Genomic DNA, 54,905 nt, shown 5'->3' with positions numbered 1-54,905 from the left:
GGCTGTCCGACGAAAATCGACATCCCGTGGATCAACACGGTGGTCCGTGACCGCATCAACCGCGGCGAGGAACCCGAGGGCGCGGACTTCCTCGTCGAGGGGCTCACACCCGACGAGGAGCCGGGCGGTCTCGACCTCGGCAAACGCCTGTTCGGCAACTTCGAGACGCTAGCGAAACTCGGAAGCGCGACCGCGCCCGTCTCGAACTGGATTGCCGACGCCGCGCCGGCGCGGTGGGCGCTCGAACGCGTCGCCGGCGTCGACGCCCGCCGTGACCTCCCCGAGTTCCAGCGCGAGACACTCGTGGAGTGGTTCGAACACCGCACCTCGACCGTCTCGGATCCCACCCGCGAAGCCGTCCTCTACCCCGACGTCTACACTAATCACGTCCAGGTCGAACGCGGGAAGGCGGCGGTCCGGGCGCTGGAAGCCCTCGGCGTCGACGTGCGCGTCCCCGCGGTCCGGTCGAGCGGTCGCGCCCCCCTCTCTCAGGGGATGATCGCCACCGCCGAAGACCACGCCCACGACGTGTACGGCAGCCTCGCCGAACACATCGACGCCGGGCGGGACGTGGTGGTCATCGAACCCTCCGACCTCGCCATGTTCGACCGCGAGTACGAGCGGTTCCTCGCCGAGGACTCCGCCGAGCGCCTGCAGGAGCACAGCTACGAGATCATGGAGTACGTCTACGGCCTGCTGGAGAACGGCGCCGACGCCGACGCCCTGCCCAGCGGCGACGGACGGGAGATCGCCTACCACGCCCACTGCCAACAGCGGACGCTCGGTCTCGAAGGCCACACCGTCGCCGTCCTCGAAGACCTGAGCCACGACGTCGTCACCTCGGACGTGGAGTGTTGTGGCATGGCCGGATCGTTCGGCTACAAGGACACCTACTACGAACTGAGTATGGACGTGGGCGACGACCTGGCGGAGCAGTTCACGACCGCGGAAACCCGTGACCGGACCGTCGTCGCCAGCGGCACGTCGTGTCTGGAGCAACTCGACGCCCTGCTCTCCCGGCCGTCGACGCACCCAGTCGAACTGATCTCGCCAGCGGAGTCCGCGAACAATTAAGACCCATCACGAACAGGATGGCATATGGACGGCACGCCACAGGAGATCACGACGCTCGTCGGGCGCGAGGTGTATTCGAACAACGGGGTTTTCGTCGGAGAGGTCGAAGACGTCCGCCTCGACCTGAGCCAGCAGTCCGTCACAGGACTCGCGCTCGGCGAGCTCAGCCAGGAACTGTTCGCGAGCCGTATCGAATCCGGCAAGGGCGTGATGATCCCCTACCGCTGGGTCCGGGCCGTCGGTGACGTGATCCTCATCAACGACGTGGTCGAACGCCTCGAAGACGAGGGCGAGGACGAGGAGATCGTCGCCTAACTGCCGTTCCCCGACTCTGACGCGCTCTCGACGCCCATCGCGTCGAACAGTTTCTTGCGGACGGCCTCTTCAGCCAGCGAGAGGAGGGTGTCGCGGTTGTCCTCGCTCGCCTCGATCCCCGTAAACAGGCCGAGCGGAATCTCGACGCTGCCCTGGGTTGAGTGCCCACCGGCATCGCCGATGCCGCCGTAGGCGTCATCCAAGACGTTGCCGATGTTGATGCGGATGTCCTTCGACCGCGCGGCGAGATAGATGGTGTCGTCGGCGATGCCGAAGACGGCCGTCGTCGTGATCCCCTCCAGGTTGAGGAGATGTTGGGCGGCTTGGGAGAGGGCGTCACGGTCGCGGATGAACCCCGCGTTCGAGACGAGGTGGCTCCCCTGGACCTGCCGGTTCTGGATGGCTTCGGCGAGGACATCGAGCGTCTCGGGCGACATCGACGGCGACTCCACCTGTTCGAGGGTGTCGTGGTTGGCGAAGGGGTAGAGATACGCCGCCGCGGTCAGATCCGCGGGCGTCGTGTCGCGTTTGAAATCGAGGGTCTCGGCGCGGATGCCGTAGAGCAGCGCCGTCGCCACCGCCTCGCTCGGCGAGAGGTCGAACTCCTGGATGTATTTCGTGAGGATGGTCGACGTCGAGGAGACGTTCGGGCGGACATCCATGAACTCGGCGTCGAACTCCGAATCCGGTTCGTAGTGGTCGATGAAGATGTCGACGCTCGTCTCGATGCCCATATCGCCCGACTTCATGTGGTCGACCAGCGCGACGAGCGCGTAGTCGTCCAGCGACTGTTCGTCGGCGAGCGAGAGCAGTTCGATGCCGAGCAGGTTCACGAACGCCCGGTTCTCCTGGTGGCCGATGTCGCCGGGATAGAGGATATCGGCCTCGACGCCGTGGAATTCGGCGATGGCTTGGAGCGCCACCGCGCTGGCGATGGAGTCGGGGTCGGGGTTGTCGTGGGTGAGGATGCCGAGACTCCCCTCGCCGGAGCGGAGGATCTCGGCCAGTTGCTGGGCCTTGTACTCCAGTTCCCCCGTCTCAAGGGCGCGCAGTGCCGACTCCGCGATCACCTGCGACGGGGTGATGACCACGTCGGCGCCGGCATCGGTGAGTTCGTCCTCGGAAACGGGGTCGGAGGCGCGGACGATGATATACTGGTCGCCGCCGCGTTCGCGGATCGTCGAGACGGCGGCCTTGTTCGCCTCCACGTCGGACGCGAGGATCAGGAGGACATCGCGATCGGCCACCAGGTCGGCCACCTCGGGTTCGCGGATGTCCGTCCGGCGTGCGTCGAGGTCCTGGTCGCGGAGCGCCTCAACGCGGCTCTCGTCCTGATCGAGGATCAGCACGTCCTTGCCCTCCTCCTCGAGTTCCTCGGCGACGGCGTGACCGACGCTCCCACACCCAAGGATTGCGTACGAAGACATCGAAGAGACGGGGGCTGGGGTACTCATGTTGTCCGTCCTCTCTCAGCGTCTCACTTAATCTCGTCCCTTCCGTCGGGCGGAAGGGAAACGCCTTTTAGTCGGCCACGGGTAGCGACTCATGCGTTGGGCCGGTAGCTCAGTCAGGTAGAGCGACGGACTCTTAATCCGTCGGTCGGGGGTTCAACTCCCTCCCGGCCCGTGCACTGAACCGCCGAGTGACAACGAGGCGGTGAGGGAACCGGCAGGAAGGAGTTGAACCAGGGAGTGAAGCGAACGGAGTGAGCGAAACGACCGTGGTTCAACTCCCTCCCGGCCCGTAAGAAATCCGCGAGCGACAGCGAACGGTTTCGAACGACCCGCGGTGGGTGTTGAACGAGAGAACGCCGAGCGGGAGCGAGGCGTTCGCGTTGTGCAACTCCCTCCCGGCCCCTTGTCACCGCTCACCGTCGCTCGCAGGAAACCGCCCGGGGCGTTCGCGTGGGTTACCCCCGCTGAGACCCACTGGACGAGTCCCTTCCAATCAGCAAGTACGGGAGACCACCGGCGATGAGAATGCCGGTGATAAAGAGCACCTGGAGGACGGGAAAGAAGGTGAGAGACGGGATCGTCAGTCGCGTGACGATTGTAGAGACGGCGACGAGTCCGACCGCAGTTCCGACGACATCGCGAACCGACCGTTCCGATCGGCGTCGGTGTCCACCGATGATGCCAGCACCGGCGGCCCCCGTTCCGAGCGCGAAATCAACGTTTCCGGCGACGAGGACCAGTAGTGATGCATCGAGGGAGGCGGCGACGAGCCCTGTCGAAATAAGATATAAAAGAAGTATCGAGAGTGCCCAGAGGCCCCTCGCGTATTCACCCTGTGTGCGGGTGAGACCGAATCCAAGAGTGACGTAGATGATGCCGACTCCGAGCAAGAACTTCAGAAGGGAGGTTCCGTACGAGTAGTGGAGTTCGGAGAGGAGCAGACTGGTGGTAGTGAGTCCCAGACCGATTACCCCAACCAGGAAAGATCGTTTCATCAAAGCATCATTTCCGGGGATCCGGAGAAAATTCTTGTGGGAGGGCAGTCGACTCACACTACCGATTCCGGCGACTGACGATTCCTGTCGCCGAGAGGGTGGATCCGATTCAGGAGGGCTTTGTTGATCCGACTAATTCGCTCAAGGACCGTATTTCGAACCAAACTTCGGACATCTGGCTTATTTCAGGGAGTACAGTGGTAGCGCCCCATCTTCGAGAGAGACTGTGTCCTGAAAGGTGTTTTTGCACAGAAGAAGTCTATGGAAAATAAACACGGTGTGGCGAACCCCACCACCCAGCCAACAAACAGGAACTTTTATGAACAATACGCCCATCGGGAGGAGTAGATGCTCCCGCACGTCGTACCTGTACGCAAGTGACCCTTTCTCCACCGACAGGTATCGACGTTCGACCGACCCGCAGTCCGCATCCCAAATGAGCACACAACCGCAGTCCACGACCGACCGCACCGCATCCACCCGCACCGAACCGACGCTGACCGACGGCCGCTGGCGTGCCGACGACACGACCGATCCGGCGGACGCCGCGCTTCACGCCGCCCAACTCCAGTTTCTGCCCGACGGCGATCGCCGTCTGTACAACCTCGTCGACGACGAGAACCGGGCGATGCTCGACTAGCGCGCCCGACTGAGACCACCCTTTTAGTGAGTTCGCACGGAGAGACGGGTATGGCTTCGTCCCGTCCGACTGCTCCCAGTCGCCGCCCGCACCGATGGTAGATGTCGGCCTGTCGGTGGCCCGACTCCTCGTCGCCCTGTTTCTTGTGGCGTTGAACGGCTTTTTCGTCGCCGCGGAGTTCGCTTTCGTCCGGGTCCGCGCGACATCCGTCGAGCAACTCGTCGCTGAGGACCGCCCCGGCGCAACGAGTCTTCAGGACGTGATGACCGATCTCGACAACTATCTCGCGGTGACCCAGCTCGGCATCACGCTCGCCTCGCTGGGGCTCGGGTGGGCGGGCGAACCCGCCATCGCGTCGCTGCTCGAACCGGCGCTGGGTGGAGTTCTCCCGCCGACGCTCGTCCACATCGCCGCCGTCGCCGTCGGGTTCTCGGTCATCACGTTCCTCCACGTCGTCTTCGGCGAACTCGCGCCCAAGACGTTCGCCATCGCCCAGACCGAGCGGTTCTCGCTGTATCTCGCCCCGCCGATGAAGGCCTTCTACTACCTGTTTTACCCCGGCATCGTCGTCTTCAACGGTACGGCCAACGCGTTCACGCAGCTGCTTGGAGTGCCGCCGGCGTCCGAATCGGACGAGACGCTGGGTGAGCGGGAACTCCGCCGGGTGCTGGCGCGTTCCGGCGAAGCGGGCGATATCGACGTCGAGGAGGTGGCGATGATCGAACGCGTGTTCGAACTCGACGACACCACCGTGCGGGGGGTCATGGTGCCGCGGCCGGACGTAGTGAGCGTGTCCGCCGACGCAGCGCTCCCCACGATCCGGGAGACCATCTTCGAGTCGGGCCACACCCGCTACCCGGTCGTCGAGGCCGACGACCCGAACCAGGTGGTCGGCTTCATCGATGTCAAGGACGTGTTGCGCGCGAGCGAGGGCCGGGCTCCGGACGCCGCGACGGCCGCCGACATCGCCCGCGAGATACTCGTCGTCCCGGAGACCACGACGATAAACGACCTCCTGTTACAGTTCCAGGGGGAGCGCCAGCAGATGGCCGCGGTCATCGACGAGTGGGGGTCGTTCGAGGGCATCGCGACGGTCGAAGACGTCGTCGAGGCCGTCGTCGGTGACCTCCGCGACGAGTTCGACATCGACGAGCGCGAATCCGCGATTCGCCGGCGTGCAGACGGGGCATTCGACATCGACGGTGGCGTCGCGATCACGGCGGTCAACGACGTGCTCGACGCCGACCTCGGGCACGAGACGGTCGATACCATCGGCGGCCTGGTTCTCAGCCGCCTCGACCGCGCGCCAGAACCCGGGGACAGCGTCGACATCGAGGGCTACCACGTCGAAGTGACGGGCGTCGAGGGGACCCGGATTTCGACGGTGCGAATCCAGGCGTCGGACGGCGACGGCGACAACGACGAAAACTGAGGCGGGCAGGCTGCGCTACTCGCCGACTTTCACGACCTGTTTGCCGATGTTGTCGCCCGAGAAGAGCCCCAGGAACGCCTCGGGAGCGTTCTCCAGCCCCTCGACAACGGTTTCTCGGTGGTCGATGTCGCCGTTCGCCACCCACGTTTCGAGCTGTTCGCGGGCAGGGCCGAACCGCGTCGCGTAGTCGGAGACGAGCAGCCCCTCTACCCTCGCCCGCGGGGCGATAAGCTGGGGGAGTTTGCGGGGCCCGGTCGGGACGCCCTCGTCGTTGTAATGTGCGATCTGCCCGCAGACGGCGACCCGCGCGTCCAGGTTCAGTTTCGCGAACACCGCGTCGGTGATCGGCCCGCCGACGTTGTCGAAGTAGACGTCGACACCGCCGGGAGCCACCTCGTCGAGCGCTGCGCGGTAGTCGTCAGTCGTGGCGTAGTTGACCGCCGCGTCGAAGCCGAGGTCCGCCGTGAGCCACTCGGTTTTCTCGTCGGTGCCGGCGAAGCCGACGACGTGACAGCCGTTCAGTGTCGCGATCTGTCCCACGGTCGAGCCGACGGCGCCGGCGCCCCCCGAGACGGCGACGGTATCGCCGGGGCGCGGTTCGGCGACATCGAGCAGGCCGAAGTAGGCGGTCCGGCCGGGCATGCCGAGGACGCCGAGATACGCGGGGGGTGCCGCCACGTCGGGATCGACGGGCGCGACATCGTCGGCGTCGACGACGGCGTAGTCCGACCACGTCCCGCGACCGGTCACGAGGTCGCCCGCCTCGTACTCCGGGCTTTCGCTCTCGACGACTTCGCCGACGACACCGCCCTCCAAAACGTCACCGAGTCCCCATGGGTCGGCGTACGACGCCGAGTCTCGCATCCGGCCACGCATGTAGGGATCGACGGAGAGGTAGTCGACGCGGACGAGGAGTTCGCCGAACGTCGGCGTCGGCCGGTCGGTCTCACGGAGGTCGAAACAGTCGAGGGTCGGTTCGCCGTCGGGGCGTTCCACGAAGTACCACGCGCGGTGTGACGCTGGCATAGCGGTTGTTCGGCACGGGGACGTATAGTAGCGTTTGGAACTGTGTGCACACCTGATCGCCAGACTGCGTGCGATCAGGGGTGCGGTGACTTACAACGACTACGATAGATGCCTTCCGACCGGGCGACTACTCCGACAGGAAGTCCGGTTCGATGCGCTTCTCGTCGCGTTCCGTGCGGAGGTGGGTGGCGAACGAGTCGGGGTCGATATCCTTCCGTTCTCGCTCCGTCCGGTCGCGGACGGAGACGGTGCCGGCCGTCTCCTCGTCGTCGCCGACGATGAGCATGTACGGCACGCGGTCGGTGTGGGCCTGCTGGATCTTGCGGCCGACGGTCCAGGAGCGGTCCTCGATGTCGACCCGGAAGTCGTCGAGATAGCGGTTCTTGAGTTGCTTGGCGTATCCCAGGTTATCGTCGCTGACGGGGAGGATGCGCACCTGTTCGGGCGCCAGCCACAGCGGGAACTTGCCGTCGAAATGCTCGATGAGCACCATCAGGAATCGCTCGTAACTGCCGTAGAGCGCGCGGTGGATCATCACCGGGCGGTGGTCCTCGTTGTCCTCACCGGTGTAGGTCAGATCGAACCGCTCGGGCATGTTGAAGTCGAGTTGGACCGTCGGGCCGTCCCACTTGCGGCCGAGGGCGTCCTCGAACGCGAAGTCGACTTTCGGCCCGTAGAACGCGCCGTCGCCCGCCTCGACATCGTATGCGATGTCCTGCGATTCGAGGACGGCGCGCAGCTGCGACTGCGCGCGCTCCCAGATTTCGTCGCTCCCGACGGACTTCTCCGGGCGGGTCGCGAGCGCGACTTCCGCGTCGAGATCGAACGTCTCGAACACGCGGAAGATGTTGTCGATGACGAGCGTCACTTCGTCCTCGATCTGGTCGGGACGGACGAACATGTGGCCGTCGTCGATGGTGAACGCCCACACTCGCGAGAGACCGGAGAGTTCGCCGCGCTGCTCCTTGCGATACACCTTGCCGTCCTCGAAGTAGCGGACGGGAAGATCCCGATAGCTCCAGGATTTCTGGTCGAAGATGGTGGCGTGGCCGGGGCAGTTCATCGGCTTCAGGCCGTACTCCTCGTCGTTGACATCGAGGAGGAACATGTCGTCGACGTAGTTCTCGTAGTGGCCCGACTTCTTCCAGAGTTCCGTCCGGAAGAGGTGTGGCGTCTCGACGGGGTCGTAGCCCGCATCGAGGTTCATGTCGCGCGCGAAGGCCGAGAGTTCGTCGAGCACGCGCTTGCCGTTGGGGTGATAGAGGGGGAGACCCGGCCCGGTCACCTCGTCGATGGAGAACAGGTCGAGCTCCTGGCCGAGTTTCCGGTGGTCGCGCTTCTCGGCCTCGCGTCGGCGTTCGAGATAGGCTTCCATCGCCTCTTCGTCGGCGAAGGCCGTTCCGTAGACGCGGGTGAGCGTGTCGTTGTCCTCCTCGCCACGCCAGTACGCCGAGGAGATGTTCAGCAGTTTGAACGCGCCGATCTCACCGGTCGAATCGACGTGGGGGCCCTGACAGAGGTCCTCGAACTCGCCCTGTCGGTAGAGGGTAACGGGATCCTCGCCCGCCGCTTCCGTCTCCAGGATGTCCTGTTTGTAGGGGTTGTCGGCATACTGCTCTTTCACCTCCTCGCGCGGGCGTTCGATGCGTTCGATATCGAGATCCGCGGCGATGATCTCCGCGGCTTCCGCCTCGATTTCGGCCAGGTCCTCGCTGTCGAGGTCGACGTTCGTCACGTCGTAGTAGAAGCCGTCGTCGGTCGGCGGCCCGATGGCGAGTTCGGCCTCGGGGTGGAGGCGCTGGAGTGCCTGGGCGAAGACGTGGGCGGCCGAGTGGCGCAACACGCGCAGATATTCGTCGCTGTCCTCGGTGACGATGACGAGGTCGATGTCGTCGTGCAGTGGGGTGGCCTTGGCCACGAGGTCGCCGTCGACGACGCCAGCCACCGTATCGCGGCCGAGTCCTGGCCCGATTTCGAAGGCGACGTCCTCGACCGTCGACCCCTCCTCGACGGTGAGTTCCGATCCGTCGGGGAGCGTCACTACGATATCACTCATACCCGGAGGAAATCGGACGAACGGAATAAGTGTTTTCGAGCGGCCGCGCGAGGCGATTCATCCCGCAACTCGGCGCCGAAAGCGAAACGCGGAAAGCGACGTACCACCCACCCCGGAGCATGGAACGCGGCGCCATCCCGCTGTCCGACCTCGACGGCCCGTTCGACCTGCAGGCGACCGTCGAGAGCGGGCAGAGCTACCTCTGGGATCGCCCGGACGACGAGATGTACGAGCGGTTGGATGTCCACGGTGGCGACGCGTGGTACGAGACGGTCGTGCCGTCGCTGGACCGCGTGGGCAACGACCGGGCCGTGGTCCGGGTGCGCCAGACCGGCGACCGACTGGAGTGGCAGTCGACCACCGACGCGGTACCGATCCTGACACACCTCCTCCGACTCGACGACGACCTGGACGCCATCCGAGCGGCGACGCCCGACGACCCGCTCCTGGACCGCGCGTTCGACGCGTATCCGGGCCTGCGCCTCGTGCGCGACCCGTCCTTCCCCTGTCTTGTCTCCTTCATCTGCTCGGCGCAGATGCGGGTGGCGCGCATCCACGGGATGCAGCGAGCGCTCGCCCGCGAGTACGGCGACACCGTCACCGCCGACGGGCGCACGTACCACGCCTTCCCGACGCCGGAACAACTCGCCGCCCGGACCGAAACCGAGTTGCGCGACCTGAAACTCGGCTACCGCGCGCCCTACGTCCAGCGGACGGCGTCGATGATCGCCGACGGCGAGGCGACCCCGGAGGCGGCGCTGGGGAAGCCATACGAGGACGCGCGGGAGTATCTCACCCGCTTCGTCGGCGTCGGCGACAAGGTGGCCGACTGCGTGTTGCTGTTCTCGCTCGACTACCTCGAGGCGGTGCCGCTCGACACCTGGATCCGCTCGGCCATCGCGGACCACTACCCCGACTGCGAGCGGGGATCGTACGCGGAAACGTCACGCGCGATTCGGGAGCGACTCGGGGGCGACATCGCCGGCTACGCCCAGACGTATCTCTTTCACATGCTTCGCGCCGGCGACGAGTAGGGCGAAAGCGGGGCTCTCGCGGCGTGTTGAGGCGGTTTGCAGACCGGACGTGTCTGCACCGTCGCCGCGTCGACCCCGCAGGCGAAAATTCATGACGGTGGGAATACAATTATGGTGTGGTATGGATTGTCGAGTCGTCGTCGAGGCAGCGGTCCCGGTGTACGACGTAGCGACCCCCGACGAGGCGATTCGCATCGCCATCGCGAAGACGGGGGAGATGCTGAATCCGGACCTCAACTACGTCGAGATCGAGATGGGGTCCCGCACCTCCCCGTCGGGCGAGGAACTCCCCCCGGCGTTCATCGCCGCCGACGAGGCGCTGGTCGCGCTCGAACTCGAAATGAAGGTGTTCAACGTCGAGCAGGAGGAACACGCCTCCCGCATCGCGCGCAAGGAAATCGGACAGCGACTGGAGAACGTGCCGCTGTCTATCCTGTCGGTCGACCCGATAGAGGAGGAGACGGACGACGCCGAGGACAGCGAATCGAACACCAGTGACGAAGACGGCGACGAAGACGGCGACGAAGACGAAGACGGCGACGAGCTCATCCCCGAGTTCGAAGAGCTAGTCGACGAGTGAACAGCGCCGCCGCTCCCCGATTCGAGCGGTCGCAGGAGAACGGACCGTACGTTCGTTCAGTCGGCGTGAGGAGCGACGCGCTCCTCGGTCGTGTCGAGGGAGGACGTGATACCTTTCGCCAGCTTAAAAACAGCCGCCTTGTGGTCTGTCTTCGATTTGTGGATCGAGGTCGGTCGTACCCCCTTTTTCTCGTACTCGGTCAGGTCGATCTCTTCGTCATGCCACGCAGAACACTGTTTCTCTACCTCCGCGAGGAGGCCGTGCAGGTGAATGAGCTCCTGCTTTTTCATAACAACCATCCATAGCGAGTGGAAGGTTATATTATTATCTTGAGTGCAGTTAACATGCGTCTACGGGCGTGGTAGCGGTTCACAGGCAGTTTTTGCGAGACGTGATCGGAGCACGATAGCGAGTGTCGGCCCACCTGAAGAGGACGCCAACCAAGCTGTCGAGACGCGCCGAACGCTCCCGTGACTGTCGGCTGGACGCCGGGGAAGATCGTCGCTACTCGGGGTGGGAAATGTCGTGAAACAGTTACAGCCGACGGTATGAAACGTTTTAGTCGCCGCGGGCCGCAGGTACGGACATGGATTACGAAGATAGTCTCGAGCGGGCGCTGACCGAGACGCCGGAGATCAGCGACGCAGCCGAGCGGTTTCAGGTCCCCGACGTCGATGTCCGTTCCGAGGGGAACGTCACTATCTACGAGAACTTCCAGGAGACCCACGACCGCCTGAACCGGGACCAACACCATCTCTTCAAATTCCTGCAGACCGAACTCGGCACCAGCGCGAGCATCGACGACCGCGGGCGCGCCCGCTTCACGGGCGACTTCAAGCAGTCTCGCGTCCAGAGCGCCCTCGACGAGTACGTCGACTCGTTCGTGACGTGTTCCGAGTGCGACTCCCCCGACACCCGACTGGTCGAAGAGCGCGGCGCGACCGTGCTGAAATGCGACGCCTGCGGCGCGCTGTCGTCGGTACCCGAGATCTAATCGGCGCCCACCCAGAGCGGACCGGCCCACGCCGTGCCGCCGTCCGCTTGGTGGACGCGAACGTAGTAGACATCGTCGTCGGTGCCGCGGTCCGCGTCCCACGAGAGTCCAGTGATGGGATCGTCGTCACGAAAGGTCGCAGCGGCGGTGTACGCCTCGATGTCGGCGTCGAGCGCCGTCGTTCCTCCAATGGTTCGCCACTCGCGGTTGTTCTTGACGACCACCACGTCTCGGAGCGGTGCGGTTCCGGCGACGGACACCTCGACGGTGCGGTCGGCCGCCGGGTCGTCGACGGCGGCCCGCGAGTCGTCGTCGCGGAGACGCGTCCCCGCGACGCTGAACGCGACGTGGATGCGGGCCGGTTGGGTCGTCCCGTACACGCTGCGGTTCCGCAGCGCGGCGAAGACGGCCCCTCGGGTGAGTTCATCGGCGTACAACGCCACCAGACCGCCCGGATAGCTGCGTTCGTCCCACAGCCGCCAGATCGTTCCCCAGCCGAGGCCGTCGCGGATTGCTCGCCGGGGGACGTGCGGCGGAACGTGGAGTAGCGAATGCCCCGGCAGCGGGCCGTGGTAATCCGACGAGGCGAGCATCCCGACGCGGTTGCCGAGCGCGAAGGCGTCCTGCACGTAGTGGCCTTCGACCCCGACCTCGCCGCTGGCGATGCCGCCGATGGGTTTCTCGTTGCCCGCGGTCGCGGGGCGTTCGCTGCTCCCCCACTGGGAGTACACCTCGACCAGCGGCGCGAGTTCGTCGTCGGACTCGGTGGCCGAGAAGTCGAACGGATACATCGCCTCGGCGGAGTGGTGGGGAATCGTCAGCGCGTCGCGCCCGGTCTCCGCGCGCCACCGATCGAGACGCGCCCAGAGTGTCTCGTAGGTGTCGCTGTCGGCGGCCATCGAATCGAACAGGGCCACGTCGTCCGCGGACTCGAAGTAAACGTTGAGGTGGCCGCCGCGGTTGGGCTGTTGTGTCCACTCGTAGGCCGGGAGCGTGACGAACGATCCGGGATCGTTCGCGGCGTCGGCGGCCGCCACCCCGTCGTCGAAGCCGTGGTCGTGCATCCGCCGGCGCTGGAGCGACGGCGGGATGAAAAACCCCATCGTGTCGTGATCGGTGTAGGCGACCACGTCCAGAGCCATCACGTCCCGGCCGAACCGATAGCCGGCTGCCGGCCGACCGACGCCATCGGAGTCCAGCGAGTGGAGGTGGATGTCGCCCCAGTAGAGCCGTTTCGTGGGTGGCGACTCGGTGACATCGACCGGGTTGCTGACCGCCGTCACGCCGCTCGCGGGGTGTTCGACCCGCACGTACTGCGTGCCGGGCGTCCGAAAGGTGATCCCGCCGGTACGGACCCACCCGTCGTCGTCGCCGCCGAACCGAAGCCGGTCGGGGACGATGGCCTCGGGATCGGTCGTCGTCACTTCGACGGTGCCCCCGAACTCGCGGACCAGGCGCTCGTAGGCGTCCCAGACCTGCACCGTCAGCGTCGCCGACTCACCGATCTGGACCGTCGAGGGAAGGATCGCGTGGAGGGCGTCGACCTCGCGGTGTCGGCTCTCCAGGAGCTGGCGGATCGACGGCGCGTTGTCCAGAAACGTCCGCACGGACTTGCGACTCTCGGCGAGGAAGGTCGCCCCCGATCCGAGACGTGGCGTCATGTCTCAGCGTGCTCGGCACGCACAGTTAACTCTCGGGGCAAGCGGGGCGATGGCCGACCCGCCTCACCGGGCACTTTTGTCGCTTCCCACCAACCATTCATCGTATGTCACACACGCGCGTCAACTACCACGATGTCGAGTCGGTCGGCGGCGGCCTGCATTTCCTGCGGGACGCCCTCGACTGCTCGAACCTGGGTGTCTCGGTGCTGGACTGCGACGCGGACTGGAGCGGGAAACCCCACGACCACGCCGACGACGGACAGGAGGAAGTGTACGTTCTGGTCGAGGGCGAAGCGACGGCCACCGTCGATGGCGAGTCGGTGTCGCTGTCGGCCGGGGACGCGCTCCGGGTCGATCCGGGCGCGACCCGGCGCCTCGACGCCGAGGAGTCGTGTCTGTTCGTGATCGCCGGCGCGCCCTGAGACGGTTTATTGTAAGTCATTCCCGGTGATTCGCTGGGCTGTCCCGGCGAATCGCCGGTACACAGTCACAATAATCCGTATGAACCGAGACGGGCGTCCCGGTACACCGACGGTCGCCGCCCAGTGACTCGCCGCAGCCGACGTTTTTTGTGGTGGTGTCCCAAGGGGAAGGCATGGCGAGCAGAAGTCGAGCCCTCCTGTCGTGGATCGCCCGGTCGTACGTGCTGTTCGTCGCCATCGGCGTCGTCGTCGGCCTCGCGCTGGCGCCCGTCGCCTGGAACGCCACGTCCTCGGACGGCACCGTTGCAGTGGTCCCCGTCGCGGGAACCATCGACGGGGGGACCGCCGCCGGCGTCTCGTCGATGCTCCAGCAGGCGCGCAACGATCCCGACGTGAAGGCGGTCGTCTTGCTCGTGAACAGCGGGGGTGGTGGCGCCGCCGCCAGCGAGGAACTGTATCTCCAGACCAGGCGGACGGCCGCCGAGATGCCGCTCGTGACGAGCGTCGACGCGTCGGCCGCCTCGGGCGCGTACTACACGATCGCCCCGAGCGATCACATCTACGCCAAGCCGGCGTCGACCGTCGGCAGCGTCGGGGTGTTGGCGACAACGCCCCAACAGCTCGAACCGACGGCGCTCGTAGCGACGACGGGGCCGAACAAGCTCACCGGCGGCGACGAACGCGAGTTCAACTACATCGTCGAATCGCTGGGCAACGCCTTCATCAACGCCGTGTACGAACAGCGGGATGATCGCCTCGACCTCTCGCGGAGCGAGGTCGAGCAGGCCCGTATCTACAGCGGCACCCAGGCGGTCCGAAACGGCATGGTCGACTCGATCGGTGGGCGGCAGGCGGCCGTCGAACGAGCGGCCGCCGAGGCCGACCTCGACCGATACGACGTGCGCGTCATGCGCCCGGACGGCACCGTGCGCTTCCTCTCCCGGTCGAACTACATCGCCTCGACCGCGCCGGACAAGGAGATGGTCTCCGCGACGTATCTCTACGGCGAGAACACCACGGAGCCGGTGTTTATGATGGTGCCCGCGTCGTATCTCGACGCGCCGCGGAACGACTCGGCCGGTGAGCCGGCCGCCGCGGGAACGGGCGCCGATACGGGGGGACCGCATGCGGCGTAAACTGGCCGCGCGGATCGCCGTCCTCTGTCTGACCGTCGTGGTCGTGGTCGCCGGCGCGGGCGTCGCTCCGACGTTGCTCGGCGACGACGACGAACCGGACCGCAACACCGACATTCCGGAGTACGATCCGGCGTCCGTGGCGCCGGATCCGATCGCCGCGACGGGGGCCATCGAACCGAGTCCCGCCCCCGGCACCGACGCGACCGGAACGATCCTCATCGACCGCGGCCACAACAACCGGTTCGAGCGAACGGATATCGAACCGCTCGTCGACGCGCTGGTCCGGCAGGGCTACCACGTCGAGTTCTACACCCAGGGCGACCTGGCGACCCACCTCGAAGACGTCGACGCCTTCCTCGTGATCGATCCGGGGACCGAATACCTCCCCGGCGACATCAACGACGTGCGGGAGTTCACGGCGAACGGCGGCCGCCTCGTGATGGTCGGCGAACCGGATCGGACCGCGGTCAGAGCAACCCTCGGCGGGACGGCCGTCCAGACCCAACAGAGCCAGTTGACGACCATCGCCTCCCGGTACGGCATGAGCGTCGACACGCAGTATCTCTACAACCAGGAGCACGCGGACGGGACGTTCAAACACGTCCTCGCTCGCCCGACCGGGCAGGGTGACCTCGACGGCGTCGAACGGACGGCGATGTACACCGCGGCGGCGGTCACGGCCAGGGACGGGACCGTCCTCCTGCGGGGCGCGCCGAACACGCACAAGTCCGGCAGCGACGACGTGAGCGGCGAGTATCCGGTCGCGGTCCGCAAGAACAACGCCCTGTTGCTCGGCGACACGACGTTCCTCCGCGGGGACCGCTTCAACGTCGCCGACAACGAGGCGTTCATCGCCTACCTGGTGGAGTTCATGATCGAGGGCGACCACCGACCCCCGGAGCCGACGACTGGCCCACCGGAATCGGAGCGCGATGATTCGGGGTCGACGGCGACGCCAACCGCGACGCCGACGCCCACCCCGACCCCCACGCCGAGCGAGTAGGGACAGCAAGGTTATCCCGTCGGACCGCCAGGTGACGGTATGAGCAATCCGACTGCGACACTGCGGACGACACACGGCGACATCACGGTCGAACTGTTCGCTGACCGGGCACCGACGACGGTCGAGAACTTCATCGGCCTGGCCGAAGGCGCCGACGAGTACGACGTGCCCATCGAACCCGGAACGGGCGCATGGGAGGACCCGGAGACCGGCGAGAAACGCATCGACCCGCTGTACAACGATCTGCCCTTCCACCGGATCATCCACGACTTCATGATACAGGGCGGCGACCCTGAGGGCACCGGACGCGGCGGCCCGGGCTACACCTTCGACGACGAGTTCCACCCCGACCTGCGCCACGACGGGGCGGGCATCCTGTCGATGGCCAACCGCGGCCCCGACACGAACGGCTCGCAGTTTTTCATCACGCTGGACGCCCAGCCGCATCTCGACGACAGCCACGCCGTCTTCGGCGAGGTCACCGAGGGCATGGACGTGGTCGAGGAACTCGGGTCGGTGCCGACGGACGTGGACGACAAACCGATGGAGGACGCGACGCTGAAGGCCGTCGATGTGGACCGCTAACGGGGCGTTGCCACCGGCGGGGAAGCGACCCGGTCCACGGGAGGACGGGGCGTGACGCCAACGGTCGAAACCTCGCGCGAAGCGTTCCTGGCCACCGCCGAGGGCGCCGCCCCCACCGCGCGGATTCCGGTCGAAGTGCGACTGGAGGCGTCACCCTTCGACGCCTATCGGCGCGCCCGTAGCGACGCACCGTCGCTGTTCTTCGAGACGTCCGGCGGTCGCTCGGGGTGGGGCTACTTCGGCGTCGATCCGGACGAGGTCTACACCGTCGACGGCGACGGCGACGGCGTCCTCGACACCATCACCGACCTCGTAGCCGACGAGTCGCTCGTGCGCGGTGGCTGCGAGATACCCTACCCCGGCGGTTTCTTCGGCTGGCTCTCGTACGACACGGTTCGGGAGATCGAGGCCCTGCCGGAGACGACCGTCGACGACCGCGGGCTGCCACGCCTCCAGCTCGCCCGCTACACCTGTCTCGCGGCCTGGCAGGCGGGCGAGTCGACGCTGCGCCTCGTGGCGACGCCGCGACTCGGAACCGACCCGGACGCCGCCTACGAACGCGGGCGCGAGCGCGCGCTCGACCTTGCCGAGGCGGCGACGACGGGCGATCCGTCGGTCGGCACCCCGCGAGTCGACGGCCCCGTGACGTTCACGAGTTCGTGTAATCGCGCGGCGTACGGTGATCGGGTGCGCCGCGTGAAGAAGTATATCCGCGATGGCGACACGTTTCAGGCGAACGTCTCCCACCGGCTGACCGCGCCCGCCGCGGTCCACCCGGTCGAGACGTTCGCCGCGCTCCGCGAGGTGAACCCGGCGCCGTACTCCGGGCTGGTGGAGTTCCCGGGCGTCGACCTCGTGAGCGCGAGTCCGGAGCTCCTCCTGGAGCGCGACGGCGACCACCTCTGGACCGAACCAATCGCCGGCACCCGTCCCCGTGGCGACGGCGCCGAGGAGGACCGCCGTCTCGAAGCCGCTCTCCGGAGCGACGAGAAAGAGCGGGCCGAACACGCGATGCTCGTCGATCTAGAGCGCAACGACCTGGGGAAAGTGAGCGAGTACGGGTCGGTCACCGTCGACAAATACCGCCGCATCGACCGCTACTCCGAGGTGTTCCACCTCGTGTCGGCGGTGTCCGGCACCCTGCGCGAGGAGGACGACCTCGGCGACGCCATCGGCGCGGTGTTTCCGGGCGGGACGATCACGGGCGCGCCCAAACCGCGGACGATGGAGATCATCGACGAGGTCGAACACCAGCGTCGCGGACCGTACACGGGGAGCATGGCGGCCATCGGCTTCGACGGCCGCGCGACGCTCAACATCATCATCCGCACGCTGGTCCGCCACGGCGACGAGTACCACCTCCGGGTCGGGGGCGGCGTCGTCCACGACTCGGTGCCCGACGCGGAGTACGACGAAACGCTCGCGAAGGCGCAGGCGCTCATCAACGCCGTCGACACCGCCCTCGGCGACGACGCCGAGATGGAGGTGGAGACGTGACGCGGATTCTCGTCGTCGACAACTACGACTCCTTCGCCTACAACCTCGTTCAGTACGTGGGCGAAATCGCGGACGAGGTGGTCGTCCGCCGAAACGACGCCATAGACGTCGACGGGATTCGGGCGCTCGATCCCGACGGCATCGTCGTCTCGCCGGGACCGGGAACGCCACAGAGCGCCGGCGTGTCGATGGCCGTGTTCGCGGAGGTGGACTACCCCACGCTCGGCGTCTGTCTCGGCCACCAGGCGCTCTGTGCCGTCCACGGGGCGCGGGTGGGCCACGCGCCCGCCGTCGTCCACGGCAAGCAGTCGGCGATCACCCACGACGGCCAGGGCGTGTTCGCCGACCTCCCCGACGGGATGGCGGTCGGCCGGTATCACTCGCTGGCGGTCGACCGCCGGGACGTGCCGGACATCCTCGAAGAGACGGCGTGGACCGACGACGAGGCCGGCGTCGTGATGGGGGTTCGACACCGCAGCAAGCCCCACGTTGGCGTCCAATTCCACCCCGAAAGCATTCTCACCGACGACGGCAAGCAACTCGTCGGCAACTTCCTTGACCTATGCAGTACCACGTAAACGGCGACCTGGTGCCGGCCAGCGAGGCGACCGTCAGCGTCGAGGACCGCGGCTTTCTCTACGGCGACGCCGCCTTCGAGACGCTCCGGGCCTACGGCGGCACCGTCTTCGAGTGGGACGCCCATCGCGAGCGACTGGTGAACACCTGCGATACGCTGGGCATGGGCAGCGCTGTCCCCGCCGATATTCACGACCGCATCACGGCGACCCTCGACGCGAACGACCTCGCGGACGCCTACGTCCGCGTCTCGGTCACGCGCGGCGTCCAGGCGGGGAAACTCACGCCCGACCCCGCGGTGGAGCCGTCGGTGATCGTCATCGTCAAGCCGCTGCCGCGGGGTGGCGTCACGGGAGAAGACGTTTGGGACGCCCCGGCGACAGTGCGAACGGTCGACACCCGGCGGATCCCCGAGGCGGCGATGCCCGCCGACAGCAAGACCCACAACTACCTTGACGGGATCCTCGCGCGACTGGAGTTGCGCGGGACGGACGCCGACGAGGCGCTCGTCCGGTCGGTGGACGGCGCCGTCGCGGAAGGCGCGACCAGTAACGTCTTTTTCGTTGACGGCGGCGCGCTCCGGACCCCCGCGCTCTCGGAGCCGATACTCCCGGGCGTGACCCGGCGGATCGTCCTCGACCTGGCCGACGAGATGGGGATTCCGGTGGAAACCGGCACCTACGGCGTCGAGTCGATTCGGACGGCCGACGAGGCGTTTCTGACGAACACAACCTGGGAAGTGCGGCCCGTGGCGACCGTCGACGACGATAGGGTTGGCGGTGGACCGGTGACGGAGCGTCTCGCCGACGCGTTCGACCGGCGCGTCGAAGCGTCTTATAGGGATTGTCGTAACTGTCGATAGCGTCGCACCGGACCGTCCCGGCGCGAAGCTATCGTGACTTTCGCTACTCCCTATTACGAGTACTCCACCGCCGGGACCGAAAGCCACTTGCGGGGGACTGCGGAACGGACATCCGAGCGAGGGTGGCCGAGCCAGGCCAAAGGCGGCGGGCTTAAGACCCGCTCTCGAAGGAGTTCGGGGGTTCGAATCCCCTCCCTCGCACTACCGCTCCGAGTGAACACGAGGAGCGTGCAGTGCGTCCAGAGGATTCGAATCAGGGAGGTCGCGCGCAGCGAAGGCGAGACGCGAACGGAGTGAGCGTCTCGGCGTGGCGAACGGAGAAACCGTGAGCCAGCGAGCAGAGTGACCGTGGTTCGAATCCCCTCCCTCGCACTACCGCTCCGAGTGAACACGAGGAGCGTGTCGTGTGCCGGTGGGATTCGAATGAGAGAACGGCGACCGAAGTGAGCCGTTCGCGTAGTTCGAACCCCCCCCCTCGCACCCTGAACGAGCCGAGAAGCCACTACCCAACGAACTCCGTCGAAAAGCGAAAAGCGAGCGGACGGGAAAAAGCCCGTACGATCGCTTGCCGCCCTGAATTGGTCCCCGCTGACGCTTCGGCCCTCCAGACGAAGCGTCACTACACGCAAGCGACGGCAGAAACTTAAACGTGCCGTCGCCGGCAGGATGGTAGGGAAGCCAAACTGGCGGGCGACGCGAGAGGCTTTTGAGCGGCGACGCCCTGATAACGAACATGAGTGAGGCATCCGGACGGGTCGCGCGCGCTTTTCGCGATCACGACGCGTTCGAACGCATCGACGACGGGCGGTTCGAGGCGACGACGACGGTGTTCGACGCCGTGGTGACCGCGACGGAGACGGACGGCCGCGTCGAGTTCGGGGTCGAGATACGGGTCCCGGCGCTCTCGGCGGCCGTCGAGGGGGATGTCGCGGCAGTCGTCGAAGAGGGGTGGCACGAGACGCTCGAACTGCGACTCGAAGACATCGACGGGGTGACCCGGGGTGACCAGGACCTCGATCCGACGGTCCGACTGGCGGTCGACGAAGTCGTTGTCGACGTCGCGTTCACCGACATCAACGAACGCCGGGGCGCCGACGACGCCGCGGCGATCATCAACTACGTCGAGGGGACCTACGTGCAGGGGCTGATCCCGGGCTACGACTACACCGGGCCGGCGGCCCAACTGGTCGACCGGGCGCGACAGGCGAGTGAGTAACACTGCCGGCAGTATGAGAAACGACAGGGCAAAGCCGGTCGAACCCCTTTGTCGGCTATGGCGACGCTTCTGGATCTCGCCCTGATGGGCGCCGTCCTCGTGGGAAACACCCTCCTCGCGGCCGTCATGACCCGCTTCTTTCGCGTCCAGCTCCACACCCGGTGGGGCGCGGGCGTCTACACCGCGTTGCTGGTGCCGGTCGGTCTCGTCGTGACGACGATCGTGGCGTTCAGCCTCGGCGTCGGCGTCGACTTGGGGAACGCCGGGGCCGTCCTCGGGCTGATGGTCGGCGTCCCGATGGGGCTCGGCGTGACCATCGATGTCCTCTATCTGCCGTCGCCGGAGGAGTACGACCTGCCGGAGACGGCGGGGTAGGGCGAGGGTCAGAGTTTATTGCCAGTCGCCGGACCGTCTTGGCGAACCACCGGTAGACCGTGACAATGAGTCGTATCAGTCGTCGACCAACCGGTCGACGGTGGCGGCCACATCGTCGAGAACCGCTTCCCGAGAACGGGTAGCGTCGATGCGGACGAAGCGGTCGGGGTCAGCGTCGATGAGGCGCTCGTACTGTTCGCGCACCGCGTGGAGCCGTTCGACCCGTTCGAACTTGTTCGTCTTGCCACTTCGCTCGGCCGCCGTTTCGGGGTCGATATCGAAATACAGCGTCGCGTCCGGCGGTCGCGAGAAGGGGGCGTGAATCCGGCGCACGTACTCGAAGGGGTCGTCGACAGGCGTGTCGGCGAGCGTCGCCGCCTGGTAGGCGATGCGGGAGTCGGTGTAGCGGTCGGAGACGACGAGCGACCCCGCGGAGAGCGCCGGTCGAATCACGCGCGAGAGGTGGTCGGCGTGGTCGGCCGTGTAGAGAAACAGTTCCGCGAGCGGGTCGGCGTCGTCGTCCGCGATAGAGCGGCCGACCGCTTCGCCGTACCACGAATCGGTGGGTTCACAGGTGAACACCGCCGACGGGTGCCGGTCACGGAGCATCCGCCAGGCCGTCGTCTTCCCGCTGCCGTCGAGGCCTTCGAGCGTGAGGAGCATAGGAGGTGATACGGCGGCCAGCGTTTAACCCCCGCGTTACTTTTAGGTCGGTTCGACGACACGTGCGAGTTATGGACATTCTTGTGACCGGCGGGAGCGGGTTCGTCGGCCAACATCTCTGCCGAGAGCTGCAATCCCGGGGCCACTCGGTGACATCCCTCTCACGGACGCCAGGAAGCGAGGACGTGCCCGACGGCGTCGAGAAGACGATGGGCGACGTAACCGCCTACGACTCGCTGCTGGAACCCATGGCGGGCCAGGACATCGTCGTCAACCTGGTCGCGCTCTCGCCGCTGTTCAAGCCCTCCGGGGGCGACGAGATGCACGACCGCATCCACCGACAGGGCACCGAGAACGTCGTGCGGGCGGCCCAGGAGACGGGCGTCGAGAAGATCGTCCAGATGAGCGCGCTGGGCGCCGATCCCGACGGGGAGACGGCGTACATCCGCGCGAAGGGTGCGGCCGAGGAGATCGTCAAGTCGTCGTCGCTGCGCCACGTCATCGTCCGGCCGTCGGTCATCTTCGGCGAAGGTGGCGAGTTCGTCCCGTTCACCAAAAAACTCGCACCGCCGTATCTAACGCCGCTGCCGGGTGGCGGAAAGACCCGCTTCCAGCCGATCTGGATCGGTGATCTGGTACCGATGCTCGCCGATACCGTGGAAGACGACGAGTACGACGGCGGCATCTACGAACTCGGTGGGCCAGAAACGCTCACGCTCGCCGAAGTCGCCCGTCTCGTCCACGGGAGCGAGGGCCGGCCGGTTCGGGTCGTTCCCGTCCCGATGGCGCTGGCGAAGGTCGGCCTGACAATACTCGGTGCCATCCCCGGTGCACCGATGGGGGGAGACCAGTACCGCTCCCTCCAGTTCGACAACACGACCGAGCACAACGACGTCGAAGCGTTCGATGTCGCAGCGTCAGAGCTGCAGACGCTCGGAGAGTATCTCCGCGACCGCTGACGGGCGGCGGACGCCTGTCAGACATCGTCGGATGGTCGAAATATCCGCCGCCGCCCCTTGATTTCCGAGCTCGAAAACGGCGGAGTCGAGAGATCGCCCACAAGGCTTATAGTCGCTTTACGCCTGGTTTCATCCCAATGAAGAGGGGTCTGAAACAATGAAACTGGCCATGATCGGTTTCGGGCAGGCCGGCGGCAAGATCGTCGACAAATTCCTCGAGTACGATCAGCGGACGGGAAGCGAAATCGTCCGCGCAGCCGTCGCCGTCAACACGGCCAAAGCCGACCTGATGGGACTGGAGCATATTCCACAGAGCCAACGCGTGCTCATCGGACAGTCGCGTGTGAAAGGGCACGGCGTCGGCGCGGACAACGAACTCGGCGCGGAAATCGCCGAGGAGGACATCGGCGAGATTCAGGGCGCCATCGACGGCATTCCCGTGCACGAAGTCGACGCTTTCCTCGTCGTCGCCGGCCTCGGCGGCGGGACGGGAAGCGGTGGCTCGCCCGTCCTGGCGAAACATCTCAAGCGCATCTACACCGAACCCGTCTACGGACTCGGCATTCTTCCGGGAAGTGACGAGGGCGGGATCTACACCCTCAACGCCGCTCGCTCCTTCCAGACGCTCGTCAACGAGGTGGACAACCTCCTCGTGTTCGACAACGACGCCTGGCGACAGACCGGGGAGTCGGTCCAGAGCGGTTACGACGAGATCAACGACGAAATCGTCAAACGGTTCGGCATCCTGTTCGGCGCCGGCGAGGTCCGCGAGGGCCAAGAAGTCGCCGAATCGGTCGTCGACAGTTCCGAGATCATCAACACGCTCTCGGGCGGCGGCGTCTCGACCGTCGGCTACGCCCGCGAGAGCGTCGAGCGCAAACAGCAGTCGGGCGGGTTGCTCTCGAAGCTCACGGGCAACGAGAAATCCGTGGAGGACCAACTCGACTCCGCCAACACGACCAACCGCATCACGAGCCTCGTGCGCAAGGCGGCGCTCGGTCGCCTGACCCTGCCCTGTGAGATCGACGGCACGGAGCGAGCCCTCCTCGTGATGGCCGGGCCCTCGGCGTATCTCAACCGAAAAGGCATCGAGCGCGGGCGGAAGTGGCTCGAAGAGCAGACCGGGAGCATGGAGGTGCGCGGTGGCGACTACCCCATCAACAACAGCGACTTCGTCGCCTCGGCCATCCTGCTGTCGGGCGTCACGAACGTCCCCCGCATCAAGGAACTCCAGCAGGTCGCCATCGAAGCACAGGACAACATCAGCGAGATCCGCGAAGAGAGCGAAGCTAACCTCCAGAACCTGGTTGAAGATGACGAGGACGAACTCGAATCGCTCTTCTAGGGTCGTCCTCGCCGTCGTCGCCGTCCTGCTCGTCGCGACCGTTCCCGCGGCGGCAGTGTCGGTTACTGGCGAGGATGCCCCCGAAGAGGCACAAGTCGGCACGCAAGTATCGGCCACGGTCACCCTCGAAGAGCTGTACCAGAACCCCCAGAGCGAGCGCTGGCAGCTGTCGGGAACGACCGAACTGACCAACGTCTCGTGGACGGTGGTGTTCTACGACCAGACCGGCTCGCAAGTGGGCCTCGCCGAGCCGACGGGACAGTCGTTCTCCAACGTCGACATCGCCGCCGCGGACGACACGGCGGAAGTCGAAGTGCGGATCACCGGCACCGTCCCCGAAATCGAGTCGTACAGCTACGACCCGGCACAGCAGTTCCTCCTGATGGAACTGACTCGGGGGCAACAGGGCGGCGCCAGTTCGACCATCGACACGTGGCAGGCCCACCACTACACCGAGACGAGCGCGTCGGCGCGTGAGGCCATCGACACGGCGGGCGCCGCCATCGACGAGGCCGAAGCGAGCGGCGCGAACCCGTCGAACGCCCGGGCCGACTACGAGGACGCCGTCGCGGCCTACAACGACGGGAGCTTCGACGTGGCCACGAGCCTCGCTCAGCGTGCGACGGAGAAGGCGAACCAGGCCCAGGAGTCCGAACAGACCCAGCAGACGCTCATCTACGCCGGCGTCGGCGTCCTGATCCTCGCGCTCATCGGCGGCGGCGTGTTCTGGTGGCGCTCCCAGCAAGGCCCCGAGGACCCGCTCGGGTAAGGGTCCATGCGGATTCTCGTCCCGTTCGAAGCGACGCGACCGAAGACGCGACTCGGTCCCCTGTTGGACGCCGAGGAGCGGACGGCCTTCGCGAGAGCGATGCTGTGTGACGTACTCGCCGCCCTTCTGAGCGCCGGCCACGACCCAGAACTCGTCACGACGGCCCGCATATCGATTCCGGACGACGACCGGTTCGCGGGGGAGGACATCGCGGGCACCGTCGACGACCGCTCGCTCTCGGCGGCGATAAACGACCGCCTCGACGCGGCTGTCGACACCGTCGCCGTCGTCGTCGCGGACCTGGCGCTCGTGACGCCGGCCACCGTAGCGCGTCTCGTCGCCGCCGGCGACGACGCCGACATCGCCATCGCTCCCGGACGCGGCGGCGGGACGAACGCCCTCGTGATCTCCCAGCCGGACTTCCGGGTCGACTTCCACGGCGTCTCCTATCGCGACCACCGGCAGGCCGCCCGAGCGGTCGATGCGGAGGTGAGCGTCGTCGACTCCATGCGCCTGTCGACGGACGTCGACGAACCCGCGGATCTGGTCGAAGTGCTGCTCCACGGCGAGGGGGCGGCCGCGTCGTGGCTCCGGGATGCCGGCGTCGAACTCGATACCAGCGGCGGTCGGGTCGGCGTCCGCCGAACGGAGTGACACCTTTTTGCCCATCGGGAGACGAGCGGTGGCCATGTCACGGGCGCCCGAAGCCGACGGCGTCGGCGTCGATCCGGCGACGCTCGTCGCGGCCGACGCGGTCGACGACCTGCTCGAGGTCACGCCGGATGATGTCGACCCCGCGTCGGAACTCGCGTTCGCCCGCAACGTCTTCATCCCGCTGACGACGGCCTGCCGGTACACCTGCACCTACTGCGCGTTCTACGACGTGCCCGGCGAGGCCACGCTGCTGTCGCCCGAGGACGTGCGCGAACAGCTGGAATACGGCGCCGACGCGGGCTGTACCGAGGCGCTCTTTACCTTCGGCGACGCGCCCGACGCCCGCTACACCGCCGTCCACGACCAACTCGCTGAGTGGGGGTACGACGACATGCTCGACTACCTCTATGATGTCTGCGAGATGGCGCTCGACGTGGGGCTGCTTCCCCACAGTAACCCGGGCGACCTGCGCTACCGAGATCTCGAGCGCCTCGCCGGCGTCAACGCCAGCATGGGCGTGATGCTGGAGACGACGGCGGACGTCGACGCCCACGCGGGCGGCCGCCAGAAGACGCCCGAACGGCGGCTGGGTACCATCGAGGCCGCGGGCGAGGCGGGCGTCCCCTTCACCACCGGCCTCCTCGTCGGCATCGGCGAGGGGCGCCGCGACCGCGCCGAGAGCCTGCTGGCCATCCGCGCACTGCACGAGCAGTACGACCACATCCAGGAGGTGATCGTTCAGAACGTCGTGCCGAACAAGCGCTCGGACTTCGACCGGCCGAGCGTCGAGACGATGCGGGAGACGGTGGCGATGGCGCGGGCGGCGCTCCCGCCCGAGGTGTCGGTGCAGGTGCCGCCGAACCTCTCGCCGACGCGGGAGTTGCTGGACTGCGGCGTCGACGACCTGGGCGGCGTCTCGCCCGTCACGGACGACTACATCAATCCCGACTACGCGTGGCCGGCGCTGGACGAACTGGAGGCGTTGGCCGCCGACGCGGGCGTCCCGCTCCGCGAGCGCCTGCCGACACACGAGCGCTATCTGCCCGCGACACACCGGCGAGACGGGACCGATCCAGCCCCCGGCACGTGGCTCAGGGAGCCGATTCTGGACGCCCTGAACGCCGACGACGAGGCTGGTCGGCGGTACCGATCACTTCAGTAGCCGCTCTTCGAGGTCCGGCAACCGTTTCCGGACGAGCGTGTAGGCGCCGCCGACGGTGAGCAAGACGAGCGTCACGCGGCCGACGGTCGGGCCGAAGTGCGTCAGGCCCGGGGCCAGAAGGAGCACGGTGAGCAGGTAGTCCTCGGGTGCGCCGTCGTACCGGACCCAGTAACGGGGCGCGATCCAGCGACGGCGGGAGTGGAGGTAGACGGCCTCGGCGGACGTTCGCTCCCAGGGTCGGGGTTCCGTCCCCGCACCGAAGGCGTCGCTCACCGAGTGAACGGCCGCCGAGAGCAGGAACCACGCGACGGCGACCGTCGTCGCCGAGGGCGCGACGGCCGCAGCCACGAGCGCCGGCACCGCGCCCAACCAGTAGTAGTCCGGGAAATGGAGCGTCTTGCGGTGCTGGCCGGCTAGGAGGTCGAGGTCGGGGAAGACGCCGCCCGCGAGCGACGCGAGTGCGCCGACGGCGGCCAGATCAGGGGCGAGGACGAGCAACGGGAGCGCGAGCACGAGGCCGACGGCCGCGTGGGTAGTTGCCATCATGTCAGTCGTCCGCGGGTGCGACCTCTCGGCCGTCGAGGAGTGGCGTGCCGTCCGCATGGGGGCCGAGTCGTGGACCGTGGGTGTCGGCCGCGGGGTCGACCGGCCGGCGGCGTTCGTAATCCGTCGACCGCTCGACCGGCCGGCGGCCGATGGCGGTCACCATGTCGACGTAGTCGGCGATGGAGCGGAACTCGCCGTAGTCGCCGCCCGCGCGCTTGGTGATTTCCTCGGAGAGGAGCGTTCCCATGAAGTCGTTGGCGCCACAGGAGAGCGTCTTCAGCGACTTCTCGTCGCCGAACTTCACCCACGAGGTCTGGATGTTCTCGATGTTGTCGAGAAAGAGCCGCGAGACGGCGATCATGAGTTCGTCCTCGGCGTCGGTCGCCCCGCCGTCGACGAGGCCGTGTTCGTACAGCGGCGTCTGCTGGTGGATGAAGGAGAGCGGGACGAACTCGGTGATGCCGCCGGTGCGGTCCTGGAGGTCGCGCACCCGCTTCAGATGCATGACGCGGTGTTTCTCGTTCTCGACGTGGCCGTACATGATGGTCGCGGTGACGGGTAGGCCGGCGGCCATCGCGCCCTCCATCGCGGCGAGCCACTCCTGGGTGTCGATTTTGGCGGGACAGATCACGTCGCGCACCTCGTCGACGAGGATTTCGGCCGCGGTGCCGGGTGCGCTGTCGAGGCCGGCGGCGCGCAGGCGGCGATAGATCGACTCGTAGGACCGGTCCGTGCCGCGGCGGGCGTGGTAGGCCTCCTCCGGCGTGATGGAGTGAACGTGGACGCCGTCGACGGACATGGCGCGTATCTGGTCGACGTAGGTACCCGGCGAGGTGGTGTAGGCGTCCGGCGATCGGTAGTTCACCTGCTCGGGATCGGGATGAGCCTCCAGGCGTTTGCGGTGGTCGTCGTCCAGCGCAAAGGCGGGATGGAGGCCGCTGACGGAGCACACCTCCGAGATGCCGCGTTCGACGGCGTCCTCGACGGCCCGGCGAGACTCCGCGGGCGTCTTGGTGAACCCACCGTGGTCGTCGGGCGCGTCGACCTCGAACTCGGACGCGCGGTCCTTGAAATTGCAGAACAGACAGCCCGTATCGCACGCCGTCGTGACGTTGTTGTTGAGGTTGGCGACGAACGTCACGTCGTCGCCGACCACCTCCGCCCGTCGCTGGTCTGCCGCCTCCAGCACCCGCTCTTTCCGAACGGGGTCGATGCCCGCGCGGTCGGTGCCGGTCGTCAGGAGTTCGACGCCGTCGTCGATGGTGAGGCGGCGGCCGTCCCGGGCCTTGGCCAGTGCGTTCTCGAACGTCTGATCGGTCTCGGGAACATGGTCGAAATCCTCGACCGCGGCCGCGGCGTCGGACGGGTCGGTCATCGCGGTATCATCGACGCCCGAGACTAATAGGGGTTATCGTCAGCCGGTTTCAGGGGGTGCGTGTCAAAAGACCCATACCGGTCGGCAGCGAGACCACGAACATGCAGTCACGGGTCCGTCGCTGGATCGACCGCGCCTACGAGCGCGTGCTCCGACGCGATATCGACGACGGCCCCGACCACGTCGCCATCATCCAGGACGGCAACCGGCGGTATGCCAGAGAGCGCGGCGCGGACGCCGCCGACGGTCACCGCGAGGGCGCCCAGACCACCGAGCAGGTGTTGCGGTGGTGTCAGGACCTCGGCGTCGAAGAACTCACCGTGTACGCCTTCTCGACCGAGAACTTCGAGCGGCCGCGCGAGGAACGCGAACACCTGTTCGACCTCATCGAGACGAAACTCCGGGAGTTCGCCGACTCGGAGCAGGTCCACGAGAACGAGGTGTGCATCCACGCGATCGGCGAGGTACAGCGCCTCCCCGAGCGGGTTCGGGAGGCCGTTGCCTACGCCGAGCGCCGCACCGCATCCTACGGCCGCTTCCGGTTGAACGTCGCGGTGGCGTACGGCGGCCGCGCGGAGCTCCTAGGCGCCGCCCGCGACACGTTGAACGCCGTCGCCGACGGTCGCCTCGCGCCCGCGGAAGTCGACGCCACGGAGATCGAAGACCGTCTCTACGCCCGCCCGGTCCGCGACGTCGACCTCATCGTGCGTACGGGCGGCGACGAGCGCACGAGCAACTTCCTCCCGTGGCACGCCAACGGCAACGAGGCCGCGGTCTTTTTCTGTGCGCCCTACTGGCCCGAGTTCTCGAAGGTGGATTTCCTGCGGGCGATCCGCACGTACGAGGCGCGCGAGGCGTCGTGGCGCCACACTCGTTCGGATCGGGCCGTCGCACTGGTTCGGGCCGTCGCCGGATCGTCGCTGGTCGAGGCCCGCGACGTGGCCGGGCGGCTGCGGGACCAGTTGTCGCGGCGGGGGGCCGAGGAACTGTCGGCGGAACTCGAACTGGACCGACAGGACAGCACCGCGGACTGATCCCGAGTCGCGTTCACGGGAGCGGGGGCTTTGTATCGGCGGCCGCCGATGAGCGGGTATGCACGTCGCCGCACTCCAGACAGCGACACCGACGCCCGTACCCGGCATCGGTCCCGAAGCGGTCGCAGCCTACTGGCCGGCGCTCGTTCGCGCCGGGTGGTTTCTCGCCGGCTTCATCGCCGTCGTCGTCGTGGGTTGGTTCGTCGTCGAACCGCTCGTCGGGCGCGCCATCAACCGTCGAAACCGCAACAATCCGACGCTACAGGAGGCGCTGTCGCGGTACCTCCGCCTGTTCGTCGTCGTCGTGGCGTTTTTCGTCGCGGCCGGAACCGCCGGCTACGCCGACTTCATCGGGGATTCGGCGCTCGTCATCGCCGCCGGGACGCTGGCCATCGGCGTCGCCGGGCAGACGGTCATCGGCTCCATCGTCAGCGGTCTGGTGCTCGTCGTGGATCCTGAGTTCAACGTCGGCAACTACATCGAGTGGGCGGGCGGCGAGGGCACCGTCCAGTCGATCACGCTCCGGGTCACGCGCGTCCTCACGCCGGACGGCGAACTCATCACGGTTCCGAACACGGTGCTCACGGGGCAGGAAATCACGCGGCCGTACGGGCGGAAACGGCAGCGCATCGTCGAGCGCGTCGGCCTCTCATACGAGGCGGATCTGACCGAGGCGCTCGATCATCTCACGGCGGTAGCGGCGGAAGTCGACGGTATCGAATCGGAGCCGACACCGAAGGCGTACGTCGACGAGTTCGGCTCGGATGCGGTCATCCTCCGGGCGCATTACTGGGTTGGAGACCCCCGGCGCCGTGACGTGTTCTCCCTCCGGTCGGCGTACGCCCGGGCGCTCAAGACCCGACTCGACGACGCGGGCATCACCATCAGCCCCGCGTCGAAACGCGAACTTGAGGGACGAATCGAAGTCGCGGACGCGGATGAGCAGAAGTAAGGCGGGGCAACTCGCCTGAATTCGGGTTGATTCGAGGGGAACGGCTTCCCGGCTTTATGCCCGAGCGGGGACTCTCGGTCACCATGACCGAATCCGACGGTCGACGGCTCGCATCGCGACGCGACTACCTCCGAGCGACGGGCGGCCTGGCAGCCGCGGGGATGGCCGGTCTGGCCGGCTGTGCCGGCGGCAGCGACGGCGAGACGGGCGTCCTCGCGACGCAGGTGACGGACCAGCCCGGGGACATCGGCGACTTCGAGTCCTGTATCGTCACCATCGAGGGCATCTGGGTGAAGCCGGGCACGGAATCGGACGACGAAGACGACGAGACGACGGAAACCGAGACGACCGCGACGACGGAGACGGAAGAGACGGCGACCGAGACGCCCGACGAGAGCGACGAGCGCGAATACCACGAGTTCGACGAGCCACAGGAGGCCGACCTGGTCGACCTGCAGGGGTCGAACACGGCGCTGGTCGGCGAACACGAACTCGAAACCGGCGAGTACGCCTACCTCCAGTTGGACGTGACGAACGTCGACGCGACGCTCGACGACGGCAGCGATGCGACCGTCGACACGCCGGGGAACGCGCCGCTCCAGTTCAAACACGCCTTCGAGATCCGGGCGAACACGCGGACCGTGTTCACCGCCGACTTCACGCCCGTTCGCCGCGGCCAGACCGGTCGGTATCTCCTCCAGCCGGTCGCGAGGGGGACGAGCGTCGAATACGAGCCGGTTGAGAGCGAAACCGAAACCGAGGCCGAAGCATAAGATCAGCGGCCGAACCGTCGCTGACGGTTCTGGTAATCCAACACGGCGCGGAGGTAGTCTCGCTTGCGAAAGTCACGCCAGTTCACGTCGGTGAAGTAGAGTTCGGAGTAGACGGACTGCCAGATGAGGAAATCGGAGAGGCGTTCGGCGCCCGTCTTGACCAGCAAGTCGGGTTCGTCGGGAAAGACGAGTCGCCGCTCGATGTCGGTCTCGTCCACGTCTTCCGGATCCAACTCGTCGTCGTCGACGTCCTCGGCGAGCGAGCGGACGGCGGCCGCGAACTCGCCTTTGCCACCGAGACCGACGTTCACCTGGATCGGCGCTTCGACGGGTTCCGTGTCGTCGGGGGCGCGAACGGCGACCCGGCGGGGCGCATCGAGCGCGCGGAGTTCGCGCTCCAGCGTCGGCACCACCGCCTCGTCGAGGACGCTCACCGACACAGTGACGCGTTCGGCGCCGTACTCGAACGCCCAACGGAGGACGCGTTCGAGACGGTCGTACGCCCCCTGTTCCAGCAGGTCGCGCTCGGTGAGCACGAGGGCGACGTGGGCGGGCGGGTCGCCGCCGTGGACGCGCTGTCTGAGGGCGAGATATCGGTCGTACAGTCCCACGGCCGCTACCAGGCGGTCGTGACCCAAAACGCCACGGGTTCGCGGACTGACGGGCGGAATCGGGGCGTGTCGGGAGCGTTAAGTGGCCGTCGCAGGTAGCGGAGGGTGTGACGTCCACCCTTCGACGGGCAGGAGGGTTCGCTGCCGTCGGAACACTCGCCCTCGCCGCCCCCGAGCTCGGGCGCGCGGCCGCCGCCCCCTTCGCCGCCGTGGCGCTTCTCGCCGCGTTCGTCGTGGACGAGGGGCCGGTGTTCGAGCTGTTCGCGCGACCCCAGGACCGGCGGGACGGCCGACTCAACGGTCTCGCCGGCTTCGCGCTGGCCGCGACCGGCCTCGCACTCCTCTCGACCGCCCCTCGCGCATCCATGCCCACGGACGTCTTCGTCGCCGCAGTTCTCGTCGTGTCCTACGGCAACCTCGGCGCTCGCGCCGTCGAACGCGTCGAGACGGATCCGGCACGAACGGTCGCGGGGTTCAGCCTCGTCGCCTTCCTCGCCGCCGTCGCCGGACAGGTGATCGTCGGCTGGAATCTGGGAGCGCTCCCGCCGCTTCCCACGATCATCTTCCTCGCCGCCGCCGGCGCGCTGGTCGCCGCCCTCTTGCGATCCATGCTGTATCAGCGCGACGACCCCATCGTGATGCTCTCGACCGGCCTGTTGCTGTGGCTGTTCCGGACCATCGGCGTCGAGTCGGGTCTCGGCGAAGTGAGCGTCGCACTCGCGGTGACGGTGGCGCTCGGCTACGTCTCCTACCGCACCGGCACCGCGTCGGTGCCGGGGATGGTGACCGGCGTGCTGCTCGGCCTGCTCACCATCGTCTTCGGGGGCGCCGGGTGGTTCGCCGTCCTCATCGCCTTCTTCGGCATCGGCGGCCTGTCGGCGAAATACCGCTATGAGGAGAAAGCCGACCGCGGCGTCGCCGAGGAGAACGAAGGCGCACGCGGGAGCGGAAACGTCCTCGGCAACGCCGCGGTGGGTCTCGTGGCCGTCATCGGGTTCGCGGCCAGCGGCGGTCTCCCGATAGACAGCGCGCTCTTCCGTTTCGCGTTCACGGGATCGCTCGCCGCCGCGATGAGCGATACGCTCTCCAGCGAAATCGGCGTCCTGTTCGACGATCCGCGACTCATCACGACGCTCGAACGTGTCGATCCCGGCACCGACGGCGGAGTGACCTGGCAGGGGTATCTGGTGGGTGCCGTCGGCGCTCTCGTGGTCGCCGGCGTCGCGGTCGGTGTGTTCGCCTTCGGATCGCCGGGGCTCGCCGCCCTCGCCATCGTCTGTGGCGGCATCGCGGGCATGACCGTCGACAGCCTCCTCGGGGCGACGCTGGAGGGCGGCCGCGTCGGCAATCAGACGGTCAACTTCCTCGGCACCCTCGGTGGCGCCATCGTGAGCGCCGCGCTCGCGGCGCTACTACTGTGATCCGTCCCGGAATCCCCGCCGATGCGCCGGTACTCGAAGACCTCCAGTCGCATCTGACGGCGCCGAGTCCCGAGCTGCTCGACAGCGCCATCGACCCGACGCGCGCCTCGCCGGCAGACATCCTGGTCACGACGGCGCCGGCCGACGGCCCCCCGGTCGGCTACCTCCTTGCCGTACCCGGCGACGGAACGGTGTACGTGGCGGAACTCGTCGTCGCACCCGACCACCGCCGGGAAGGGCGGGCGCGGGCGTTGCTGGAGGCGTGTGCCGCCGACGCCGAGCAGGTGACGGTCACCGTCGAGCCGGACAACGAGGCGGCACAGTCGCTGTATCGGCGCTGTGGCTTCGAGCGCGTCGAACGCCTGCCGGAGTTCTTCGAGAACGGAGATGCGGTTCTGTACCGCCGGGATCAGTCGGCGGCCGCGAACTGATCGGCCGTCCGAACGCGGACATCGACGGGAGTTTTGACCATCTCGCCGGCCGACCGTGCGACGATCTGTTCGACGCCGCGCTGGGCCGCCACGTCGAGGAGCCGCTGGGTCACCTCGCCGTCAAGGACGACGGCGTACGGCGTCGTCTCGGCCCCAGACACCGCGTCGAAGGTCTCGCTCGCGTCGACGGTGTCGAGCAGCGAGCAGTCCGCATCGAGGAGGCGAGCCGTTCCCGTCTCACCGTCGATGACATCACGGACGTGCCCACGGAGCGTCGGCGGCGTGTCGGGTGCCGTGGCCTCCGAACCGTCGGTCGGCGGTGCATCGGATTCGTCGCCGTCATCCGACTCGCCTGCTTCGCCCGCCGACGTATCCGGTTCCGACGACGCGTCCGCACCGTTGCCGGCCGTCGCAACGGGCGTCTCGCCCACCGGGACGGCGGGCGCCACCGATTCGGCGGTGGACGCGGTCGACGCCACGTCGCTCTCGTCCGGTGCCGACGGTCGGGGCGGCTCGTCGCCATCGAAGAGGTCGCCATACGGCGTCTTGTCGCGGAGCGCGGTCATGATCTCGTGGCGATCGAGGTCCTCGACGGACCGGTCCTCGGGGGCGAAGACGACGTAGTCGACATCGCCGACCTGGGCGAGTTCGCGCAGGATGAGTTCGCCGCCGCGATCCCCGTCGAGGAAAGCCGTGACCGTCCGTTCCTCGGTGAGGTCGGCGATGGCGTCCGGCACGTTCGTCCCCTCGACGGCGATGGCGTTTTTGATGCCGTACTGGAGGAGCGTGAGCACGTCCGAGCGCCCTTCGACGACGATGATGGCGTCGGAGTCGCCGACGCGCGGCCCCGCCGGGAACCCCTGGTACTCGGTGATGTCGTCGATGCGGACGCTCTCGCGGACCTCCGCGAGGATCTTCGAGGAGTCCATGACGCTCTCGTCGAACGAGCCGGCGAGGAGTTCCTTGGCGCGGTCGATGACCTTCCGGCGTTTGGCCTCGCGCACGTCCTCGATGTCCGTTACTTCGACGGAAGCCTGACACGGCCCGACGCGGTCGATGGTTTCGAGCGACGCCGCGAGGATGGCCGTTTCGACCTTATCGAGGCTGCTGGCGATGGTGATGTGGCCGAACGACTGGCCGTTTTCGCTGTCGATCTGTACGTCGATGTGCCCCACCTTCGAGGACTGCTGGAGGTCCCGAAGGTCGAGTTCGTCGCCGAGCAGACCCTCGGTCTGCCCGAAGACGGCTCCCACGACGTCGCTCCGTTCGACGACGCCGTCGGCCGCGATGGATGCGTGAATGAGATATTTGGCTGTGTCGTCCATTGATGATCCCCTCGTGGGGTGATGATGGTGATGATGAGTACACGGAGCGTCCCATGTACGCCTATATATTTTTCGGGCGGGCGGGAAATACCTGTCGTATTCCAGCGTCGGCGGACGGCGAAGGGGTATCCGTCAGAAACGGTTATGACGCCGGCCGGTCTATCGGTCGGCGATGGCGAAGATCGAGCGCATCCGACGCTATCCGATCAAGGGACTCGACGGGATCGACGTGGACGCCGCGGAGATAAGCGCGGCGGGGACGGTCGCTGGCGACCGCGAGTACGCCCTCTGTGATCCGGACGCCGACCGCATCGAGACGGGCGACGACATGCAGACGCTCGCGTACAACGGCAAGCAGACCGACCGCATCCACGACGTGCGGACGACGTTCGATCCCGAGACCCACGTCCTGACTGTGGAACCGAAAGCGGGGGGCGAGCGCCGGCGGTTCGATCTCACGACCGAATCCGGACGTACCGACGCGAGCACGTGGTTCAGCGACCTCATCGGCGACGACGTGACCCTCAGACGGCACGAACCACCGGCGTTCGTCGACCGCCCGGAGGCCGGCCCGTCGGTCATCAGCACGGCGACGCTGGAAACCGTCGCCGGCTGGTTCGACGAGATGACCGTCGAGGGGGCGCGTCGGCGTCTCCGCGCCAACGTCGAGGTGAGCGGCGTCCCCGCGTTCTGGGAGGACTGCTTCGTCGGCGCCGACGCCCCGGCGTTCGTCGCCGGCAGTGGCGACGGCGCGGTTCGGTTCGAGGGGGCCGAACCCTGCGCGCGATGTGTCGTCCCGTCACGTGACCCGGAGACGGGCGACCCCCTACCCGAGTTCCGCGAGCGGTTCATCGAGCGCCGAGAGGCCACGTTCCCCGAATGGGCCGACTGCGACGCGTTCGATCACTACTACACGCTCATGCTCATCTCGCGGGTGCCCGAGGCGTCACGGGGTCGGACGCTCAGGGCCGGGGAGAGCGTCACCGTGCGGGACTGACCGCCACAGGACCCCGAACTCGAGCGTCGCCCGTCCATCCGACGTGGCGAATATATCGGTATATAGGCCCATTAGCACGGCTTTACTATGCCGAAGGGAAATCCGACACCAGTTACAGCGATGTCGAAACAGCACTCACCGAACAAGGAGGAATGGAGCGTCTACCGAGAGTATGTGCTGGGCGTTCGAATCTTCGAATCGTCGGCCGACGAGACGGTGTACCGGTTCGACGCCCCTGATCACGAACGGACCGAGTTCGCTGATTCCGAGGCGGCCGAACTCTACGCCGACGTGTATTTCGACGTGAACGGCTTCGTCGAGGCGGGAACCGGCGATCGGGGGCTGCCACCGGCGGTCGTACAGGCCGGAAAGGACACCCTTGCCGCGTATCTGGTCTCACAGCCCGGCGTCGATACGAACTGGGTGGCGTCGTTTTTCGGGCGCAAACCGGGGAAAATCGAGGCGTACCTGTCGATGGTGCGGGCCCGCGCCGACGAGATTCGCGGCGGGGTCGTCGAACAGCAGGCGGAGAGGGGAGAATCATGACGGCTGGGAAACTACCGGGCAGTATGTAGCGGTGATTGTCGGTCAATTGGGGTACTGACTGCCGGTGACAGCTCTGTCGAATATGAGCGCCACATATCAGTAATATAAGCAGTTATCCGCCGGCTGCGCCTCGACTCAGGCGCGACATGGCACAACTCAACCGACGCAATCTGATGCGGACATCAGTCGCAGCGGCAGTAGGTGCGAGCGTCATGGGCGTGGCGAGCGCCGAGGATACGGACACCGACGGGGCCCCCTGGGTAGACGGAGATCTCAAACGGTTCGCCACGACGGCGTTCGGCGCCGAGGTGACGGGACCGTTCGTCCTCGACAGCGGGACGCTGATTTTCAGTCTCCAGCATCCGACGGACCCCGCCGAGGTGTCGGGCACCCCGAGCGTCACCAACGCCGAGGAGTTCCAAGACGGCGGCGTCGGCTACGTCTCCGGGTTCCAGTTCGACGGCGACGGGTCCAACGACGAGTTCGACGAACTCTCGACCCCACAGACGGCGGACGAGCAGGGGCGCGTGCGGACGGCCGGCGGGGAGTACGAGCTGCTAGCCCGAGAGAAGGATCCAATTGATGGCGGCGACGCCCGACTCGGCGTGCCGAACACGCCGGACGGGACCCCCATCGATTCGTTCAGCGGCTCGAAATACTCCGCGTTCGGGAACGACCCGGACATGAACCAGTTCGTCGCCACACCGGCGGGTGAGTACGACGGCTATCTGTTCACCAACTTCGAGCAGACGCCGGGGACGCTCAGCAGGATGCCACTCACCATCGAGGGCGGGTCCCTGACCCCGGCCCTCGACCAGACGGTCAATCTCGCCGACACCGAGGCGTTCCGAAGTCTCGGCGGGACGAAGATCAACTGCTACGGCGACCTGAGTCCGTGGGGAACGCCCCTGTCGGCCGAAGAGGAGTACGCCCACACGCGCGTCTCGCTGACCGCGACGGTCGGCGAGATGGTCGAAGACGGCGGCGTCGGGCGCCGCGGCGGGGCGGCGTTCTGGAACCGCCCGAACCCGACCCGGATTTCGGGCCTCGTCGGGGAGTATTACGACACTAGCTGGTATCCACAGGGCACCTTCGCCCTCGCCGGCACCGAACTCCTCGCGTACTATCTGGGCGCCGACCCGATCGACCAGGACGGCGACACGAACACCACGACGCCGATAGCCGAGTCGTATCCGAACCGCTACGACTACGGCTACATCGTCGACTTCCGGAATCCGGAGGCTGCGGACGCCGCGGATATCGACCCCGTCAAATACTACGTCATGGGTCGCGGAGCGTGGGAAGCGCCCGACATCCAGCACGACCGGAAGACGGCGTATCTCACCTCCGACGGCTCGAACAAGGGAATCTACAAGTTCGTCGCGGACCGGCCGATTCCGAGTTACAGCGACCCGATGGATATCGCTGGAACGCTCTACGCACCGCTCGTGACGAACACGGAGGCGGCCCAGAACAACCCACCCGCCGACATCGACCTGGAACTCGAATGGCTCGAACTCGGGCACGCGACGAACGGTGAGGTGGCCGCATGGATCGCCGCCTACGACGACGTGAGTCAGGTCGACTACCTCGAAACGCACGCCGACACCGACTGGGAGACCGACCTGGAGACGGCGCTCGAAGAGGCCGACCGCGATGTCATCGAAAACGGCAACCAGAACTACATCACGGACCAAGAGATCGTCGACTGGGCCGAACAGTACGAGGCGAACGGCCCCGACGGCGTCGACGAGGACCTGCGGCGCGTCCCGTTCCTCGAGACGCGCGCCGCCGCCAAGGAAATCGGTGCGACCATCGAGTTCCGGAAGGCCGAAGGCATCGACAGCGTCGAGAACGCCACACCCGGGGACTACGTCTACATCGGCCTCTCGGAGGTCAACGACGGCTTCGTCGACGATGAGGGGAAGATTCAGACCCAGCGCGTCGACGGCGGGATGGTCTACCGCGCCGAACTCGAGCCCGACTACAACATCTCGACGCTCGAACCGGTCATCGTCGGCCCGGACGCCACCGATCGGGCCGAAGTCGCCGACGACGCACTCCTCAACATCGACAACGTGTGGGTGATGGACGACGGCCGCGTCCTCTGCTGTGAGGACGCCGACCAGTTCAGCCGGTCGTACCCCAACGACTGCATGTACGTCTTCGATCCCGCGGAGGACGCCTCGCGCGGACGGAGCAGTGAGGCGCCCGGGCAGAGCGGGGACGCCCCCGGACAGGGTGGCGGCAATCCGGGCCGTGGGCGAAACGGCGGCGACTAGCGTCGCGACGGCATGCCTCAGTTCCGACCCTGACCGACCGTCGGCGCGGTACCACGGCGATCGGCTCTTTTTTCAGTTCCGTTCGAACGGGACAGCAGCGGCGACGAGCCCCCAGTACTCGGGGCGCTGCTCAACTTCTTGTCGCCACGTTGAACATGCGGAACGACCAACGCCGTGCGGAGTCAGCATCTCCGAAGGCGTCTGAGGGATTTTATACCGTCTCGGCCCGGTGGGTCGGGTATGCAGACCCACATCGTCCCGGTCGGGTTCGACTACGACCGGCTGATCGCGCCGTTGATCCGCGACCAGTTCGACGTAGACCGGGTGATTCTGCTGGAGGGTGCCGTCGGGAGCGAGGCCAACGTGGAGTATTCGCGGGACCTCTCGGCCAAACTCGAACAGGATTTCCAGAATTTGCTCGGCGCCGAGACTCGGCGGGTCGTCATCGATGACGTCTACGACTACGACGCCGCCTTCGAACACGCGTTCGACCTCATCAACGACCAGTTGGACGAGGGCGCGCCCGACGGCGAGGTGTGGGTCAACGTGAGTTCGATGCCCCGCCCCGTGAGTTTCGCCTTCGCCACCGCCGCCCACTCCATCACGCTCGAACGCCAGACCGACCGCGACCGCATCCACACCTACTACACGGCGCCAGAGAAGTATCTGGAGACGGAGCTCGCGGAGGAACTCCGGGCGAACCGCGAGCTCCTATCTGACCTCCTCGACGAGACGGACGACCCCGACGACGGACGCATCGCGGCGCGACTCGACGCGACGGCCGAACTCCTCGACGAGTTCGACGAGCGCGGGACGACCATCGGCGCCAAGCGCATCGGCGACGATCACATCGTCGAACTCCCCGTCGCCTCGTTCTCGAACGTCAAGCCCTTCGAGGAGGTGATCCTGTTCGAACTCGGCGAACACGGCGAGTTCGAGTCCGTCTCGGAACTCGCGGAGGCGCTCGCGGTCGAACTCGGCGAGGAGTACACCGACAGTTTCCGGTCGAAGGTCATCTACAACGTCGACCGACTGGGCCCCGGCGGCAAGGGTTACATCGAGCAGGAGGAACACGGGAAGTCCTACCGGACCCGCCTCTCGCGGATCGGCGAACTCTGGGTGCGCGCCCACGCCGACCGCGAGGACTAGAATCCGAGACCGCGCGGGTCGGCGGTGGGTTCGAGCGGCGAGTCGGGGAGGTCCGAGGGCAGGTCGGGCAGGTTGTAGCCGCCGGGAGCCACGTCGTTCGGCGCGTCGGGATAGAACGTCGCGGCGATGGTCTGGATGTGCTCGCGTCCCACGCCGAGTTCGAACTGACCGCCGCCGTACAACGTCATGCCCCGGCCCGTCGCGTATTCGATCGTTTCGAGGAGCGACCGAACGGTGCCGAAGCGGGAGGGCTTGATATTGAGCCAGTTGGGGTCGAACGGCAGGCCGCGAACGCTCTCGACCCCGGTTATCGGCGCATCCCACGAGATGCGGTCGCGTCCCCCCTCGATCAGCGGGCGCGTCTCGTCGGTGATCGCGGGATCCTCGATCACCGCGTGCGGAAACCCCGATAGCACCCGTTCGTAGAGGGTGGAGTCGGGCGGCTGGTCGACGGTCGTCCCCTCGTAGTGACCCTTCAAGTCGAGGACGCGAACGGCGTCCGTCGCCGCGAGGTCACTGATCAGACCGGCGGTCCAGTCGCTCGTCGGGTCGAGTTTCAGCCCCATCTCGGGGTGACGGTCGAGGATGGCCTCGACGCGGTCCGTCGTCGGCGGATCACCGAGGCGGGTACTGACGACGAACTCGACGGGGTCGCGCTCGCGGCCGAGCGCCGACGCGAAATCGGTCTCCGCCTGCCGGAGCGCCAGGTCCAGGGCCGCGCTCTCGACGGCCCACCGGCGGTACTTGTACGCGGACGCCTGGGCTGGTGCCTTCGTCGGGAAGAGGTCGATATCGTCCAGTGCCGTCGAAAACTCCCCGAACGTGTGCGTTCCCGCGAGGGCGTCGTCGAAGACCTGATCGGGTACGTCGGCGAGCGCATCGTGATCCACGGCGTCGTAGGTCACGTCCTCGCCGCGACCGACCGCGCCGTCGCCGTGGAGTTCGAAGACGGTCGTCACGCGGGTGAAGTCGCTCGATGTCTCGCGTTCGTTCCGGGTGCGCGCGGTGGCGTCGATACGGAGGGGGAGCGACGCAAGGCGGGCGTAGTCGGCCATGGTCAGAACAGGTGCCCCGGGCGGAAAACCGTATGGTTCGGTCCGAGAACGGCTCGTCGTTAAACTGGGCTTAATCGGGACCAAAGCCGACGATATCGGGGTTTAGCGAGTTCGATTTATATGCGTGTCCGTCCCGTTCGGTGGACTACGATGAACGCAAGCAGGGCGATCATGGCTCTTGCGGTGGTGGCGCTGATCGGAAGCGCCGTCGCGTCACCGGTCGCCGCGGCGGCGACGACGGACGGAACGGTCGCAAGTAACGCCGCCGACGGGGCAGAGCAGCCCGTGGATCTGCCCGGATCGGTGCCGGCGTTCGTCGAGCAACTGCTCGGCGCGATTCGATCGGTCGTCGGCGTCGTGTCCGCCGCCGGTGTGAGGTGATCACCGATGCGAACGCGCGCGCTGCTGATTGGCCTCGCCATCGTGGTGGTCGTCGGCGCGGGGGCAGCGTTCGGCCTCGGACTCGTGGGCGGTGCCGACTCCGGAACGGAGATCGAGTCGTTCCCCACGGCGACCGAACCGACGGCGACGGCGGATGGCGGGACGAACGACGAGGCGAGCAGCGACACGACCGGGACGGCCACCGGTCCCTCCGGGCCGGCGTTCGAGTTCACCGTCGACCGGATCGACAGGTGTGGAGAGACGTGTCGTGACGTGACGACGACGCTGTCGAACGACGGCGAATCGGCGACGGGCGTGACCGTCTACACCCGGATCTACGCCGGGAACGGCACCGACGGCGACGTCGTCTGGGAGGGCACCGAAGCCGTCGGATCCTTGGATGCGGGCGCGTCGCATACGGCGACAAAGCGGGTCGAGCTGTCGGTGACGGAGGCGTACGCGGTCCGACAGGCCGGCGGATGGATCACCGTCCGGACGGCCATCGAGTCCGACCAGAAGACGGTCGTGTTCACCGAGCGCCGGAACGTCGGCTAACCGTCCTCGGCGTTCGCCCACGATTCGAGCGTTTTCACCCGCGTCGCGAGCGTCAGAAACGTGGCCGTGAGCGTCAGGACGACGGCGCCCGCGGCGGCGACCTCGTGGATCGGCGCGAGATGCGTGATCCCCCCCTCAACGATGCGCTGGCCCGGCAGGAGCGTGTGGTGGGGCGTGCCCACGACGGGCACGAAGTAGTCCACCACGTCGTTCAGGCCGTACCACGCGACGGCGACGGCGACGGCGCCGACGGGGAAGTCGCTGTAGCGGTGGAGGAGAAACGCCTCGACGGCCATCATGAGGTGGCTGCCGAGGAGGAAGAGATACATGGGGAGCGGCGTCGTCGCGAGGAAGCCGTCGGCAAAAGCCAGGAGGACGAAGGGCGTCCAGAGGCCGAGTTTCCAGCAGCCGAAGAAGGCGAGCGCGTTCACCACCTCGTTCGACCGCCCCAGTTTCCAGAGGCCGAGCGAGCACGCGATGAAGAGCGTGGCGACGGGGCTGTCGGGGACGAGCGGCCACGCGACGACCGGTTCGGCCGCGAACTGGAAGCGGTAGTACCAGAAGCCGAAGGCGGTGCCGACGAGGTTGGTGAGGACGACGACCCAGGCGAGCGACAGGCCGAGGTTCTCGACGGCCCGCGGGAGGGGGGCGAGCCATCGCGGAAGCGGGTCGGCAGCGGGCAGGCCGGCGCCGTCGAACAGCGCACCGATGCGGCGAGCGAGCGTGTCCGACGTGGGCCCGGAACTCATGGTCGTGAGCAAGACGCGGTCCGGTAAATCGGTGACGGTGAGGCGGTGGCAACATCTACCGAAAGACCGCCGTTAAGTGGATACCCTCGTAACGAGAGGTATGACCGACCTCGAAGACCTGCGGCGCGGGACGGACCTAGTGAAACGCGGTTTCGCCCAGATGCAGAAGGGGGGCGTCATCATGGACGTCGTCAACGCCGAGCAGGCGCGCATCGCGGAGGACTGCGGCGCCGTCGCGGTGATGAGCCTCGAAGCCGTGCCTGCCGACATCCGCAAGCGCGGGGGCGTCGCCCGGATGGCGGATCCCGGAACGCTGCAGGAGATCCTCGACGAGGTGTCGATTCCGGTGATGGGGAAAGCGCGCATCGGCCACACCAAGGAAGCCGAGATCCTGGAGGCCGCGGGCGCCGACATGGTCGACGAGAGCGAGGTGTTGACCCCCGCCGACGACGAGTACCACATCGACAAGCGGGAGTTCACCTCTCCCTTCGTCTGTGGCGCGCGCAACCTCGGCGAGGCGCTCCGTCGCATCGACGAGGGCGCGGCGATGATCCGCACCAAGGGCGAGGCGGGCACGGGCGACGTGAATCAGGCCGTCACCCACCAGCGCGCCATCAAGGGGGCCATCCGGCAGCTGGAGGGCATGGCCTACGAGGAGCGCGAGCGCTGGGCGCGCGAACACGGCGCACCGCGCGAACTCGTCCACGAAACCGCCGAGATGGGGCGGCTCCCGGTCGTCAACTTCGCCGCGGGCGGCATCGCGACGCCCGCCGACGCGGCGCTCATGATGCATCACGGCTGTGACGGCATCTTCGTCGGCTCGGGCATCTTCGGCGCGGAAAACCCCGAAGCGATGGGGACGGCCATCGTCGAGGCCGTCAACAACTGGGACGACCCCGAACGGCTGACCGAAATCGCCACGAACGTCGGCAAGGGGATGAAAGGGCAGTCGAACGTCGACATGCCGGAAGACGAGCAGCTGCAGGGCCGCGGCGTCTAATAGAGCGTCGCGCCGGTCCCGATTTTCGTCTGGTAGGCCCGCGCGTCGACGCCGGCCTCGTCGAAGCCGGCGACCATCGCGGCCGCGATCTCGCGGCGGTCGTCCGGGTAACACGCGGCGAGCACGCCCGGGCCAGCGCCGCTGACGGTGACGCCCGTCGCGCCCGCGTCGAGCGCCGCCTCGCGGACCAGATCGTATCCCGAGATGAGGTCAGCCCGGGCGGGCGTGACCAGACGGTCGTGCATCCCTTTGCCGACGAGGCGCGGGTCGTCCCGGCACATCCCCGTCGTGAGCGTCGCCGCCCGGCCGACGGTGTAGATGAGTTGTTCCATCGTCGCGCCCGCTGGGACGACATCCCGCGCGTCACGCGTCGAGATGGCGATTTCCGGCAGGCAGGCCACGAGCGGGATGTCGGCATCGACCGTCGTCACGTCGCGGCCGGTGGCGACGGTGAATCCGCCGAGGAGCGCGGGAGCGACGTTGTCGAGGTGGACCTCGCCGGAGACGGTGGCCTCGCCCTTGCCCGCGATCGGGACCAGTTCCTCCCGCGTGAGGCCGCGATCGTAGAGTTCGTTGAGGGCGAGCGCGGCGGCGGCGGCGCTCGCTCCCGAGGAGCCGAGCCCCGACGAGGGCCGAATCCCCTTGTCGATCTGGATGTGTGCCGGCGCGTCGAGCGCCTCCGCGACGGCGCCGACGGTGTTGTTCGCCGGGTCTTCGGGGATGAACTCGCTGCCGTAGCCGACGACATCGATGGTCGTCCGATCTGCTTTCTCGACCCTGACGACGTCCGCGGGGCGGTCGAGGGCGGCGCCGAAGACATCGAAACCGCTGCCGAGGTTCGCACTCGTAGCGGGAGCCCTGACCGTAACCATGCCACCGAGTTGCGCGAGTCGGGTCAAAAACCTGCCGAAGGGGAGAGGTGCCCACGACCCAACAGTTATAGTAGCCTTTGAACTGTTTGCACACCTGATCGCCAGATCGCGTGCAATCAGGTGTGCGATGACTTACAAAGGCTGCGAGAGGTGGCTGGCCCCACCCCTGCCGGTATGAGCGTCCCCAGCGGAGCGGCGGGCGTCGTTGCTCGACCTCGCCGGGCGGTGGCGACCGTGGTGTTCGTCGTCTTCCTCGACCTCGTCGGCTTCGGCATTGTTGTTCCCATCCTCCCGTACTACGTCCGGAGTTTCGGCGTCGGCGACGTGTTCATCGGCCTGTTGGCGGCGACGTACTCGCTGACGCAGTTTCTCGCCGCCCCCGCGCTGGGTCGGTACTCCGACCGCTGGGGACGGCGACCGGTGATCCTGTTCTCGCTCGCGGGCAGCGCCGTCGCGTGGACCGTCTTCGGCCTCGCGGACCAGGCCGGTACCGCCGGGGGCGTCGTCGGCGGCGTCGCGACGCTCTTTCTCGCCCGCGCCCTCGCCGGAGCGATGGGCGGCAACATCGCCGCGGCGCAGGCGTACGTGGCGGACGTGACGCCACCGGAGCGCCGGACGCGGGCGCTCGGCCTCGTCGGCGCCGCGTTCAGTCTGGGGTTCATCTTCGGCCCGGCCATCGGCGGCGCGCTGGCGAGCGAGACGGCGGTTCGGATGGCGTCGACGCTCCCCATCCCGGCGACGCGGTTCTCGCTACCCGCGTTCGGCGCGGCGGGGATGAGCCTCGTCGCCCTCGGGGTCGCATGCGTCGCCCTCGACGAACCCGACCGCCACCGCGCGCCGGCGGAGCGAACCACGCTCGTCTCGCAGTTCGTCGACGCCCTCCGTGATCCGCGACTTCGGGGCCTCGTGCTCGCGTTCTTTCTCATCTCCGTCGCCTTCGCCGGCGTGCAGGTCATGTTCATCCCCTTCGTCGCCGACGCGAGCGCGTACCGGTTCGACGCCACCGGAGCGGCGCTGTTGCTCACCTACGTCGGCGTACTCGGCGCAGTGAATCAGGGGGTGCTCGTGGGGCGCCTCTCCGACCGCATCGGCTCCGGACGCCTCGCCGTCGTGGGCGCAGCGCTCCTGCTCGTTTCGCTTGCCGCCCTCCCGTTCGCCCCGGAACTCGGGAGCGTCGTACCGGCGCCGGGGGGTCCGGCGTGGCTCACCCGCGAACTCGTGGCCCTGCTTGGCGTGTTGGGGCTACTTTCGCTGGGAAACGGCCTCCTCAACCCGTCGCTGGCGGCGCTCGTCTCGGTGAGTGCCGGACCGGCGGAACAGGGCACTGCCTTCGGCGTTACACAGGGCGCGGGGAGTCTCGGCCGGACGGTCGGCCCGCCCGCGGCAGCGGCGCTGTACGCGTTGGTCTACTGGTCACCCTTCGTCGCTGGCGCAGTGGTCGTCCTGCCAGTGATCGTGGTGCTCCTCCGGCGGATCGCACGTGAAGAGACGGTGACGGAGTGACCGCGGTTAGTCCGAGGCGGCGACTGGAGCGTCCGCCGACACCAGGTCGAGGACGTCGTCGAAGAAATCGAGGGAGTCGTGGGGACCGGGGTTGGCCTCGGGGTGGTACTGCCGGGTGATGACGCCCAGGTCCTCGTTGGCAAGGCCTTCCGCGGTGCCGTCGTTGACGTTCACCTGAGTCACGTCGAGGCGGTCGCCGGGGTCGCCGACCGTGTAGCCGTGGTTCTGGGTCGTCATGACGACGCGGTCGGTCTCCAGGTCACGGACGGGCTGGTTGACGCCGCGGTGGCCGAAGGCCATCTTCTCGGTGCTGCCGCCGAGGGCGTTGGCGACGACCTGCTGGCCGAGACAGATGCCGGCGACGGGCAGGTCGCCGAGATACTCCGACACCAGCTGTTCGGCGGCCTCGAAGTTGACGGGGTCGCCGGGGCCGTTCGAGATGAAGAGCACGTCGGGGTCGACGGCGGCCACGTCCGCCGGCGTCGCGTCGTACGGCAGGACGTGAACCGTGGCGTTGCGCTCGACCAGGGAGTCGATGATCGATCCCTTGGCGCCGCAGTCGATGAGGGCGACCGTCGCGGCCGCGCCGCCCTCGTAGACCTCTGGGTCGTCGACGCTCACCTGCGCGCCGATGTCGGTGTGCTCGCTCATGCCCTTGCAGGCGTCGAGTTCTTCCTTCGCCGCTTCGGGCGTCGCGTCGGGGCCGACAGCCAGCCCGCATTTCATCGCACCCTCCTCGCGGATGGAGGTGACGAGGTCGCGAGTGTCGAGGTGGTCGATGGCGGGGACGTCCTCCGACTCACACCACTCGACGACCTCCTCGGTGAACTCTCGCGCGATGGCGGCCTGGGGCTGGATGTGATCCGATTCGAACCGCTCGGATCGGACGCCGTAGTTGCCGATCAGGGGGTAGGAGAACGTCAGTACCTGCTCGGCGTACGAGGGATCGGTGAGGCTCTCCTCGTACCCCGTGTACGCGGTCGTAAAGACCAGTTCGCCGCGCGTCCGACCCGGAGCACGACCGCGCGCTTCCACGACGCGGCCGTCCTCCAGTGCGAGATAGGCGTCCGACATTACGAGAAACACAGGGAAGCGCCACCAATAAGCCTTCCTTTCGAAGCCACGTTACGAAATTCGCAATCGGTAAGGGGCCAACGGATCAAGGGAGCGCATGGACGAACTGGACCGGCGGATTCTGAGCATCCTCCGGCGGGATTCGCGGACGCCCTACACCGAGATCGCCGACCGGGTCGACACGTCGGAGGGAACGGTCCGCAACCGGGTCGAACGCCTCGTCGACGAGGGGATCATCGAGCGCTTCACCGTCGCGACACACACCGGCAACGTAAAAGCGATGATCGAGGTCTCCGTCGCCGTCGACGTGGACACCACGGGCGTCTCCGACCGGATCGCCGAGTGGGACGAGGTGGACTTCGTCTGGCAGGTCTCGGGTGAGGAGGACATCGTCATGGTCGTCGACGCCACCGACACCCGCGCCGTCAACGAACTCATCACGAAGACGCGGGACTTAGACGAGGTGCAGAACACGAAAACGCGGCTCATTCTCGACGAGCGCCTGGGGTAGCGCGAAACCGCCAGCGGTAAATCCGCGCCAGCATACGAACGGCCATGAGCGACGTACTCGACCACGACCTCTACCAGCGGACGAAAGCGCTGCTCGAACCGGGCGATATCGATCTCGCCGGCGCCATCGTCCACACCGACCTGACGGGCCAAGAGGACCTCGAGATGCACGAACTCACGGTCGAACTCAACGAGGTCATCGCCGACCACGCCGGCAAGGGCGAGACGTACATCTACGCCGGCAACGACGACGCCGACTTCTCCTCGAACCAGTTTCAGGGGCTCACGGTCGACGGCGAGGAGTTCGTCTGGGAGTGTCAGCAACTCCTCCGTGAGGGAACGTTCGACATCGTGTTCTACTACGAAGCCGACCTGGACCAAGAAGCGCTGGTCGCGGCCCTCCGCGACCGCGGCTACGACGTGACGAGCGTCGTCCTCGACGAGAACGACGACATGACCGCCGAGCGGTCCAACTGATAAGGAATTATCGTAACTGTCCAGAGATTCTCGCCGGGACTGGCTTACAATAACCCGTAGCTGCTGACTTCCGCTACTTCATATGAGTCGGCCGTCGGCGCCGATGACGCCCGCCGCCAACGACGCGGCCGCCGCCGAGAGTTCGTAGGCCGGCGTCGTGATCCGGATCGGGTCGTCGGGACCCACGTCGGCAAAGCGGACGTTGAGCGCGTACGACCCGTCGTCGGCGATGGGGGCGACCTCGCGCTGTCCGGAGGGGTCGTGACGCGCCCACGCCCACTCGCCGGCGAAGGTCGGATCGGTGCGCCCCTCCACGACACGAAGGGTCGGTTCCACGTCGGCGCTGGACCCTGTCACCGGATAGCCGCCGTCCTGCCACGCCCAGAATCCCTCGTCGAGGGCGGCCACGCGCTCGTACCCCGAGTCGATGAGCGACGCCGCCCGCATCGACGAGAGGTGATGGGGGCAGCCACAGTACGTGACGATCAGCGTGTCGGTGTCCCAGGCCTCGACCGGGTCGTCGGTGCGCTGACCGTGGCGAGCGGGACTCCAGACGGCGCCCTCGATGTGTGACTCCTCGTAGGCGGTCCGAGAGCGGGCGTCCGCGAAGCGGGCGTCGCCGTTGTTGTACCACTCGACCACATCCGAGAGCGGCGCCAGCGGAACGACCTGTCCGTCGGTCGTCGTCGACTCGTAGCCGCCGAGGTTCGATGCGCTACCGCTGCCGCCACCGCCGCCGAGACAGCCGGCGACGCCACCCAGCGTCACGCTCGCTGCGGCGAGGAAGGTCCGTCGAGAGGTCGTCATCGGCGCCGCGTACGGAGCGGATGCGCATGAGCCTTCCGTCCCCACGCCTCGGGAGACGACGAGACGTTTAAGGCGCCGTATCGAGGACGGAAGTGTATGCACCGGACCCAGGGAGACCACGCGCCGCGCCGAGCGACGGAGCGCGCTCCAACGAGAGCGCGCTCGGCCCAGCAGGACGGGCGGACTCACGGGTTCGACCGCCCGACGGCACGCGCGCGGCGGGCGACACGGCAGTGGAAGAGTTTAGGTAGCGCCGTCCCGAATCCTCGGCCGAATCGGAGCGCATGATCTACGTATCTCGAACGGAGCGACGATGAAGACGGGTGTCCTCCAGGGCGTCACGGTATCCCACCAGCACGCCACCGTGGACGAGATCGAGGCCGTCGCGGGCGACGACGAGGCAGCCGTCGTGCGTGACCTGCTGGCGAGCGACGGCGTCGACGAGGCGTTCGCGCTCCAGACCTGTAACCGGGCCGAGGCGTACGTCGTGACCGCGGACGCTACGGTCGGCCGCGAGGCACTGGCCGACTTCGCAGCGCCGGTCGACGGGGACGCCGTCCGGGAACTCAACCACGAGACCAGCCTCCGCCACCTGATGCGTGTCGCGGCCGGGCTGGAATCCCTCGTTCTCGGCGAGAACCAGATCATCGGCCAACTCCGGACGGCGTTCGAGACGGCACGCGGCGTCGGCGGAGTCGGTCCGGTACTCGAGCCCGCCATCACGAAAGCGATCCACGTCGGCGAGCGCGCACGCACCGAGACGACGATCAACGAGGGCGTCGTCTCGCTCGGCAGCGCGGCCGTCGAACTCGCCGCGCAGGAGCGCGACCTCGACGGTGCGACGGCGATGGTCGTCGGCGCCGGCGAGATGGGCCGACTCGCGGCCCGCGCCTTCGACGACACGCCGGTCACGAACATCGTCGTCGCCAACCGGACGGTCCCGCACGCCACCCACCTCGCCGAAGACGTGGAGACGACGGCCTCGGCTGTCGCCCTCGACGCCGCCGCCGCGGCCGCCGAACGGGCCGACGTACTCGTCACGGCCACGAACAGCCCCGACCACGTCCTCGATCGATCGGATCTCGCGACGGCGGGCGAGACGCTCGTCATCGACCTCGCCCAGCCACGGGACGTCGACCCCGCGGTCGTGGAGCTGGCGGCCGTCGACGCGTTCGACATCGACTCGCTCGAATCCATCACCGCCGACACGCGCGAACGGCGCCGGGAGGCTGCGGCCACCGTCGAGCGCATGATCGACGAGGAGTTCGACCGCCTGCTCGACTCGTTCAAGCGCCAGCAGGCCGACGAGGCCATCGCCGCGATGTACGAGAGCGCGGAGATGGTCAAAGAGCGAGAACTCCGCACGGCGTACTCCCAACTGGAGGCCCAGGGCGAGTTGACCGACGAGCAACGCGAGACGGTCGCGGCGCTCGCGGACGCCCTCGTCGGGCAGTTGCTCTCGGCGCCGACCAAGAGCCTCCGCGACGCCGCCGCCGAGGACGACTGGGAAACGATCCAGACCGCGCTCAGCCTGTTCGATCCCGAGTTCGGCGATCACCCGTCGCCAACGACGGCGGAGGCGCCCCGGGAGGGGATCGAGGGCAGCGACGCCCCACGGCACGTCCGCGAGCGGTTGCGCGAGGACTGAGACACCCACCCCAATCATTATCCGGTGTCCGATGGACGTATCCGTATGGCCGAACGTCTCGACGACGACGAAATCGAGCGACGGCTTCCGCCGGAGTGGGAGCGCGACGGCAACGAAATCGTCCGCGTCTACCCCTTCGATAACTACCTCGACGGCGTCACCTTCGCCACCCGGGTTGGGGAAGTGGCCGACGAAGAGTTCCATCATCCGGAGATCTGCATCCGGTACGACGAGGTGGAAGTGCGACTGACCAGCCACGAGGCGGGCGGCATCACCGACACCGACATCCGCCTCGCCAAACTGTTCGACGCCGAGCGCTGATGAGCGCCACCTACGTCTTCCGCGTGACCTTTCGCCTCGACCCCGTCGGCGTCGACGCCGACCCCGACACCTTCGAGACGGTGGTCACGAAACCCGCCGCCGAACCGGGGACTGACGGCTGGCTGTTCTTCCGCGACGCGCTGTGGCACGGCGAGGTGAGCGACGAGGACTACCTCCGCCGGCGGGCCGAGGAGTGGCTCGGCGTCACCGTCACCGACATCACGTTCAGTGAACTGCGCACCGCCGAGGCGTATCGCGACGCCCTCCGCGAGGCCATCGCCGACGCCGACGACTTCGACGACGCGCCGCGGGAAGTGCTGCACGCGCATCTGGGGAGTTCGATCCGCGTCGAGTGACGGGCGGAACACACTTGTTTCACCCCCGTCTAGCCGTATTCGAATGGTCGCACACGCCTACGATTTCTGGCTGTTCGACCTCGACGGAACGCTCGTGGACGTGGAACCATCGTACGCCCGCGACGTGTTCGACCGCGTCGGAGATCGGATCGACCGCACCTTCTCCGACCACGAGGTCGAAGTGCTCTGGCACGGTCTCTCGGGCGCCCGCGAGGCGCAGTTGGTGGAGTGGGGCGTCGACCCCGACACCTTCTGGGACGCCCTACATGACGCGGAGAATCCGGCCGACCGCGCCGAGGCGACCTACCTCCACGACGACGCCGCGTTCGTTGCGGACCTCGATCGGCCCGTCGGTCTCGTCACCCACTGCCAGGAGTATCTCGTCGACCCGGTGCTCGATCACGTCGGCATCCGCGACTGGTTCGATACGGTCGTCTCCTGTACCGGTGAGATTGGATGGAAACCCGATCCTGCCCCCGTCTATCTCGCCATGTCCGATATCGGCGTCGACGACGAGGACGACGGCATCCTCGCCGGCGACGGGCCGAACGACATCGGCGCCGCGTGGAACGCCGGCCTCGACGGCGTTCACGTCGAACGCCACGGCCCGGACCGCCGCGGGCGGTGTGTCCTCGGCGACTATCGGGTCGAGTCGCTCGACGAACTGCGAAGGATGACGACATCCGACGACGCGGTCGGTCGCGCCGCGACGCCGACGGGCAGCGACTAGCGTTCGACGCCCGCGAGCGACGCCACGATGTCGTCGAAATGCGTATCGAGGGCAGATTCGAGCTGTTTGACTCCCGTTTTCTCGGTTCGATCCGGGTTCGCCAGGACGCGAACCGACTCGGTACCGAGCGGAACGAACCCGCAGTCGAGGGCTTGCGCCGTCGCCCGCAGGCCGAGTCCGGCGTCGGCGTCGCCGGCCAGTACCTTCCGCGCGGGGCTCTCGAAGCCCTTGACCGTCAGCTCGTAGCCGTCGATGGCGTCGGTCAGGTCCCGGCGGTCGACGCCGCGATCCGACGCGAGGGCGTCGAGTTCGGCGTCGAGGCTGGCCCGGAGCCCGGAATCCCGCGAGCGGTTGCTGACTCGGAGGTCGCGGTCCACCAGGTCGGCGACGCCGGTGATGGCGTCGGGGTTGCCATCGGGGACGACGAGACCCCACTCCCGACGCCACCCGCCGAGGTCGACGGCCGACACGTCGCGGTCGCTGGGGCCGGTGACGACGGCCACGTCGGGGACGCCGTCGCGGAGGCGGCGCCGAGCCTGGCGGCTTCCGACATCGAGATAGCGGGGGCGCTCCAGATGATCGAGCAAGCGCGAGAGCGCGGGGTCGTCCTCGCCGACACCGAGGAGGGTCGGCGCGCGCACGTCGGGCGAGAACAACTGCACCGTCACGGACTCGCCCTCGGCGAGGTAGGCGGTGTCGGCGTCCACTTCGACGACGCCGTCGGCCTCGACCAGACTCGTCGTCGCCCCGCTTCCCTTGTCGACGGGGTAGACAAGCGTTCCCTCGTCGGTTTCGACGAGGCCGACGGGCATGAGTCTGGTGCGCCCCTCGCCGTATCGCTCCTGGACGGCCATCCGCCCCTCGACGGCCGCCGTCTGAGGGGCGGGGAGGCCGGCCGCGGCGCGAATCGCCGGCGCGACGAAGGTTCGGAAGATGGTGAGCGCGGAGACGGGGTAGCCGGGGAGGCCGACGTACGCCGAGTCCTCCAGGTGCCCGACGAGCATCGGCTTGCCCGGCTTGACCGAGACGCCGTGCAGCAGGAGTTCGCCCTCGCTCTCGATGACGCGGTAGATGACATCGACGGCGCTGGCGGAGGTCGACCCCGAGGAGAGCACGAGATCACACTCCTCGGCAGCCTCGACCAAGAGGCGCTCCATCTCGTCGTAATCGTCGCCGGCGTGGGGGTAGAGGACGGCCTCGCCGCCCGCTTCCTCGACGCCCGCGGCGATGGTGTAGGAGTTGACATCGTAGATCTGTCCGGCCTCGCTGCGGAGCGTCTCACCGGGGCGGACGAGTTCGTCGCCGGTGGAGACGATACCGACCGTCGGCGTGCCGCGGACGGGGACCTCGTCGACGCCGAGCGCCGACAGCAATCCGATTTCGCGCGGCGTGAGCAGGGTGCCGGGGCCGAGCGCACGTGACCCCGCGGCCACGTCAGCGCCCGCGACCATCACGTTGTCGCCGGGCGCGACCGAGGTGCGGATCGCCACGCCGTCGGCCGTCTCGTCCGTTCGCTCGACCATGACGACGGCGTCGGCGCCGGGTGGCATCACCGCCCCCGTCGAAATCTCGGCGCAGGTGCCTGGGTCGACGCGCACGTCGGGTTCGGCGCCGGCGTGGACCGAGCCGACCTGTTCGAGGACAGCGGGGTCGGCCTCGTCGGCACCGAAGGTGTCCTCGGCGCGCACCGCGTAGCCGTCCATGCTCGCGCGGTCGAACCCTGGCACGTCGAGGCCGGCGTCGATGCGCTCCGCGAGGACGCGGCCCCGCGCCTCGTCGAGCGGAACCGTCTCGTCGGCGGGCGACAGGTCGAGCGAGTCGATGGCGTCCCGGGCCTCCGCGGGGGATTTGAGGTCGTGGAACTCCTGTCGGCCGTCACTCATGCCGACCACTCCCAGTTCTCGACGGCGACGTGGTCACCCGCGTCGTACCCCTCGCGTTCCTCGGGGACGACGACCCAGCCATCCGCCAGCGCGACGCTGGAGAGGACGCCCGCACCGCTCGCGCGAGTGGGTTCGGCGGCGGGCGTGTCGTCCTCGCCGTCCTCGGTCAACCGAACGCGGGCGAACGTCCGGGTTCCGGGTTCGCTGGAAATCTTTCGCGTCAACCGGGCCTCGACGGTCGGGTGGTCGGGGACGGGCATGTTGCCCACGGTCTTGAGGATCGGTCGGAGGAACTGGACGGCGTTGATGATGCAGGCGACGGGGTAGCCCGGGAGCATGATCACCGGCGTGTCTTCGACGACGCCGAGGGCGACGGGATGGCCGGGTTTGAGCGCGACGCCGTGGACCAGCACCTCGCCGATGTCGTCGACGACTTCGGGCGTGTAGTCGCGTTCGCCGACCGACGACCCGCCCGTGGTGACCACCACGTCCTTGGCCAGATCCCGCTGGATCGCGGCGCGGATGGCGTGCGGGTCGTCGTCGACGACGTTTCGATACGTGGGGATGGCGCCCCAGCGGTTGGCGAGGCGCGAGACGGTGAGCCCGTTGGTTTCGATGACTTCGCCGGGCGCGGGGTCGCGCTGGACGAGTTCCTCGCCCGTCGGGATGACGCCGACCGTCGGCGGGTCGTACACCTCGACCTGATCGATGCCGACGGATTTCAGCAGGCCGAGATCGGAGGGGCGGATCCGGTGGCCCGGCTGGTAGAGTTCCTCGCCCTCGGCGACGTCCTCGCCTACTTCGCCGACGTTCTCACCCTCGGCGACGGCGTCGAACACCTCTATCTCGTCGCCGACGATCTCCGTCTCCTCGACCATGACGACGGCGTCGGCGCCGTCGGGGAGGTCACTGCCCGTGTGGACGCGGACGGCCTCGCCGGGGGCGACCTCACCGTCGGCCTCGCGGAGCACCGTGGGTGACCGACCCGTCGCGCCGAAGGTGTCCTCGGCGCGCACCGCGTAGCCGTCCATCGCCGCCCGGTCATAGCCGGGGACGG

At 67.4% G+C, this 54,905-nt stretch carries 58 protein-coding genes and 2 tRNA genes (2 of these 60 running past the window's edge); 42 read left to right on the top strand and 18 right to left on the bottom strand.

Features of this window, described 5'->3' with window-relative positions:
- On the top strand, positions 1-1,074 hold the end of the coding sequence (locus tag MXB53_RS04340) for an LUD domain-containing protein (protein ID WP_248895975.1). The gene continues 1,137 nt to the left of window position 1, outside the view; the window shows 1,074 of its 2,211 coding nt (coding positions 1,138-2,211); its start codon lies off the left edge, out of view; its stop codon occupies positions 1,072-1,074.
- A 24-nt stretch (positions 1,075-1,098) separates the two neighbouring features.
- On the top strand, positions 1,099-1,389 hold the full coding sequence (locus tag MXB53_RS04335) for a PRC-barrel domain-containing protein (protein WP_248895974.1): 291 nt from the start codon (positions 1,099-1,101) through the stop codon (positions 1,387-1,389).
- Here MXB53_RS04335 and MXB53_RS04330 read toward each other — a convergent pair.
- Positions 1,386-2,843 (bottom strand): DHH family phosphoesterase, encoded by a 1,458-nt coding sequence (locus MXB53_RS04330; RefSeq protein ID WP_248895973.1) that lies wholly within the window; start codon positions 2,841-2,843, stop codon positions 1,386-1,388. The two genes, MXB53_RS04335 and MXB53_RS04330, sit on opposite strands and share 4 nt — an antisense overlap.
- Positions 2,844-2,941: 98 nt before the next feature.
- Here MXB53_RS04330 and MXB53_RS04325 point away from each other — a divergent pair.
- A tRNA-Lys gene (locus tag MXB53_RS04325) sits at positions 2,942-3,015 on the top strand.
- Positions 3,016-3,298: 283 nt separating this feature from the next.
- Here MXB53_RS04325 and MXB53_RS04320 read toward each other — a convergent pair.
- The gene (locus MXB53_RS04320) at positions 3,299-3,838 is read right to left on the bottom strand and encodes a hypothetical protein (protein WP_248895972.1); all 540 of its coding nucleotides are present in this window, start codon (positions 3,836-3,838) and stop codon (positions 3,299-3,301) included.
- Between the two features lie 436 nt (positions 3,839-4,274).
- Between MXB53_RS04320 and MXB53_RS04315 the strand changes: the two genes are divergently transcribed.
- Both MXB53_RS04315 and MXB53_RS04310 read left to right on the top strand, forming a co-directional pair.
- On the top strand, positions 4,275-4,478 hold the full coding sequence (locus MXB53_RS04315; RefSeq protein WP_248895971.1) for a hypothetical protein: 204 nt from the start codon (positions 4,275-4,277) through the stop codon (positions 4,476-4,478).
- A 94-nt stretch (positions 4,479-4,572) separates the two neighbouring features.
- Positions 4,573-5,910, top strand: coding sequence for a hemolysin family protein (locus tag MXB53_RS04310; protein WP_248895970.1), 1,338 nt, complete (start codon positions 4,573-4,575; stop codon positions 5,908-5,910).
- A 15-nt stretch (positions 5,911-5,925) separates the two neighbouring features.
- Here the strand turns inward: MXB53_RS04310 and MXB53_RS04305 are convergent, their stop codons facing one another.
- Positions 5,926-6,936 (bottom strand): NADP-dependent oxidoreductase, encoded by a 1,011-nt coding sequence (locus tag MXB53_RS04305; protein WP_248895969.1) that lies wholly within the window; start codon positions 6,934-6,936, stop codon positions 5,926-5,928.
- Between the two features lie 127 nt (positions 6,937-7,063).
- A complete protein-coding gene (thrS, locus tag MXB53_RS04300) occupies positions 7,064-8,992 on the bottom strand; it encodes a threonine--tRNA ligase (protein WP_248895968.1) in 1,929 nt (642 codons plus the stop codon).
- Between the two features lie 119 nt (positions 8,993-9,111).
- On the opposite strand from thrS, the gene MXB53_RS04295 reads away from it, so the two are divergent.
- Both MXB53_RS04295 and MXB53_RS04290 read left to right on the top strand, forming a co-directional pair.
- On the top strand, positions 9,112-10,026 hold the full coding sequence (locus MXB53_RS04295) for a DNA-3-methyladenine glycosylase family protein (protein ID WP_248898063.1): 915 nt from the start codon (positions 9,112-9,114) through the stop codon (positions 10,024-10,026).
- A 121-nt stretch (positions 10,027-10,147) separates the two neighbouring features.
- A complete protein-coding gene (locus MXB53_RS04290) occupies positions 10,148-10,606 on the top strand; it encodes a DUF555 domain-containing protein (protein ID WP_248895967.1) in 459 nt (152 codons plus the stop codon).
- Positions 10,607-10,662: 56 nt separating this feature from the next.
- Here the strand turns inward: MXB53_RS04290 and MXB53_RS04285 are convergent, their stop codons facing one another.
- Entirely contained in the window at positions 10,663-10,896 is a 234-nt protein-coding gene (locus MXB53_RS04285) for a UPF0058 family protein (protein ID WP_248895966.1), read from the bottom strand.
- Between the two features lie 296 nt (positions 10,897-11,192).
- On the opposite strand from MXB53_RS04285, the gene MXB53_RS04280 reads away from it, so the two are divergent.
- Positions 11,193-11,600 carry a translation initiation factor IF-2 subunit beta gene (locus MXB53_RS04280; RefSeq protein WP_248895965.1) on the top strand — a complete coding sequence of 136 codons (408 nt, stop codon included), beginning with the start codon at positions 11,193-11,195 and terminating at the stop codon, positions 11,598-11,600.
- Here MXB53_RS04280 and MXB53_RS04275 read toward each other — a convergent pair.
- The gene (locus tag MXB53_RS04275) at positions 11,597-13,261 is read right to left on the bottom strand and encodes a DUF3604 domain-containing protein (protein WP_248895964.1); all 1,665 of its coding nucleotides are present in this window, start codon (positions 13,259-13,261) and stop codon (positions 11,597-11,599) included. The two genes, MXB53_RS04280 and MXB53_RS04275, sit on opposite strands and share 4 nt — an antisense overlap.
- Before the next feature lie 104 nt (positions 13,262-13,365).
- Between MXB53_RS04275 and MXB53_RS04270 the strand changes: the two genes are divergently transcribed.
- The 10 genes from MXB53_RS04270 to MXB53_RS04225 all read left to right on the top strand — a co-directional run bounded on the left by MXB53_RS04270 (position 13,366) and on the right by MXB53_RS04225 (position 20,933).
- Positions 13,366-13,683, top strand: a complete 318-nt coding sequence (locus tag MXB53_RS04270; protein WP_248895963.1) for a cupin domain-containing protein — start codon at positions 13,366-13,368, stop codon at positions 13,681-13,683.
- A 173-nt stretch (positions 13,684-13,856) separates the two neighbouring features.
- Positions 13,857-14,819, top strand: coding sequence for a S49 family peptidase (locus MXB53_RS04265; RefSeq protein WP_248895962.1), 963 nt, complete (start codon positions 13,857-13,859; stop codon positions 14,817-14,819).
- On the top strand, positions 14,809-15,822 hold the full coding sequence (locus MXB53_RS04260) for a DUF4350 domain-containing protein (protein WP_248895961.1): 1,014 nt from the start codon (positions 14,809-14,811) through the stop codon (positions 15,820-15,822). Before MXB53_RS04265 ends, MXB53_RS04260 begins: the two co-directional genes overlap by 11 nt.
- A gap of 39 nt (positions 15,823-15,861) precedes the next feature.
- Positions 15,862-16,407 (top strand): peptidylprolyl isomerase, encoded by a 546-nt coding sequence (locus MXB53_RS04255; protein ID WP_248895960.1) that lies wholly within the window; start codon positions 15,862-15,864, stop codon positions 16,405-16,407.
- 51 nt (positions 16,408-16,458) lie between these two features.
- The gene (gene pabB / locus MXB53_RS04250) at positions 16,459-17,904 is read left to right on the top strand and encodes an aminodeoxychorismate synthase, component I (RefSeq protein WP_248895959.1); all 1,446 of its coding nucleotides are present in this window, start codon (positions 16,459-16,461) and stop codon (positions 17,902-17,904) included.
- Positions 17,901-18,482 (top strand): anthranilate synthase component II, encoded by a 582-nt coding sequence (locus MXB53_RS04245; RefSeq protein WP_248895958.1) that lies wholly within the window; start codon positions 17,901-17,903, stop codon positions 18,480-18,482. The genes pabB and MXB53_RS04245 overlap by 4 nt, the downstream gene beginning before the upstream one ends.
- Positions 18,467-19,342: an aminotransferase class IV gene (locus tag MXB53_RS04240; RefSeq protein ID WP_248895957.1), complete on the top strand. Its 876-nt coding sequence runs from the start codon at positions 18,467-18,469 to the stop codon at positions 19,340-19,342. Before MXB53_RS04245 ends, MXB53_RS04240 begins: the two co-directional genes overlap by 16 nt.
- A gap of 116 nt (positions 19,343-19,458) precedes the next feature.
- Positions 19,459-19,543 (top strand) — tRNA-Leu (locus MXB53_RS04235).
- Between the two features lie 532 nt (positions 19,544-20,075).
- A complete protein-coding gene (locus MXB53_RS04230; protein ID WP_248895956.1) occupies positions 20,076-20,558 on the top strand; it encodes a DUF5813 family protein in 483 nt (160 codons plus the stop codon).
- A gap of 57 nt (positions 20,559-20,615) precedes the next feature.
- Positions 20,616-20,933, top strand: coding sequence for a DUF7991 family protein (locus MXB53_RS04225; protein WP_248895955.1), 318 nt, complete (start codon positions 20,616-20,618; stop codon positions 20,931-20,933).
- Positions 20,934-21,008: 75 nt separating this feature from the next.
- On the opposite strand, the gene tmk is transcribed toward MXB53_RS04225, so the two are convergent.
- The gene (gene tmk, locus MXB53_RS04220) at positions 21,009-21,596 is read right to left on the bottom strand and encodes a dTMP kinase (protein ID WP_248895954.1); all 588 of its coding nucleotides are present in this window, start codon (positions 21,594-21,596) and stop codon (positions 21,009-21,011) included.
- 71 nt (positions 21,597-21,667) lie between these two features.
- Here tmk and MXB53_RS04215 point away from each other — a divergent pair, with 71 nt between their 5' ends.
- From MXB53_RS04215 to cofG, 5 genes are all read left to right on the top strand, one after another.
- A complete protein-coding gene (locus tag MXB53_RS04215; protein WP_248895953.1) occupies positions 21,668-22,555 on the top strand; it encodes a complex I NDUFA9 subunit family protein in 888 nt (295 codons plus the stop codon).
- A 157-nt stretch (positions 22,556-22,712) separates the two neighbouring features.
- Entirely contained in the window at positions 22,713-23,900 is a 1,188-nt protein-coding gene (locus MXB53_RS04210; protein WP_248895952.1) for a tubulin/FtsZ family protein, read from the top strand.
- On the top strand, positions 23,869-24,669 hold the full coding sequence (locus tag MXB53_RS04205) for a hypothetical protein (protein ID WP_248895951.1): 801 nt from the start codon (positions 23,869-23,871) through the stop codon (positions 24,667-24,669). Before MXB53_RS04210 ends, MXB53_RS04205 begins: the two co-directional genes overlap by 32 nt.
- A 6-nt stretch (positions 24,670-24,675) precedes the next feature.
- Complete coding sequence (gene cofC / locus MXB53_RS04200; RefSeq protein ID WP_248895950.1) at positions 24,676-25,323, top strand: 2-phospho-L-lactate guanylyltransferase; 648 nt, start codon at positions 24,676-24,678, stop codon at positions 25,321-25,323.
- Positions 25,324-25,357: 34 nt separating this feature from the next.
- Positions 25,358-26,485, top strand: coding sequence for a 7,8-didemethyl-8-hydroxy-5-deazariboflavin synthase subunit CofG (cofG, locus tag MXB53_RS04195; RefSeq protein WP_248895949.1), 1,128 nt, complete (start codon positions 25,358-25,360; stop codon positions 26,483-26,485).
- On the opposite strand, the gene MXB53_RS04190 is transcribed toward cofG, so the two are convergent.
- Together MXB53_RS04190 and cofH are read right to left on the bottom strand one after the other, a co-directional pair.
- Positions 26,474-27,031, bottom strand: a complete 558-nt coding sequence (locus tag MXB53_RS04190) for a metal-dependent hydrolase (protein ID WP_248895948.1) — start codon at positions 27,029-27,031, stop codon at positions 26,474-26,476. The genes cofG and MXB53_RS04190 overlap by 12 nt on opposite strands.
- A 1-nt stretch (position 27,032) precedes the next feature.
- Positions 27,033-28,406, bottom strand: a complete 1,374-nt coding sequence (gene cofH, locus MXB53_RS04185; protein WP_248895947.1) for a 7,8-didemethyl-8-hydroxy-5-deazariboflavin synthase subunit CofH — start codon at positions 28,404-28,406, stop codon at positions 27,033-27,035.
- A 101-nt stretch (positions 28,407-28,507) separates the two neighbouring features.
- On the opposite strand from cofH, the gene uppS reads away from it, so the two are divergent.
- The 3 genes from uppS to MXB53_RS04170 all read left to right on the top strand — a co-directional run bounded on the left by uppS (position 28,508) and on the right by MXB53_RS04170 (position 31,165).
- Complete coding sequence (gene uppS / locus MXB53_RS04180; RefSeq protein ID WP_248895946.1) at positions 28,508-29,440, top strand: polyprenyl diphosphate synthase; 933 nt, start codon at positions 28,508-28,510, stop codon at positions 29,438-29,440.
- 58 nt (positions 29,441-29,498) lie between these two features.
- A complete protein-coding gene (locus MXB53_RS04175; protein ID WP_248895945.1) occupies positions 29,499-30,392 on the top strand; it encodes a mechanosensitive ion channel family protein in 894 nt (297 codons plus the stop codon).
- An 83-nt stretch (positions 30,393-30,475) separates the two neighbouring features.
- A complete protein-coding gene (locus MXB53_RS04170; RefSeq protein WP_248895944.1) occupies positions 30,476-31,165 on the top strand; it encodes a DUF4382 domain-containing protein in 690 nt (229 codons plus the stop codon).
- Positions 31,166-31,167: 2 nt separating this feature from the next.
- Here the strand turns inward: MXB53_RS04170 and MXB53_RS04165 are convergent, their stop codons facing one another.
- Positions 31,168-31,776 (bottom strand): undecaprenyl diphosphate synthase family protein, encoded by a 609-nt coding sequence (locus tag MXB53_RS04165; protein WP_248895943.1) that lies wholly within the window; start codon positions 31,774-31,776, stop codon positions 31,168-31,170.
- A gap of 107 nt (positions 31,777-31,883) precedes the next feature.
- Here MXB53_RS04165 and MXB53_RS04160 point away from each other — a divergent pair, with 107 nt between their 5' ends.
- Both MXB53_RS04160 and MXB53_RS04155 read left to right on the top strand, forming a co-directional pair.
- Complete coding sequence (locus MXB53_RS04160) at positions 31,884-33,197, top strand: DUF92 domain-containing protein (protein WP_248895942.1); 1,314 nt, start codon at positions 31,884-31,886, stop codon at positions 33,195-33,197.
- A complete protein-coding gene (locus MXB53_RS04155) occupies positions 33,194-33,628 on the top strand; it encodes a GNAT family N-acetyltransferase (RefSeq protein WP_248895941.1) in 435 nt (144 codons plus the stop codon). Before MXB53_RS04160 ends, MXB53_RS04155 begins: the two co-directional genes overlap by 4 nt.
- Here MXB53_RS04155 and dnaG read toward each other — a convergent pair.
- Positions 33,607-34,953, bottom strand: a complete 1,347-nt coding sequence (gene dnaG / locus MXB53_RS04150; RefSeq protein ID WP_248895940.1) for a DNA primase DnaG — start codon at positions 34,951-34,953, stop codon at positions 33,607-33,609. The genes MXB53_RS04155 and dnaG overlap by 22 nt on opposite strands.
- 172 nt (positions 34,954-35,125) lie before the next feature.
- On the opposite strand from dnaG, the gene MXB53_RS04145 reads away from it, so the two are divergent.
- The 4 genes from MXB53_RS04145 to MXB53_RS04130 all read left to right on the top strand — a co-directional run bounded on the left by MXB53_RS04145 (position 35,126) and on the right by MXB53_RS04130 (position 39,927).
- On the top strand, positions 35,126-35,950 hold the full coding sequence (locus MXB53_RS04145; protein WP_248895939.1) for an MOSC domain-containing protein: 825 nt from the start codon (positions 35,126-35,128) through the stop codon (positions 35,948-35,950).
- A gap of 120 nt (positions 35,951-36,070) precedes the next feature.
- On the top strand, positions 36,071-36,496 hold the full coding sequence (locus MXB53_RS04140) for a hypothetical protein (protein ID WP_248895938.1): 426 nt from the start codon (positions 36,071-36,073) through the stop codon (positions 36,494-36,496).
- Between the two features lie 146 nt (positions 36,497-36,642).
- Complete coding sequence (locus MXB53_RS04135) at positions 36,643-38,778, top strand: alkaline phosphatase PhoX (protein ID WP_248895937.1); 2,136 nt, start codon at positions 36,643-36,645, stop codon at positions 38,776-38,778.
- 240 nt (positions 38,779-39,018) lie between these two features.
- A complete protein-coding gene (locus MXB53_RS04130; RefSeq protein ID WP_248895936.1) occupies positions 39,019-39,927 on the top strand; it encodes an HFX_2341 family transcriptional regulator in 909 nt (302 codons plus the stop codon).
- On the opposite strand, the gene MXB53_RS04125 is transcribed toward MXB53_RS04130, so the two are convergent.
- Entirely contained in the window at positions 39,924-40,982 is a 1,059-nt protein-coding gene (locus MXB53_RS04125) for an enolase-like domain-containing protein (protein ID WP_248895935.1), read from the bottom strand. The two genes, MXB53_RS04130 and MXB53_RS04125, sit on opposite strands and share 4 nt — an antisense overlap.
- Positions 40,983-41,132: 150 nt before the next feature.
- On the opposite strand from MXB53_RS04125, the gene MXB53_RS04120 reads away from it, so the two are divergent.
- A complete protein-coding gene (locus MXB53_RS04120; RefSeq protein ID WP_248895934.1) occupies positions 41,133-41,363 on the top strand; it encodes a hypothetical protein in 231 nt (76 codons plus the stop codon).
- Positions 41,364-41,369: 6 nt separating this feature from the next.
- On the top strand, positions 41,370-41,918 hold the full coding sequence (locus tag MXB53_RS04115) for a hypothetical protein (RefSeq protein ID WP_248895933.1): 549 nt from the start codon (positions 41,370-41,372) through the stop codon (positions 41,916-41,918).
- Here the strand turns inward: MXB53_RS04115 and MXB53_RS04110 are convergent.
- Positions 41,915-42,667: a DUF1405 domain-containing protein gene (locus MXB53_RS04110; protein WP_248895932.1), complete on the bottom strand. Its 753-nt coding sequence runs from the start codon at positions 42,665-42,667 to the stop codon at positions 41,915-41,917. The genes MXB53_RS04115 and MXB53_RS04110 overlap by 4 nt on opposite strands.
- A gap of 100 nt (positions 42,668-42,767) precedes the next feature.
- Here MXB53_RS04110 and pdxS point away from each other — a divergent pair, with 100 nt between their 5' ends.
- A complete protein-coding gene (gene pdxS / locus MXB53_RS04105) occupies positions 42,768-43,667 on the top strand; it encodes a pyridoxal 5'-phosphate synthase lyase subunit PdxS (RefSeq protein WP_248895931.1) in 900 nt (299 codons plus the stop codon).
- Here the strand turns inward: pdxS and MXB53_RS04100 are convergent.
- Positions 43,664-44,539: a homoserine kinase gene (locus MXB53_RS04100; RefSeq protein ID WP_248895930.1), complete on the bottom strand. Its 876-nt coding sequence runs from the start codon at positions 44,537-44,539 to the stop codon at positions 43,664-43,666. The genes pdxS and MXB53_RS04100 overlap by 4 nt on opposite strands.
- Before the next feature lie 174 nt (positions 44,540-44,713).
- Here MXB53_RS04100 and MXB53_RS04095 point away from each other — a divergent pair, with 174 nt between their 5' ends.
- A complete protein-coding gene (locus MXB53_RS04095; RefSeq protein WP_248895929.1) occupies positions 44,714-46,042 on the top strand; it encodes an MFS transporter in 1,329 nt (442 codons plus the stop codon).
- A gap of 6 nt (positions 46,043-46,048) precedes the next feature.
- Here the strand turns inward: MXB53_RS04095 and carA are convergent, their stop codons facing one another.
- Positions 46,049-47,116, bottom strand: a complete 1,068-nt coding sequence (gene carA, locus MXB53_RS04090; RefSeq protein WP_248895928.1) for a glutamine-hydrolyzing carbamoyl-phosphate synthase small subunit — start codon at positions 47,114-47,116, stop codon at positions 46,049-46,051.
- 97 nt (positions 47,117-47,213) lie between these two features.
- Between carA and MXB53_RS04085 the strand changes: the two genes are divergently transcribed.
- The gene (locus MXB53_RS04085; protein WP_248895927.1) at positions 47,214-47,627 is read left to right on the top strand and encodes an Lrp/AsnC family transcriptional regulator; all 414 of its coding nucleotides are present in this window, start codon (positions 47,214-47,216) and stop codon (positions 47,625-47,627) included.
- A gap of 44 nt (positions 47,628-47,671) precedes the next feature.
- Positions 47,672-48,103, top strand: coding sequence for a DUF5778 family protein (locus MXB53_RS04080; protein ID WP_248895926.1), 432 nt, complete (start codon positions 47,672-47,674; stop codon positions 48,101-48,103).
- A 78-nt stretch (positions 48,104-48,181) separates the two neighbouring features.
- On the opposite strand, the gene MXB53_RS04075 is transcribed toward MXB53_RS04080, so the two are convergent.
- On the bottom strand, positions 48,182-48,910 hold the full coding sequence (locus MXB53_RS04075; RefSeq protein ID WP_248895925.1) for a rhodanese-like domain-containing protein: 729 nt from the start codon (positions 48,908-48,910) through the stop codon (positions 48,182-48,184).
- Between the two features lie 313 nt (positions 48,911-49,223).
- Here MXB53_RS04075 and hemA point away from each other — a divergent pair, with 313 nt between their 5' ends.
- Genes hemA through MXB53_RS04055 form a run of 4 tightly spaced genes read left to right on the top strand, consistent with a single transcriptional unit; the run spans position 49,224 to position 51,965 of the window.
- A complete protein-coding gene (gene hemA / locus MXB53_RS04070) occupies positions 49,224-50,558 on the top strand; it encodes a glutamyl-tRNA reductase (RefSeq protein WP_248895924.1) in 1,335 nt (444 codons plus the stop codon).
- A gap of 45 nt (positions 50,559-50,603) precedes the next feature.
- A complete protein-coding gene (locus MXB53_RS04065; protein ID WP_248895923.1) occupies positions 50,604-50,879 on the top strand; it encodes a 4a-hydroxytetrahydrobiopterin dehydratase in 276 nt (91 codons plus the stop codon).
- Positions 50,879-51,235 carry an LWR-salt protein gene (gene lwrS / locus MXB53_RS04060; protein WP_248895922.1) on the top strand — a complete coding sequence of 119 codons (357 nt, stop codon included), beginning with the start codon at positions 50,879-50,881 and terminating at the stop codon, positions 51,233-51,235. Before MXB53_RS04065 ends, lwrS begins: the two co-directional genes overlap by 1 nt.
- Before the next feature lie 43 nt (positions 51,236-51,278).
- Complete coding sequence (locus tag MXB53_RS04055; RefSeq protein WP_248895921.1) at positions 51,279-51,965, top strand: HAD family hydrolase; 687 nt, start codon at positions 51,279-51,281, stop codon at positions 51,963-51,965.
- Here MXB53_RS04055 and MXB53_RS04050 read toward each other — a convergent pair.
- Entirely contained in the window at positions 51,962-53,848 is a 1,887-nt protein-coding gene (locus tag MXB53_RS04050) for a molybdopterin biosynthesis protein (protein ID WP_248895920.1), read from the bottom strand. The genes MXB53_RS04055 and MXB53_RS04050 overlap by 4 nt on opposite strands.
- Positions 53,845-54,905, bottom strand: the 3' portion of a protein-coding gene (locus tag MXB53_RS04045; protein WP_248895919.1) for a molybdopterin molybdotransferase MoeA. It continues 166 nt past the right edge of the window; the window shows 1,061 of its 1,227 coding nt (coding positions 167-1,227); the start codon falls outside the window, past its right edge — the gene reads right to left on this strand; its stop codon occupies positions 53,845-53,847. The genes MXB53_RS04050 and MXB53_RS04045 overlap by 4 nt, the downstream gene beginning before the upstream one ends.

Source organism: Haloplanus sp. XH21, assembly GCF_023276355.1.
Classification (GTDB): Archaea; Halobacteriota; Halobacteria; order Halobacteriales; family Haloferacaceae; genus Haloplanus; species Haloplanus halobius.
Note: the sequence above shows the minus strand (reverse complement) of the source record. Positions and strands in the feature narration are given on the sequence as shown.

Bases quoted from the DNA above. Each gene is read 5' to 3' on its own strand.
- MXB53_RS04335 (WP_248895974.1), top strand. From the start codon at position 1,099: ATGGACGGCACGCCACAGGAGATCACGACGCTCGTCGGGCGCGAGGTG.
- MXB53_RS04330 (WP_248895973.1), bottom strand. From the start codon at position 2,843: ATGAGTACCCCAGCCCCCGTCTCTTCGATGTCTTCGTACGCAATCCTT.
- MXB53_RS04320 (WP_248895972.1), bottom strand. From the start codon at position 3,838: ATGAAACGATCTTTCCTGGTTGGGGTAATCGGTCTGGGACTCACTACC.
- MXB53_RS04315 (WP_248895971.1), top strand. From the start codon at position 4,275: ATGAGCACACAACCGCAGTCCACGACCGACCGCACCGCATCCACCCGC.
- MXB53_RS04310 (WP_248895970.1), top strand. From the start codon at position 4,573: ATGGTAGATGTCGGCCTGTCGGTGGCCCGACTCCTCGTCGCCCTGTTT.
- MXB53_RS04305 (WP_248895969.1), bottom strand. From the start codon at position 6,936: ATGCCAGCGTCACACCGCGCGTGGTACTTCGTGGAACGCCCCGACGGC.
- thrS (WP_248895968.1), bottom strand. From the start codon at position 8,992: ATGAGTGATATCGTAGTGACGCTCCCCGACGGATCGGAACTCACCGTC.
- MXB53_RS04295 (WP_248898063.1), top strand. From the start codon at position 9,112: ATGGAACGCGGCGCCATCCCGCTGTCCGACCTCGACGGCCCGTTCGAC.
- MXB53_RS04290 (WP_248895967.1), top strand. From the start codon at position 10,148: ATGGATTGTCGAGTCGTCGTCGAGGCAGCGGTCCCGGTGTACGACGTA.
- MXB53_RS04285 (WP_248895966.1), bottom strand. From the start codon at position 10,896: ATGAAAAAGCAGGAGCTCATTCACCTGCACGGCCTCCTCGCGGAGGTA.
- MXB53_RS04280 (WP_248895965.1), top strand. From the start codon at position 11,193: ATGGATTACGAAGATAGTCTCGAGCGGGCGCTGACCGAGACGCCGGAG.
- MXB53_RS04275 (WP_248895964.1), bottom strand. From the start codon at position 13,261: ATGACGCCACGTCTCGGATCGGGGGCGACCTTCCTCGCCGAGAGTCGC.
- MXB53_RS04270 (WP_248895963.1), top strand. From the start codon at position 13,366: ATGTCACACACGCGCGTCAACTACCACGATGTCGAGTCGGTCGGCGGC.
- MXB53_RS04265 (WP_248895962.1), top strand. From the start codon at position 13,857: ATGGCGAGCAGAAGTCGAGCCCTCCTGTCGTGGATCGCCCGGTCGTAC.
- MXB53_RS04260 (WP_248895961.1), top strand. From the start codon at position 14,809: ATGCGGCGTAAACTGGCCGCGCGGATCGCCGTCCTCTGTCTGACCGTC.
- MXB53_RS04255 (WP_248895960.1), top strand. From the start codon at position 15,862: ATGAGCAATCCGACTGCGACACTGCGGACGACACACGGCGACATCACG.
- MXB53_RS04240 (WP_248895957.1), top strand. From the start codon at position 18,467: ATGCAGTACCACGTAAACGGCGACCTGGTGCCGGCCAGCGAGGCGACC.
- MXB53_RS04230 (WP_248895956.1), top strand. From the start codon at position 20,076: ATGAGTGAGGCATCCGGACGGGTCGCGCGCGCTTTTCGCGATCACGAC.
- MXB53_RS04225 (WP_248895955.1), top strand. From the start codon at position 20,616: ATGGCGACGCTTCTGGATCTCGCCCTGATGGGCGCCGTCCTCGTGGGA.
- tmk (WP_248895954.1), bottom strand. From the start codon at position 21,596: ATGCTCCTCACGCTCGAAGGCCTCGACGGCAGCGGGAAGACGACGGCC.
- MXB53_RS04215 (WP_248895953.1), top strand. From the start codon at position 21,668: ATGGACATTCTTGTGACCGGCGGGAGCGGGTTCGTCGGCCAACATCTC.
- MXB53_RS04210 (WP_248895952.1), top strand. From the start codon at position 22,713: ATGAAACTGGCCATGATCGGTTTCGGGCAGGCCGGCGGCAAGATCGTC.
- MXB53_RS04205 (WP_248895951.1), top strand. From the start codon at position 23,869: ATGACGAGGACGAACTCGAATCGCTCTTCTAGGGTCGTCCTCGCCGTC.
- cofC (WP_248895950.1), top strand. From the start codon at position 24,676: ATGCGGATTCTCGTCCCGTTCGAAGCGACGCGACCGAAGACGCGACTC.
- cofG (WP_248895949.1), top strand. From the start codon at position 25,358: ATGTCACGGGCGCCCGAAGCCGACGGCGTCGGCGTCGATCCGGCGACG.
- MXB53_RS04190 (WP_248895948.1), bottom strand. From the start codon at position 27,031: ATGATGGCAACTACCCACGCGGCCGTCGGCCTCGTGCTCGCGCTCCCG.
- cofH (WP_248895947.1), bottom strand. From the start codon at position 28,406: ATGACCGACCCGTCCGACGCCGCGGCCGCGGTCGAGGATTTCGACCAT.
- uppS (WP_248895946.1), top strand. From the start codon at position 28,508: ATGCAGTCACGGGTCCGTCGCTGGATCGACCGCGCCTACGAGCGCGTG.
- MXB53_RS04175 (WP_248895945.1), top strand. From the start codon at position 29,499: ATGCACGTCGCCGCACTCCAGACAGCGACACCGACGCCCGTACCCGGC.
- MXB53_RS04170 (WP_248895944.1), top strand. From the start codon at position 30,476: ATGACCGAATCCGACGGTCGACGGCTCGCATCGCGACGCGACTACCTC.
- dnaG (WP_248895940.1), bottom strand. From the start codon at position 34,953: ATGGACGACACAGCCAAATATCTCATTCACGCATCCATCGCGGCCGAC.
- MXB53_RS04145 (WP_248895939.1), top strand. From the start codon at position 35,126: ATGGCGAAGATCGAGCGCATCCGACGCTATCCGATCAAGGGACTCGAC.
- MXB53_RS04140 (WP_248895938.1), top strand. From the start codon at position 36,071: ATGTCGAAACAGCACTCACCGAACAAGGAGGAATGGAGCGTCTACCGA.
- MXB53_RS04135 (WP_248895937.1), top strand. From the start codon at position 36,643: ATGGCACAACTCAACCGACGCAATCTGATGCGGACATCAGTCGCAGCG.
- MXB53_RS04130 (WP_248895936.1), top strand. From the start codon at position 39,019: ATGCAGACCCACATCGTCCCGGTCGGGTTCGACTACGACCGGCTGATC.
- MXB53_RS04125 (WP_248895935.1), bottom strand. From the start codon at position 40,982: ATGGCCGACTACGCCCGCCTTGCGTCGCTCCCCCTCCGTATCGACGCC.
- MXB53_RS04120 (WP_248895934.1), top strand. From the start codon at position 41,133: ATGAACGCAAGCAGGGCGATCATGGCTCTTGCGGTGGTGGCGCTGATC.
- MXB53_RS04115 (WP_248895933.1), top strand. From the start codon at position 41,370: ATGCGAACGCGCGCGCTGCTGATTGGCCTCGCCATCGTGGTGGTCGTC.
- MXB53_RS04110 (WP_248895932.1), bottom strand. From the start codon at position 42,667: ATGAGTTCCGGGCCCACGTCGGACACGCTCGCTCGCCGCATCGGTGCG.
- pdxS (WP_248895931.1), top strand. From the start codon at position 42,768: ATGACCGACCTCGAAGACCTGCGGCGCGGGACGGACCTAGTGAAACGC.
- MXB53_RS04100 (WP_248895930.1), bottom strand. From the start codon at position 44,539: ATGGTTACGGTCAGGGCTCCCGCTACGAGTGCGAACCTCGGCAGCGGT.
- MXB53_RS04095 (WP_248895929.1), top strand. From the start codon at position 44,714: ATGAGCGTCCCCAGCGGAGCGGCGGGCGTCGTTGCTCGACCTCGCCGG.
- carA (WP_248895928.1), bottom strand. From the start codon at position 47,116: ATGTCGGACGCCTATCTCGCACTGGAGGACGGCCGCGTCGTGGAAGCG.
- MXB53_RS04085 (WP_248895927.1), top strand. From the start codon at position 47,214: ATGGACGAACTGGACCGGCGGATTCTGAGCATCCTCCGGCGGGATTCG.
- MXB53_RS04080 (WP_248895926.1), top strand. From the start codon at position 47,672: ATGAGCGACGTACTCGACCACGACCTCTACCAGCGGACGAAAGCGCTG.
- MXB53_RS04075 (WP_248895925.1), bottom strand. From the start codon at position 48,910: ATGACGACCTCTCGACGGACCTTCCTCGCCGCAGCGAGCGTGACGCTG.
- hemA (WP_248895924.1), top strand. From the start codon at position 49,224: ATGAAGACGGGTGTCCTCCAGGGCGTCACGGTATCCCACCAGCACGCC.
- MXB53_RS04065 (WP_248895923.1), top strand. From the start codon at position 50,604: ATGGCCGAACGTCTCGACGACGACGAAATCGAGCGACGGCTTCCGCCG.
- lwrS (WP_248895922.1), top strand. From the start codon at position 50,879: ATGAGCGCCACCTACGTCTTCCGCGTGACCTTTCGCCTCGACCCCGTC.
- MXB53_RS04055 (WP_248895921.1), top strand. From the start codon at position 51,279: ATGGTCGCACACGCCTACGATTTCTGGCTGTTCGACCTCGACGGAACG.
- MXB53_RS04050 (WP_248895920.1), bottom strand. From the start codon at position 53,848: ATGAGTGACGGCCGACAGGAGTTCCACGACCTCAAATCCCCCGCGGAG.